General features: G+C 72.6%; 49 protein-coding genes, 2 tRNA genes and 2 pseudogenes. 44 read left to right on the top strand and 9 right to left on the bottom strand.

Translation table 11 applies throughout. The annotated features are described in order from the left end of the window. The 6 genes from ACZ4WZ_RS07225 to galE form a co-directional block, all read left to right on the top strand. Positions 1-3,534 (top strand): Rne/Rng family ribonuclease (locus tag ACZ4WZ_RS07225; protein WP_467886217.1); only part of this gene is annotated, 3,534 nt, incomplete at its 5' end. A gap of 281 nt (positions 3,535-3,815) precedes the next feature. Beyond that, complete coding sequence (gene rplU / locus ACZ4WZ_RS07220; protein ID WP_007264039.1) at positions 3,816-4,136, top strand: 50S ribosomal protein L21; 321 nt, start codon at positions 3,816-3,818, stop codon at positions 4,134-4,136. Positions 4,137-4,149: 13 nt separating this feature from the next. Further along, complete coding sequence (rpmA, locus tag ACZ4WZ_RS07215; RefSeq protein ID WP_008738950.1) at positions 4,150-4,404, top strand: 50S ribosomal protein L27; 255 nt, start codon at positions 4,150-4,152, stop codon at positions 4,402-4,404. A 172-nt stretch (positions 4,405-4,576) separates the two neighbouring features. Next, positions 4,577-6,022, top strand: coding sequence for a GTPase ObgE (gene obgE / locus ACZ4WZ_RS07210; RefSeq protein ID WP_467886213.1), 1,446 nt, complete (start codon positions 4,577-4,579; stop codon positions 6,020-6,022). Between the two features lie 67 nt (positions 6,023-6,089). Further along, positions 6,090-7,724, top strand: coding sequence for a glycosyltransferase family 2 protein (locus ACZ4WZ_RS07205; protein ID WP_467886210.1), 1,635 nt, complete (start codon positions 6,090-6,092; stop codon positions 7,722-7,724). 16 nt (positions 7,725-7,740) lie between these two features. Then, the gene (gene galE, locus ACZ4WZ_RS07200; protein ID WP_467886207.1) at positions 7,741-8,757 is read left to right on the top strand and encodes a UDP-glucose 4-epimerase GalE; all 1,017 of its coding nucleotides are present in this window, start codon (positions 7,741-7,743) and stop codon (positions 8,755-8,757) included. Between the two features lie 85 nt (positions 8,758-8,842). On the opposite strand, the gene ACZ4WZ_RS07195 is transcribed toward galE, so the two are convergent. Together ACZ4WZ_RS07195 and ACZ4WZ_RS07190 are read right to left on the bottom strand one after the other, a co-directional pair. Beyond that, a complete protein-coding gene (locus ACZ4WZ_RS07195; protein ID WP_467886204.1) occupies positions 8,843-10,024 on the bottom strand; it encodes a glycosyltransferase in 1,182 nt (393 codons plus the stop codon). Next, the gene (locus ACZ4WZ_RS07190; RefSeq protein WP_467886201.1) at positions 10,021-12,891 is read right to left on the bottom strand and encodes a bifunctional glycosyltransferase/CDP-glycerol:glycerophosphate glycerophosphotransferase; all 2,871 of its coding nucleotides are present in this window, start codon (positions 12,889-12,891) and stop codon (positions 10,021-10,023) included. The genes ACZ4WZ_RS07195 and ACZ4WZ_RS07190 overlap by 4 nt, the downstream gene beginning before the upstream one ends. 158 nt (positions 12,892-13,049) lie before the next feature. Here ACZ4WZ_RS07190 and ACZ4WZ_RS07185 point away from each other — a divergent pair, with 158 nt between their 5' ends. From ACZ4WZ_RS07185 to ACZ4WZ_RS07155, 7 genes are all read left to right on the top strand, one after another. Continuing rightward, on the top strand, positions 13,050-14,024 hold the full coding sequence (locus ACZ4WZ_RS07185) for a glycosyltransferase family 2 protein (RefSeq protein ID WP_388938948.1): 975 nt from the start codon (positions 13,050-13,052) through the stop codon (positions 14,022-14,024). Further along, positions 14,024-14,476 (top strand): GtrA family protein, encoded by a 453-nt coding sequence (locus tag ACZ4WZ_RS07180; protein WP_388938950.1) that lies wholly within the window; start codon positions 14,024-14,026, stop codon positions 14,474-14,476. Before ACZ4WZ_RS07185 ends, ACZ4WZ_RS07180 begins: the two co-directional genes overlap by 1 nt. Positions 14,477-14,555: 79 nt before the next feature. After that, positions 14,556-15,683, top strand: coding sequence for a glutamate 5-kinase (gene proB, locus ACZ4WZ_RS07175; protein ID WP_467886197.1), 1,128 nt, complete (start codon positions 14,556-14,558; stop codon positions 15,681-15,683). Positions 15,684-15,765: 82 nt separating this feature from the next. Next, positions 15,766-16,161, top strand: a complete 396-nt coding sequence (locus ACZ4WZ_RS07170; RefSeq protein WP_467886610.1) for a hypothetical protein — start codon at positions 15,766-15,768, stop codon at positions 16,159-16,161. Between the two features lie 208 nt (positions 16,162-16,369). Continuing rightward, complete coding sequence (locus ACZ4WZ_RS07165; RefSeq protein WP_467886194.1) at positions 16,370-17,653, top strand: glutamate-5-semialdehyde dehydrogenase; 1,284 nt, start codon at positions 16,370-16,372, stop codon at positions 17,651-17,653. Between the two features lie 77 nt (positions 17,654-17,730). Beyond that, the gene (locus ACZ4WZ_RS07160) at positions 17,731-18,270 is read left to right on the top strand and encodes an SCO2584 family spore wall biosynthesis protein (RefSeq protein ID WP_467886191.1); all 540 of its coding nucleotides are present in this window, start codon (positions 17,731-17,733) and stop codon (positions 18,268-18,270) included. A gap of 67 nt (positions 18,271-18,337) precedes the next feature. After that, entirely contained in the window at positions 18,338-19,513 is a 1,176-nt protein-coding gene (locus ACZ4WZ_RS07155) for an SCO2583 family membrane protein (RefSeq protein ID WP_467886188.1), read from the top strand. Here ACZ4WZ_RS07155 and ACZ4WZ_RS07150 read toward each other — a convergent pair. After that, on the bottom strand, positions 19,497-20,579 hold the full coding sequence (locus ACZ4WZ_RS07150) for a M48 family metallopeptidase (protein WP_467886185.1): 1,083 nt from the start codon (positions 20,577-20,579) through the stop codon (positions 19,497-19,499). The genes ACZ4WZ_RS07155 and ACZ4WZ_RS07150 overlap by 17 nt on opposite strands. Before the next feature lie 140 nt (positions 20,580-20,719). Between ACZ4WZ_RS07150 and ACZ4WZ_RS07145 the strand changes: the two genes are divergently transcribed. From ACZ4WZ_RS07145 to ACZ4WZ_RS07080, 14 genes and pseudogenes are all read left to right on the top strand, one after another. Then, positions 20,720-20,887, top strand: coding sequence for a hypothetical protein (locus ACZ4WZ_RS07145; protein WP_467886183.1), 168 nt, complete (start codon positions 20,720-20,722; stop codon positions 20,885-20,887). Between the two features lie 63 nt (positions 20,888-20,950). Continuing rightward, the gene (gene nadD, locus ACZ4WZ_RS07140; protein ID WP_388938962.1) at positions 20,951-21,568 is read left to right on the top strand and encodes a nicotinate-nucleotide adenylyltransferase; all 618 of its coding nucleotides are present in this window, start codon (positions 20,951-20,953) and stop codon (positions 21,566-21,568) included. Positions 21,569-21,592: 24 nt separating this feature from the next. After that, complete coding sequence (locus ACZ4WZ_RS07135) at positions 21,593-23,287, top strand: LytR C-terminal domain-containing protein (RefSeq protein WP_467886180.1); 1,695 nt, start codon at positions 21,593-21,595, stop codon at positions 23,285-23,287. Positions 23,288-23,385: 98 nt separating this feature from the next. Further along, complete coding sequence (rsfS, locus tag ACZ4WZ_RS07130; protein WP_467886177.1) at positions 23,386-23,832, top strand: ribosome silencing factor; 447 nt, start codon at positions 23,386-23,388, stop codon at positions 23,830-23,832. Next, the gene (locus tag ACZ4WZ_RS07125; protein WP_467886608.1) at positions 23,829-24,491 is read left to right on the top strand and encodes a histidine phosphatase family protein; all 663 of its coding nucleotides are present in this window, start codon (positions 23,829-23,831) and stop codon (positions 24,489-24,491) included. The genes rsfS and ACZ4WZ_RS07125 overlap by 4 nt, the downstream gene beginning before the upstream one ends. A gap of 122 nt (positions 24,492-24,613) precedes the next feature. Next, a tRNA-Ala gene (locus ACZ4WZ_RS07120) sits at positions 24,614-24,686 on the top strand. A 146-nt stretch (positions 24,687-24,832) separates the two neighbouring features. Then, positions 24,833-25,066, top strand: a complete 234-nt coding sequence (locus tag ACZ4WZ_RS07115; protein WP_007264019.1) for a hypothetical protein — start codon at positions 24,833-24,835, stop codon at positions 25,064-25,066. A 232-nt stretch (positions 25,067-25,298) separates the two neighbouring features. Next, positions 25,299-25,371 (top strand) — tRNA-Ala (locus ACZ4WZ_RS07110). A gap of 257 nt (positions 25,372-25,628) precedes the next feature. Further along, the gene (gene leuS / locus ACZ4WZ_RS07105; RefSeq protein ID WP_467886174.1) at positions 25,629-28,493 is read left to right on the top strand and encodes a leucine--tRNA ligase; all 2,865 of its coding nucleotides are present in this window, start codon (positions 25,629-25,631) and stop codon (positions 28,491-28,493) included. A gap of 145 nt (positions 28,494-28,638) precedes the next feature. Then, positions 28,639-29,436 (top strand): hypothetical protein, encoded by a 798-nt coding sequence (locus tag ACZ4WZ_RS07100; RefSeq protein ID WP_467886172.1) that lies wholly within the window; start codon positions 28,639-28,641, stop codon positions 29,434-29,436. 72 nt (positions 29,437-29,508) lie between these two features. Continuing rightward, entirely contained in the window at positions 29,509-30,354 is an 846-nt protein-coding gene (locus ACZ4WZ_RS07095) for a DegV family protein (protein ID WP_467886170.1), read from the top strand. Between the two features lie 471 nt (positions 30,355-30,825). Then, the gene (locus ACZ4WZ_RS07090) at positions 30,826-31,575 is read left to right on the top strand and encodes a ComEA family DNA-binding protein (protein WP_467886168.1); all 750 of its coding nucleotides are present in this window, start codon (positions 30,826-30,828) and stop codon (positions 31,573-31,575) included. 83 nt (positions 31,576-31,658) lie between these two features. After that, a pseudogene (locus ACZ4WZ_RS07085) lies at positions 31,659-34,037 on the top strand (ComEC/Rec2 family competence protein); the annotation flags it as partial. Between the two features lie 136 nt (positions 34,038-34,173). Further along, a complete protein-coding gene (locus tag ACZ4WZ_RS07080; RefSeq protein ID WP_467886165.1) occupies positions 34,174-35,055 on the top strand; it encodes a YceI family protein in 882 nt (293 codons plus the stop codon). 17 nt (positions 35,056-35,072) lie between these two features. Here ACZ4WZ_RS07080 and ACZ4WZ_RS07075 read toward each other — a convergent pair whose 3' ends face one another. Next, positions 35,073-35,315, bottom strand: a complete 243-nt coding sequence (locus ACZ4WZ_RS07075; RefSeq protein ID WP_467886163.1) for a hypothetical protein — start codon at positions 35,313-35,315, stop codon at positions 35,073-35,075. 61 nt (positions 35,316-35,376) lie between these two features. On the opposite strand from ACZ4WZ_RS07075, the gene holA reads away from it, so the two are divergent. Then, positions 35,377-36,369, top strand: a complete 993-nt coding sequence (holA, locus tag ACZ4WZ_RS07070) for a DNA polymerase III subunit delta (protein ID WP_467886161.1) — start codon at positions 35,377-35,379, stop codon at positions 36,367-36,369. Between the two features lie 242 nt (positions 36,370-36,611). Here the strand turns inward: holA and rpsT are convergent, their stop codons facing one another. Further along, positions 36,612-36,872, bottom strand: coding sequence for a 30S ribosomal protein S20 (gene rpsT / locus ACZ4WZ_RS07065; RefSeq protein ID WP_030030523.1), 261 nt, complete (start codon positions 36,870-36,872; stop codon positions 36,612-36,614). Between the two features lie 199 nt (positions 36,873-37,071). Between rpsT and lepA the strand changes: the two genes are divergently transcribed. The 3 genes from lepA (at position 37,072) to hemW (ending at position 42,310) form a co-directional block, all read left to right on the top strand. Next, complete coding sequence (lepA, locus tag ACZ4WZ_RS07060) at positions 37,072-38,937, top strand: translation elongation factor 4 (protein WP_467886158.1); 1,866 nt, start codon at positions 37,072-37,074, stop codon at positions 38,935-38,937. Positions 38,938-39,128: 191 nt separating this feature from the next. Next, positions 39,129-41,021, top strand: coding sequence for an AMP-dependent synthetase/ligase (locus tag ACZ4WZ_RS07055; RefSeq protein WP_467886156.1), 1,893 nt, complete (start codon positions 39,129-39,131; stop codon positions 41,019-41,021). A 56-nt stretch (positions 41,022-41,077) separates the two neighbouring features. Beyond that, the gene (gene hemW / locus ACZ4WZ_RS07050) at positions 41,078-42,310 is read left to right on the top strand and encodes a radical SAM family heme chaperone HemW (RefSeq protein WP_467886154.1); all 1,233 of its coding nucleotides are present in this window, start codon (positions 41,078-41,080) and stop codon (positions 42,308-42,310) included. A 24-nt stretch (positions 42,311-42,334) separates the two neighbouring features. Here the strand turns inward: hemW and ACZ4WZ_RS07045 are convergent, their stop codons facing one another. The 3 genes from ACZ4WZ_RS07045 to ACZ4WZ_RS07035 form a co-directional block, all read right to left on the bottom strand. Beyond that, positions 42,335-42,949 (bottom strand): ADP-ribosyltransferase, encoded by a 615-nt coding sequence (locus ACZ4WZ_RS07045; protein WP_467886152.1) that lies wholly within the window; start codon positions 42,947-42,949, stop codon positions 42,335-42,337. Between the two features lie 144 nt (positions 42,950-43,093). Then, positions 43,094-43,894: a DUF3097 domain-containing protein gene (locus ACZ4WZ_RS07040; RefSeq protein ID WP_467886150.1), complete on the bottom strand. Its 801-nt coding sequence runs from the start codon at positions 43,892-43,894 to the stop codon at positions 43,094-43,096. A 28-nt stretch (positions 43,895-43,922) separates the two neighbouring features. Further along, positions 43,923-44,654 carry an MBL fold metallo-hydrolase gene (locus ACZ4WZ_RS07035; protein ID WP_467886147.1) on the bottom strand — a complete coding sequence of 244 codons (732 nt, stop codon included), beginning with the start codon at positions 44,652-44,654 and terminating at the stop codon, positions 43,923-43,925. A 162-nt stretch (positions 44,655-44,816) separates the two neighbouring features. Here ACZ4WZ_RS07035 and hrcA point away from each other — a divergent pair, with 162 nt between their 5' ends. From hrcA to ACZ4WZ_RS06975, 12 genes are all read left to right on the top strand, one after another. Beyond that, positions 44,817-45,833, top strand: coding sequence for a heat-inducible transcriptional repressor HrcA (hrcA, locus tag ACZ4WZ_RS07030; RefSeq protein ID WP_388938988.1), 1,017 nt, complete (start codon positions 44,817-44,819; stop codon positions 45,831-45,833). Further along, positions 45,834-46,973 (top strand): molecular chaperone DnaJ, encoded by a 1,140-nt coding sequence (dnaJ, locus tag ACZ4WZ_RS07025; protein ID WP_467886143.1) that lies wholly within the window; start codon positions 45,834-45,836, stop codon positions 46,971-46,973. It abuts the gene before it with no gap. A 166-nt stretch (positions 46,974-47,139) separates the two neighbouring features. Further along, entirely contained in the window at positions 47,140-48,231 is a 1,092-nt protein-coding gene (locus ACZ4WZ_RS07020; RefSeq protein WP_467886141.1) for a nitronate monooxygenase, read from the top strand. Then, a complete protein-coding gene (locus ACZ4WZ_RS07015; protein WP_467886138.1) occupies positions 48,228-48,974 on the top strand; it encodes a 16S rRNA (uracil(1498)-N(3))-methyltransferase in 747 nt (248 codons plus the stop codon). Before ACZ4WZ_RS07020 ends, ACZ4WZ_RS07015 begins: the two co-directional genes overlap by 4 nt. Positions 48,975-49,091: 117 nt before the next feature. After that, a complete protein-coding gene (locus ACZ4WZ_RS07010) occupies positions 49,092-49,451 on the top strand; it encodes a histidine triad nucleotide-binding protein (protein WP_467886135.1) in 360 nt (119 codons plus the stop codon). Between the two features lie 3 nt (positions 49,452-49,454). Continuing rightward, on the top strand, positions 49,455-50,369 hold the full coding sequence (locus tag ACZ4WZ_RS07005; protein WP_467886133.1) for a ribonuclease Z: 915 nt from the start codon (positions 49,455-49,457) through the stop codon (positions 50,367-50,369). Between the two features lie 162 nt (positions 50,370-50,531). Then, positions 50,532-51,617, top strand: a complete 1,086-nt coding sequence (locus tag ACZ4WZ_RS07000) for a carbohydrate kinase family protein (RefSeq protein ID WP_467886130.1) — start codon at positions 50,532-50,534, stop codon at positions 51,615-51,617. A 128-nt stretch (positions 51,618-51,745) separates the two neighbouring features. Continuing rightward, positions 51,746-52,801, top strand: a complete 1,056-nt coding sequence (locus ACZ4WZ_RS06995; RefSeq protein ID WP_467886127.1) for a PhoH family protein — start codon at positions 51,746-51,748, stop codon at positions 52,799-52,801. Between the two features lie 13 nt (positions 52,802-52,814). Then, positions 52,815-53,312: an rRNA maturation RNase YbeY gene (ybeY, locus tag ACZ4WZ_RS06990; RefSeq protein WP_388939002.1), complete on the top strand. Its 498-nt coding sequence runs from the start codon at positions 52,815-52,817 to the stop codon at positions 53,310-53,312. Beyond that, positions 53,309-54,616: a hemolysin family protein gene (locus ACZ4WZ_RS06985; protein ID WP_467886124.1), complete on the top strand. Its 1,308-nt coding sequence runs from the start codon at positions 53,309-53,311 to the stop codon at positions 54,614-54,616. Before ybeY ends, ACZ4WZ_RS06985 begins: the two co-directional genes overlap by 4 nt. After that, positions 54,613-54,966, top strand: a complete 354-nt coding sequence (locus ACZ4WZ_RS06980) for an MmcQ/YjbR family DNA-binding protein (RefSeq protein ID WP_467886121.1) — start codon at positions 54,613-54,615, stop codon at positions 54,964-54,966. The genes ACZ4WZ_RS06985 and ACZ4WZ_RS06980 overlap by 4 nt, the downstream gene beginning before the upstream one ends. A 65-nt stretch (positions 54,967-55,031) precedes the next feature. Next, entirely contained in the window at positions 55,032-55,409 is a 378-nt protein-coding gene (locus ACZ4WZ_RS06975) for a cytidine deaminase (protein WP_467886119.1), read from the top strand. A gap of 53 nt (positions 55,410-55,462) precedes the next feature. Here ACZ4WZ_RS06975 and ACZ4WZ_RS06970 read toward each other — a convergent pair. Next, a pseudogene (locus tag ACZ4WZ_RS06970) lies at positions 55,463-55,624 on the bottom strand (MFS transporter); the annotation flags it as partial. Positions 55,625-55,937: 313 nt separating this feature from the next. Between ACZ4WZ_RS06970 and era the strand changes: the two are divergent. Continuing rightward, positions 55,938-56,888, top strand: a complete 951-nt coding sequence (gene era / locus ACZ4WZ_RS06965) for a GTPase Era (RefSeq protein ID WP_467886116.1) — start codon at positions 55,938-55,940, stop codon at positions 56,886-56,888. Positions 56,889-57,021 lie beyond the last annotated feature (133 nt).

Raw genomic sequence — 57,021 nt, 5'->3', positions numbered from 1 at the left:
GAGGAGGCTCCGGCCGCTCCGGCCCCGCGCACCCGCCGCCGTGCCACCCGTGCCGTCGCCGCCCCCGCGGCCGCCGAGCCGGCCGAGGTCGTCGTGGAGTCCGCCCCGGCTCCGGCGGTGGAGGAGGAGGCTCCGGCCGCCCCCGCGCCGCGTGCCCGTCGCCGCGCCACCCGCGCCGTCGCCGCCCCGGCCGCCGCCGAGGCCGCCCCGGCCGTCGAGGAAGCGGAGGAGGAAGCGGAAGAGGTCCAGGCCCCCGCCGCGGAGGAGGCCCCCCGGGCCGCCACCCGTGCCGTCACCGTCGCCGACGCCGTGGACGCCCCCAAGCGCGGCCGCCGCCGCGCCACCCGTTCCGCCGCCCCGGCCGCCGCCGCGGCCGCGGCCCCCGCCGCGCAGCCCGAGGCCGCCGCCGAGCCGGAGGCCGCCCCGGCCGGCCGCCGCCGCGCCGCGCGTCCCGCCGTGGCCGTCTTCCAGGCGCCGGTCTTCGCCGAGCCGATGTTCCAGACGCCGGAGACCGCCGCCATGGCCGCCGCGGCCGCTGCCGCCGCCGCTTCGGTGGAGGAGGACGAGGAGGAAGAGGCCGAGGCCGCCGCCGAGGTCCAGGCCCCCGCCGCGCAGCCGGCCGGCCGTCGCCGCCGCCGTCGCGGTGCCGCCGAGCCCGTCGCCCCGGCCGAGCAGGAGCTCGCCGAGGAGGAGCCGGAGGCCGAGGCCGCCGAGTTCGACGGGTCCGCCGAGGAGGACTTCGACGAGTCGGGCGAGCGCCCCTCGCGCCGCCGTCGTCGCGGTGGCCGTCGCCGCCGTCGCGGTGAGAGCGCCGAGCTGGACGAGTCCGCGTACGAGGAGGGCGAGGCCGAGGCCCCCGCGCAGGACGCCGAGCCGCGGGAAGCCGAGCAGGAGGAAGAGGAAGAGGAGGCCGACGAGGCCCTCGGTTCCGCCTCCAGCCGTCGGCGTCGCCGTCGTCGCCGCCGCAGCGGTGACGGTGCCGTAGAGGTCGAGGCGGGCGAGGAGGACGGTGTCCGTACCGTCGTCAAGGTCCGCGAGCCGCGTCCGGCGCGCGAGAAGGCCGAGCTGGGCACCGGCGCGGACGAGGTCCAGTCCATCAAGGGCTCGACGCGTCTGGAGGCGAAGAAGCAGCGCCGCCGCGAGGGCCGCGAGCAGGGCCGCCGCCGGGTGCCGATCATCACCGAGGCCGAGTTCCTGGCCCGCCGCGAGGCCGTCGAGCGCGTGATGGTCGTCCGCCAGGCGGGCGAGCGCACCCAGATCGGCGTCCTCGAGGACAACGTGCTCGTCGAGCACTACGTCAACAAGGAAGAGGCCACCTCGTACGTCGGCAACGTCTACCTGGGCAAGGTCCAGAACGTGCTGCCGTCGATGGAGGCCGCCTTCATCGACATCGGCAAGGGCCGCAACGCCGTCCTGTACGCCGGTGAGGTCAACTTCGAGGCGCTCGGCATGGCCAACGGGCCGCGCCGCATCGAGTCCGCCCTGAAGTCCGGACAGTCGGTCCTGGTCCAGGTCACCAAGGACCCGATCGGCCACAAGGGCGCCCGCCTGACCAGCCAGGTCTCGCTGCCCGGCCGTTACCTGGTCTACGTGCCCGAGGGCTCGATGACCGGTATCAGCCGCAAGCTGCCCGACACCGAGCGGGCGCGTCTGAAGACCATCCTCAAGAAGATCGTCCCCGAGGACGCGGGCGTCATCGTGCGCACCGCCGCCGAGGGCGCGAGCGAGGACGAGCTGCGCCGTGACGTCGAGCGTCTGCAGGGGCAGTGGGAGGAGATCCAGAAGAAGTCGAAGCAGATCACGACCTCGTCGCCGAGCCTGCTCTACGGCGAGCCGGACATGACGGTCCGCGTCGTGCGCGACATCTTCAACGAGGACTTCTCCAAGGTCATCATCAGCGGTGACCAGGCGTGGCAGACCATCCACGGCTACGTGTCCCACGTGGCCCCGGACCTGGCCGACCGGCTGTCCCGCTGGACCTCCGAGGTCGACGTCTTCGCGACGTACCGGATCGACGAGCAGCTCGCCAAGGCGCTCGACCGCAAGGTGTGGCTGCCCTCGGGCGGCTCCCTCGTGATCGACAAGACCGAGGCGATGATCGTCATCGACGTCAACACCGGCAAGTTCACCGGTCAGGGCGGCAACCTCGAGGAGACCGTCACCAGGAACAACCTGGAGGCGGCCGAGGAGATCGTGCGCCAGCTGCGGCTGCGCGACCTGGGCGGCATCGTCGTCATCGACTTCATCGACATGGTCCTGGAGTCGAACCGCGACCTGGTGCTGCGGCGCATGCTGGAGTGCCTGGGCCGTGACCGCACGAAGCACCAGGTGGCCGAGGTCACCTCGCTGGGCCTGGTCCAGATGACCCGCAAGCGGGTGGGCCAGGGTCTGCTGGAGTCCTTCTCCGAGACCTGCGTCCACTGCAACGGCCGCGGTGTGATCGTCCACATGGAGACCCCGGCCGCGGTGGGCGGCGGCGGCAACGGCAAGCGCGCCAAGCGCCGCGGTGGCCGTGGCCACGAGCACGAGCACGAGCTGGAGACGGTCGAGACCGTCGACGCCGAGCTGCTCGAGGAGGCCGAGACCGAGGCCGAGGTGGCCGCCGAGCTCGCCGCGCCGCGTGCCCTGCCGGAGCCGGCGTTCGTGCCGGACGAGGAGCTGTACAGCAGCGCCGCCGAGGCCGAGGCCGCGGCGGGCGTCAGCGGCCGCCGCAACCGTCGCCGCGCCACCCGTAAGGCGACCGCTCCGGCGGGCGCCCCGCGCGGTGCGGAGCGGTTCGCCGCCCAGGCCCCCGCGCCGGTGACCCCGGTGGTGGAGGCGGAGCCGGTCACCGAGCCCGCCGACACGGTGCTGGAGCCGGCAGCGGAGGTCGTCGCCGAGGCCGTCGAGGCCGCGGAGACGGTCGAGGCCGCCCCGGTGGCTCCGGCCGCCCCCGTGGAGGAGGCCGCGCCGAAGGGCCGTACCCGTCGCCGGGCGACCCGTAAGGCGACCGCGCCGGAGCCGGAGCCCGTCGTGGCGCCGGAGCCCGTGGCGGTGGCCGAGCCGGAGCCGGCCGTGGAGGCCGTCGCCGAGCGCGTCGCCGAGCCGGAGCCGGTCGCCGAGCCCGAGCCCGTGGTCGCCGAGACCCCGGCCGAGCCCGTCGTGGAGGCCGCCCCGGCCCGTCCGCGCCGCCGTGCCGTACGCAGGGCCACGGCGCCCGCCGGTGCGGTGGAGGCCGCCATCGTGGTCGTCGAGGCCCCGGCCGCCGAGCCCGCCCCGGCCGCCCCGGAGCAGGCTCCGGCCGAGGCCGCCGAGCCTGAGGCCGCCGAGGCCGAGGCCGAGGCGCCGGCTCCCGCCAAGAAGGCCGCCCGCAAGGCTCCGGCCAAGAAGGCGGCCACCACGGCGAAGAAGGCCCCGGCCAAGAAGGCGGCGGCCGCCAAGAAGACCGTCGCGAAGAAGGCGACGGCCAAGAAGACCACGGCGAAGCGGGCCACGAAGAAGACCGCGGCGGCGGAGCAGAGCGCTCCGTCCGTCTCGGCTCCGACCGAGGCCTGATCCGTTCCGTGACCGCGGCCCCCGCCCCCGGGCGGGGGCCGCGGTGCCACGGGGCCCGGTTTGACCCTCCGGAACCAGCCCCGTAACCTAGACCGTCGGCGTGTCTTGAACGATTACCCGTTCAGCGTGCGTCGCGCTCCTGAGCACCTTCCTCCCGCACGACCGCGCAAGCGGCCGGGTCACGGGAGAGGCCGCTCGTCCAATTCCGGATCATCGCGGGCCGCGGCCCGTGTGAGCGGCTGGCTTCAGGAGCATCCGTCCCGAGTGAGAGAGAGATCCGCGTGTACGCCATCGTGCGCAGCGGTGGTCGCCAGCACAAGGTTGCTGTCGGCGACATCGTTGAGGTTGACAAGATTTCCACTGCCAAGGCTGGCGACACGGTCGAGCTCTCGACCCTGCTCGTTGTCGACGGCGACGCCGTGACCAGCGACCCGTGGGTGCTGGCCGGGATCAAGGTCACGGCCGAGGTCGTGGACCACACCAAGGGCGCCAAGATCGACATCCTGCGCTACAAAAACAAGACCGGCTACCGCCGTCGCCAGGGTCACCGTCAGCAGTACACGGCGATCAAGGTCACCGGTATCCCCACGGCTGCGAAGTAAGAGGGACTGAGACATGGCACACAAGAAGGGCGCATCGTCCACTCGGAACGGTCGCGATTCCAATGCTCAGCGGCTCGGCGTGAAGCGCTTCGGCGGTCAGGTCGTTTCCGCTGGTGAGATCCTCGTCCGCCAGCGCGGCACCCACTTCCACCCGGGTGCCGGTGTCGGTCGCGGTGGCGACGACACGCTGTTCGCGCTGCAGGCGGGTGCCGTTCAGTTCGGCACGCACCGTGGTCGCAAGGTCGTCAACATCGTTCCGGCCGCCTGATCCAGCCTTCCCGCTGAATCACACGCGTTCGTAACAGCCCGAGGGCGGATCTCGTCTCTTCCCGGCGCATGCCGGGAAGAGGGATCCGCCCTCGGCGCGTTGTCATAGAGACACGTTTAATGGGCAGCAAGGCCTGCCCGGGACATTCCCGTATGTATCTGGAGGAACACCCATGACCACCTTCGTGGACCGCGTCGAGCTGCACGTCGCCGCGGGTAACGGGGGCCACGGCTGCGCCTCCGTTCACCGGGAGAAGTTCAAGCCGCTCGGCGGCCCCGACGGCGGAAACGGCGGCCGTGGCGGCGACGTCATCCTGGTGGTGGAGCAGGCGATCACCACCCTGCTGGACTACCACCACAGCCCCCACCGCAAGGCCACCAACGGCAAGCCCGGCGAGGGCGGCAACCGCTCCGGCAAGGACGGCCAGGACCTGATCCTGCCCGTGCCGGACGGCACCGTCGTCCTCGACAAGCAGGGCAACGTCCTCGCCGACCTCGTCGGCCAGGGCACCACCTACGTCGCCGCCGAGGGCGGCCGCGGCGGTCTCGGCAACGCCGCGCTCTCCTCCGCCCGCCGCAAGGCCCCCGGCTTCGCGCTCCTCGGCGTCCCCGGCACCACGGACGACATCGTCCTGGAGCTGAAGACCGTCGCCGACGTGGCGCTGGTCGGCTTCCCGAGCGCCGGCAAGTCCTCGCTGATCTCGGTGCTCTCCGCCGCCAAGCCGAAGATCGCGGACTACCCCTTCACCACCCTCGTCCCGAACCTCGGCGTGGTCACGGCCGGCTCGACCGTCTACACCATCGCCGACGTCCCGGGTCTGATCCCCGGCGCCAGCCAGGGCAAGGGCCTCGGCCTGGAGTTCCTGCGCCACGTCGAGCGCTGCTCGGTCCTCGTGCACGTGCTGGACACCGCCACCCTCGAGTCCGACCGCGACCCGGTGGGCGACCTCGACCTCATCGAGGAGGAGCTCAAGCTCTACGGCGGCGGCCTGGAGAAGCGTCCGCGCCTCGTCGTCCTGAACAAGGTCGACATCCCGGACGGCCAGGAGCTCGCCGAGATGGTCCGTCCGGACCTGGAGGCCCGCGGCTACAAGGTCTTCGAGGTGTCCGCCGTCGCCCGTACGGGTCTGAAGGAGCTCTCCTACTTCCTCGCCGAGGTCGTGGCCAAGGCGCGCGCCCGCAAGCCCAAGCAGGAGGCGACCCGCATCGTCATCCGCCCGAAGGCCGTGGACGACGCGGGCTTCACCGTCACCTACGACGAGGTGGAGGACGTGTACCGCGTGCGCGGCGAGAAGCCGGAGCGCTGGGTGCGCCAGACCGACTTCAACAACGACGAGGCCGTCGGCTACCTCGCCGACCGGCTCAACCGCCTCGGTGTGGAGGAAGCGCTGCGGAAGGCCGGTGCCAAGGCGGGCGACGGCGTCGCGATCGGCTCCGAGGAGAACGCGGTCGTCTTCGACTGGGAGCCGACCATGATGGCCGGCGCCGAGATGCTGGGCCGCCGAGGTGAGGACCACCGCCTGGAGGCCCCGCGTCCGGCCACGACGCGCCGCAAGGAGAAGGAAGCCAAGCGCGGCGACGCGGCGCAGCAGGAGTACGACGAGTTCCGTCCCTTCTGACGCCGTCCTTCCCCGGCGTGCGGCCTACTTGAACGGGGCTTTACGCCGTTCGCCTAGGATCCAACGGGTGAGCAGCCATTCCAGCAGTGACACCGCCGCGGGCCCCTCGGTCTCGGTGGTGGTGATCGCGTACAACGACGCCGGGCTCGTGGGCGAGGCCGTTTGCTCGGCCCTCGCCCAGGGCCCGGTGGTCGCCGAGGTCATCGCGGTCGACGACGCCTCCTCGGACGGGACCGCGCGCGTGCTGGACGACCTGGCGGCGGCCCATCCGCGCTTGAGGGTGCTGCACCGCACGCAGAACAGCGGCGGCTGCGGCACCCCCCGCAACGACGGGATCGCCGCCGCCACCTCCCCCTACGTGCTCTTCCTGGACAGCGACGACGTCCTGCCGCCGGGCGCCGCCCGGGCGCTGCTGCGGGCGGCCGAGGAGCACCGCGCCCCCGTCACGGTCGGCTCGTGCGTGCGGCGGGAGCTGCCGGAGGGCCGCGAGGTGCCCTGGATGCCCGGCCTGTACACGCCGGGCGAGGTCATCGAGCGGCCCGCCGACCGGCCCGAGCTGGTGCGGGACACGCTCTGCGTCAACAAGCTGTACGACCGCGCCTTCCTGGAGAAGCACGGGATCCGCTTCCCCGACGGCCGGTTCGTGTACGAGGACTTCGTCTTCACCTCCCGCGTCCTGGCCGCCGCGCCCCGGATCGCGGTCGTCGGCGACCTCGTCTACGTGTGGCACGTGCGCCGCAGCGCCGCCCGGGTGTCGATCTCCCTGGACCGCGCGGACGTCGGGAACTGGCGCTCCCGGGTGGAGGCGCACCGCACCGCCTCGCGCACCCTCGCCGCCGCCTCGCCGGAACTGGGCCGCGCCTGCCAGGTGAAGTTCCTGGACTACGACCTGCGGATGTACCTGCGGGAGCTCGGCTCCGACCCGGAGTACCGGGCCGCCTGGTGGACCCTGACCCGCGCGTACCTGGCGGGATTCGACCCGGCCGACATCGATGCCGCCCCCGCTCGCGCCCGCTGGATCGCGCGGGTGCTGGCGGCGGCCGAGGCCCCGCCGGACGACGTGGAGCGGCTGACCCGGTTCGCCGCCGAGCCGGCCCGGCTGCTGCCCCCGTACGCGCGTGACGCCGCCGGGCTGCCCGTGTGGAGCGAGCGGCTGCCGGTGCCGCTGGACGGTCTCGACGCCGTACCGGTGGACGCGCTGCCCGTCACCGTCGACGCCGCCCCCGCCGGGGCGGGGGCCGTCCGGATCCGGGTGCGCGACCTGTACGGGCGGCTCGCCGGGGCCGGTCCGCGGACCGTTCGGCTGAGCTTCCCGCCCCGGGCGGGCGGCGATCCGGTGCTGGTGCGGCCGGTGGAGCTGCGGGCCGCCGCGGACGGGGACGGGTGGACCGCCGAGGTGCCGTTCCGGCTCGCCGCGCTGGCCGCCGAGGGGCGCCGCCGTGGGCTGCGCGGGATGCAGGCCTGGGACGTCCGGGTGGGCGTGGACTGCGCCGACGGGAGCTCCCTGGTCACCTCCCTGCGCCCCTCGGGCGGTCTGCTCCGCCGCAGGGCCCTGCCCAGCAGCCGGTACGGTGTTCTGCTGGCGCAGCCCTACCGCACGGCCGCCGGAGCGCTGGCCGTGCGCCTCGCGCCCGGTGCCGGGGGCGCGCTGACCTTCGTACGCAACCGCCTCGACCGCGCCCGCACGCGCCGGTCACGCTAGAGCTCGGGAGACACGCATGACATTTCTGATCACCGGTGGTGCCGGCTACATCGGCGCGCACGTCGTCCGCGCGATGCTGCTCGCGGGTGAGAAGGTCGTGGTCTTCGACGACCTCTCCACCGGCAGGGAGGACCGCGTACCGGAGGGCGTCCCGCTGGTGACGGCCTCGGTGCTGGACCGCCTCGCCCTGGACGAGGCCATCGCCGAGCACAAGATCACCGGCGTGGTACACCTGGCGGGCAAGAAGCAGGTCGGGGAGTCCGTCGAGAAGCCGCTGTACTACTACCGCGAGAACGTGCAGGGTCTCACGGTGCTGCTGGAGGCCGTGGCGGCGGCCGGCATCCGCAACTTCCTCTTCTCCTCCTCCGCCTCGGTGTACGGCATGCCCGACGTGGACTCCGTCACCGAGGAGACCCCCTGCAAGCCGCTGAGCCCGTACGGCGAGACGAAGCTCGCCGGCGAGTGGCTGGTGCGCGCGGCCGGCCAGGCGCACGGCATCTCCACCGCGTGCCTGCGCTATTTCAACGTGGCGGGCGCGGCCACCCCGGAGCTCGCGGACACCGGGGTCTTCAACCTGGTCCCGATGGTCTTCGAGCGGTACGACGCCGGCGAGGGCGCCCGCATCTTCGGTGACGACTACCCGACCCCGGACGGCACCTGCATCCGCGACTACATCCACGTCGAGGACCTGGCGGACGCCCATGTGGTGGCCGCCCGCCGGCTCGCCGAGTGGGGTGCGGCGGGGGACCACAAGGACCTCACCGTCAACATCGGGCGGGGCGAGGGCGTCTCCGTCAAGGAGATGGTCGAGCTGCTGAACGAGGGCACGGGCCACACCTACGCGCCGGTCGTCACCCCGCGCCGTCCCGGTGACCCGGCGAAGGTCGTGGCCTCGGCCGACCGGATCGCCGCCGAGCTGGGCTGGAAGGCTCGGCACGACGTCCGCGAGATGATCACCTCGGCGTGGGCGGGCTGGGAGGCCAACCGCAGGGCCGGCCAGCGCGACCCGCACAAGGACGTCCACACGGTCTGACGCCCGGGGTCGCGCCACGTAAGCGGCCGCCCGCCCCGGAACCTGGTCCCGGGGCGGGCGGCCGCTTACGTACGAGCGGGCGGGGTCAGCGTTCGAGGAGGGCGAACAGCTCTTCCCACCGGTCGGTGATCTCCCCCGCGGAGTACCGCCGCACGTGGCGGAAGGCCGCGTCGCCGAGGGCCTCGCGCGTGTCGCGGTCCGACATCAGGGTGTCCAGGTGCCCGGCCAGCTCCATCGTGTTGCCGAGGCGGGCCAGCAGCCCGTCCTCACCGTGCCGCACGATCTCGCGCACGCCCGGCGCGCAGTCGAAGGCCGCCACGGGCAGGCCCGCCGCCATCGCCTCCAGCAGGGTGATCGGGAAGCCCTCGGCGCGGGAGGCCTGAGCGAAGACGGACGCCTCGCGCAGCGCGCCCAGTACGTCGGCGGTGCTGCCCATCCACTCCACGGAGTCCTCCACGCCGAGCGAGGCGCAGTGCGCCCGCAGGGCCGCCTCCTCGGCGCCCGCGCCGTAGATCCGCAGGGTCCAGTCCGGGTGGCGCGGGGCGGCGTCCGCCCACGCGTCGAGGAGCAGGTCCATGCCCTTCTCGAAGGCGAGGCGGCCGACGCTCGCGACGACCTTCGCGGTGCGCGGGGCGGGGGAGTCCGGCATGAACGGCAGCGGGTTCGGCATGCTGTCGACGTTCTCCATGCCGGCCCGGATCCACAGGTCCGCGTCCTCCGGGGTGAGCACCAGCAGCCGGTCGGCCTGCGCGTAGAAGCGGCGGACCCGCGCGCCCCGGGTGGACTTGTGGCTGGCCTCGAAGGACTCGTGGCTCATCCCGATGACCGACAGCCCCTTGGTGTCGGCGAGGGCCACCCACTCCATCGCCCAGACCTGGGTGACGATCACGACGGCGCCGGGCCGGGCGGCCCGGAACAGGCCGCTCAGCGTCTCCGCCTTGGCCCGCATGCCCGCCTGGCGGGCCGCCTGCCGGCGCCGCTCGGGGGCGTTGAGCCGGCCCTTGAGGCCGCGCAGCCGGCGGGCCCTGGGCGGGTGGGCCTCGTACAGGGTGGTCGTCTCGTACGGGAGACCGGGCGGCAGCTGCTGGCGGATCTCCTCGGCCACGGGTGCGATGCCGATGACGTGCACCCGGTGGCCGCGGTCGGTGAAGAGCCGGGCCATCTGGTGCGACCAGGTGGTCACGCCGCCGAGCTCGTCCACGCTGTTGGAGACGAGGAAGATGTCGCGGCCGCCCGGCGCTGTGGACTCGTGGGGCTGCTGGCTCACTTGCCGCTCCTGGTGAAGAACTTCTCGACGATCTGGCGGGCGGCGTCCCCGCGGTCGTACTCGCCGAATTCGCTGAGGAAGCGCTGGCGGGCCTCCGCGTACTTGGCGTCGGCCTCGTCGAAGGCGGAGACGGCCTGCATCAGCTCGTCGGCCGTGGCCACGACGGGCCCCGGCGCCTTCTCCTTCAGGTCGAAGTACGTGCCGCGGATGTCGGTGGCGTACTTCTCGTAGTCGTACGCGAAGAACAGCATCGGCCGGTCGAGCACCGCGTAGTCGAACATCACGGACGAGTAGTCGGTGATCAGCCCGTCGGCGAGCGCCAGCAGCGGGGTGATGTCGTGGTGCCGGGACACGTCGATCACCCGGCCCGCCACCGACGGCGGCAGCGAGACGCTGTTGAGGTAGTGCGTGCGCACCAGCAGCGTGAAGCGGTCACCGAGCCGGTCCGCGAACTCCTCGACGTCGAAGGGGAACGCGAAGCCCTCCACCGTGCCGTCCGCGCTCGCCCGGAAGGTGGGCGCGTACAGCAGCACCCGCTTGTCCGGGTCGATGCCCAGCTCGGCTGCGAGCGGACCGCGCACGCGCTCCCCGCTGTCCGCCTCGGCGCGGTGGGCCTCGACGAGGGCGTCGTTGCGCGGGTAGCCGGTGCGCAGCAGCACCTCGTCGCGCAGCCGGAAGCCCTTGGCGAGGGTGCGCACGTCGTGCTCGGAGCGGACCAGGAAGTGGTCGAAGCGGTTGACGGCCGCCTGGAAGCGGTCCTGTCCGGCCCGGCCCTGTGCCTTGGTGTGGGGCTCGTGGAAGCCCATCCGCTTGAGCGCGGAGCCGTGCCAGGTCTGGATGTACGTGGTCCCCGGGCGCTTGGCCAGCGCCAGCGGGAAGCCCTGGTTGTCCACCCAGTACTCGGCCTGGGCCAGCGCGCGCAGGTAGGGCCAGCTCCAGCGCTTGACCAGGGTGGCCTCCTCGGGGAAGCCGGTGGGCCTGGCGCCCGCGTAGGACCAGATCGCCTCGAAGGGCGCGCCCTGGCGGACGAGCTCCTCGTAGATCGCCTTCGGGCTGTCGCTGTACTGCTTGCCCATGTGGCTCTCGAAGACGACCGTGCCCTTCTTCACCGGCAGCTTCGAGAAGACCTCGTGGTAGACCTTCACCTTCTGCTCGCCCGAGCCGAGGTTGCGGCGGGCCTTCAGGGCCCGGCGCAGGCCGCGCTTGACCACGCCGGCCGCCTTGCCGTGCATGGCGCTGCTGAGCAGTGTCTGCGTGCGCACGGCCGCGGCGCCCTCGGCGGTGAGGACGTAGGAGAGGTTGCCCTTCTTCGTCACCTCGGGCTCGAAGCGGTCGGAGACGAGCCGGGTCAGGCGCGGGCGCACCCGCAGGCGGGCCGCGGATTCCAGGTCGACGCCGCCGACCGAGACCCGGGTGGTGAGCCGGTCGGCGCCGGCCGTCAGCTTGAGGCGGACGTCCCAGACGGCGTCGATGATGCCGAGGGGGCGCACGGTGCCCGCGATGTCGGCCGTGGCGGTCCACTCGATCGTGTGACCTGCGTGGCGCACGGTGGTCACCGGGAAGCTGAAGGAGCGCACCCCGATCTGCCGGCGGGCCCGGAATTCCAGGGAGGCCTTGAGCTCGGTGTCCTCCTGGATGCGGCCCAGCGGGTTCACGACGGCGCCGGACAGCGTGACCGTGCCGCGCCCGTCGTCCTCGTACGAGGTCAGGCGGTTGCCCAGGACCAGGGAGGACAGCGGTGCGGTGTGGAAGCCCTGGGCGGTGACGTCCAGTATCCGGCGGGCCTCGGCGTCGTCGAGGTGGTCGCCGCACCAGTAGACGCGCCCGTCGCGCTCGGCGAGCGGGGAGGACAGCCGGCCCTTGTTGGTCATCGAGTCGGCGGCCATGAGGAGGTTGTCCCAGTCCTCCCTGCCGAGGAGGTAGGCGCAGATGGCCTGGAGGTGGGTGACGTTGTCGTACGCGGCCGGGTCGATGCCGGCCAGGTAGCCGTTGGCCAGCCGGGCGAACTCCCGGCGGTAGTCGTCGCCCAGCAGCGGCAGGTCGCGCAGGTGCAGCACCAGGTCGTGCTTGAGGAACTTGGCGTCCTTCGCGGTCTTGATCGCGGTGTGGCCCTTGGCGGCCAGCAGCTCGTCGACGCGCCGGTGGATCTCCATCCGGTGGACGAAGTTCGCGATCTCGTGGCGCCGGTTGCTGATCGACTTCGACTGGGCCTTCTCGACCACGTTCCAGAAGTACACGTGGTTGGGGATCAGCGTGATGCGGCGGGCGGCGACGTACGCCTGGGCCGAGAACAGCAGGTCCTCGTAGTGGATGCCGACCGGGAACTCCAGGCCCTGCTCCAGCAGGAAGGCGCGCCGGTAGCACTTGTTCGTGGAGAGGGTGTCGTAGACCAGCAGGTCCGGGTACTCGGTGATCGACTCCAGGGTCCGGGTACGGGAGTAGATCCACGGGTACCACTCGGTGGTCTTGCCCCACCGGTTGTCGAGGTGCACGCGCACGCACATGCCCGAGACCAGGTCGGAGCCGGTCCGCTCGGCGGCCACCAGCATGTTCCGGCAGGCGTTGCGCTCCAGGACGTCGTCGCTGTCCAGGAACATGACGTAGGTGCCGGTGGCCTGCTGGATGCCGTGGTTGCGCGGGGCGCCGCAGCCGCCGCTGTTCTCGGGCAGCTGGAAGGCTCGCACCCTGCCCGGGTTCGCCGCTTCCAGCTCCCGGGCGACCGCGTAGGAACGGTCCTCGCTGCAGTCGTCCACGATCACGACCTCGACCCCGTGCAGGGTCTGGTCCAAAACCGACTGGACTGCTGTCGGCAGACGCTCTGCGTCGTTGTAGACGATGACGACCACGGAGACGTCAGGCACGTGCACCTCGATCCTTTCGTTCCATTCCGCTTATTCAGTCAAAGCTACCGTGTGCCACACGCGACTCGGGCAGGCCGGCCGCCGGCGTGCATACTTCTAAGGAAGAGGTGAGTGGCGGGCCCGGTCGCCGACAATCACCCGTTAGGACGCTGCAGGAAGTGCTCATGACCAAGCTGTCGGTAGTTGTCCCCTGTTACAACGAAGAAGCCGTCATCGACCGGTTCGACGCGGAGATCCGCCGGGTGCTGGACACCCTGCCCGTCGAGTACGAGGTCTGTTACGTAGACGACGGCAGCCGGGACGGGACCCTCGGCAAGCTCCGCAAGATCGCCGCCGAGTACGGGGAGCAGACGCGCTACGTCTCCTTCAGCCGGAACTTCGGCAAGGAGGCCGGCATGCTCGCCGGGCTCCGCGAGGCCACCGGCGACGCCGTGGTGATCATGGACGCGGACCTCCAGCACCCGCCGGAGCTGATCGCCACCATGCTGGAGCACTACCGGCAGGGCCACGACCAGATCATCGCCCGGCGCACCCGCGAGGGCGACAAGAAGCTCCGCTCCGCCCTCAGCCGCCTCTACTACCGCGGGGTCAACCGCTGGGTCGACGTGGAGCTCACCGACGGCGTCGGCGACTTCCGCATGCTGTCGCGCCCGGCCGTCGACGCCCTGCTCGCCCTCCCCGAGTACAACCGCTTCTCCAAGGGCCTGTTCTCCTGGATCGGCTTCGACACCGTCCACTTCGACTACCAGAACGCCCAGCGCGAGGCGGGCGAGACCAAGTGGAAGTTCGGGTCCCTGCTGAACTACGGCATGGACGGGCTGATCTCCTTCAACAACAAGCCGCTGCGCCTCGGTATCTGGCTCGGCGTGTCACTGGTCGCGCTGACCGGCCTGTACGCGCTGTGGATCACCGTCATGGCGATCACCAACGGCATCGATTCGCCCGGCTACGTCACCATCGTCGCGATGATCGCGGGCATCGGCGGCATGCAGATGATCATGCTGGGCCTGATCGGCGAGTACATCGGCCGCATCTACTACGAGAGCAAGCGCCGCCCGCACTTCCTGGTCAAGGAGGCCCACGGCGCCGAGCGGATGCCCGGGATCTCCGAGGCCGTGATCACGGAGCGCAGCCGCTGATGAGCCGGCCTAGCCGACGCGACCAGCTCGGCCAGATCTTCCGGTTCGCCCTGGTGGGCGGGGTCAACACCGGCACCTTCTTCGGCATCTACCTGTTGCTGCACCCGTGGATGCCCTACTTCGCCGCGTACACCCTGGCCTTCGTGCTGTCGATGATCGGGTCGTTCTTCATGAACACCTACTTCACCTACCGCACCCGGCCCACCTGGAAGAAGTTCCTCCTCTTCCCGCTGACGAACGTCACGAACTACGTGATCCAGTCCGCCGGCCTCTACGCCCTGGTCAGCTGGGCCGGAATGGACACCCGCATCGCACCGCTCGTCGCGGCCGTCGTCGCCATCCCCTTCACCTTCCTGCTGTCGCGCCGGATCCTGATCCCCGGCACCGGGGCGGGCCCGGCCGGCGGCCCCGGGCCGGAGCGCGTGTCGGAGCCCTCCTCGTCCACGGTCTGAAACCGGCGGGCGGGCCAGGCGCCCCACCCCGTAGATTGACCCGGTCGCAGGGATCGGTCGGTTCGGTGAGGGGAAAGACGTGTCAACGGCTAGGCAAGGTGTCGTGGACGCCCGCAGGATCGTGGTCAAGGTCGGCTCCTCCTCCCTGACCACCGCCGCGGGCGGACTCGACGCCGACCGGGTGGACGCGCTGGTCGACGTACTCGCCAAGGCCCGCAGCGGCGGCGAGAAGGAGATCGTCCTGGTCTCCTCCGGAGCCATCGCCGCCGGCCTCTCCCCGCTCGGCCTGGCCCGCCGCCCCAAGGACCTCGCCCGGCAGCAGGCAGCCGCCAGCGTCGGCCAGGGCCTCCTCGTCGCCCGCTACACGGCCTCCTTCGCCCGCTACGGCGTCCGCGTCGGCCAGGTCCTCCTGACCGCCGACGACACCAGCCGGCGCGCCCACTACCGCAACGCCTACCGGACCCTGGACCAGCTCCTGGACATGGGCGCCCTGCCGGTGGTCAACGAGAACGACACAGTCGCCACCGACGAGATCCGCTTCGGCGACAACGACCGGCTGGCGGCCCTGGTGGCCCACCTCGTCCGCGCCGACCTCCTCGTCCTCCTCTCCGACGTCGACGGGCTGTACGACGGAGACCCGTCCCTGTCCGGCACCACCCGCATCGCGGAGGTACGCGGCCCCGAGGACATCGCCCACGTCTCCATCGGCAGCGCCGGCAAGGCGGGCGTCGGCACCGGCGGCATGGTCACCAAGGTCGAGGCCGCGCGGATCGCCGCGGCCGCCGGGATCCCGGTGGTCCTGACCTCCGCCAGCCACGCCGCCGACGCGCTGGCCGGCCGCGAGACCGGTACGCACTTCCACGCCACCGGCCGCCGCTCCGCCGACCGGCTGCTCTGGCTCCAGCACGCGTCGACCCCGCAGGGCCACCTCGTCCTGGACGACGGCGCCGTACGCGCGGTCACCGAACGCGGCAGCTCGCTGCTCGCCGCCGGCATCGCCGCCGTCGAAGGCGACTTCAGCGCCGGCGACCCGGTGGAGCTGCGCGCCGCCGACGGCCGCGCCGTGGCCCGGGGCCTGGTCAACTTCGACGCCAAGGAACTCCCGCGGCTCCTCGGCCGCTCCACCCGCGAGCTTGCGCGGGAGCTCGGACCCGCGTACGAGCGGGAGGTCGTCCACCGCGACGATCTGGTCCTGCTCCAGGGCTGAGGTTCGGCAAAACCGCCGCGCGGCGGGCCGGGGACTGGTCAACTGTGTGGGGTGGACACGCGTGGCGCAGACAGGAGGCGGGCTGGTGAGACGAGCGCTGACCAGCGTGGGCGGCGGCGGGGACGAGCGGGCCGAGACCTCCCGGCTGTGGCACATCACCCTGAGCGTCTCCGGCAAACCGGCGCCCCTCTCCGAGGTGCGGCGCGGGCTGGAACAGCTCGCGCACGACCACCCCTTCCTGCTGACCAGCCGGTACGCCGACGACCACGCGGAGATCCGCTACTGGGAGGAGGCCCGCGACCTCCACGACGCGGCGGCCGTCGCGCTGCGGCTCTGGGGCGAACACCGCTCCTCGGCGCAGCTGCCGCCGTGGGAGATCGTCGGCCTGGAGGTCATCGACCGCCCCACCTACCACCAGCGAGTGGCCGAAGGCTACGGCCCGCCCCCGGCCCACCCCGTCGGGGTGCACCCCTACTAGACGCGCCGCTCGCGCGGTGCGGCGCTGGGGCGCCTCACCGGCTTCGCGCCGCTGCGCCGGACTCCGTCCGGCGGTGCCGGGGCGGGGCCGCCGGGGGCGTTCGCCGCACGAGGGTGGGGCCGGGCGGGCGAGCGGGGTGTGGGGGGAGCCGTCTCGGGGGATGGGAAGGGCGGCGGAGCCAGGGGCCGCGGGGATTACCCTGGGCCGCATGACCTCGCTCGACGACGCCACCGCCACCTCCCCCGTCACCGCCACCGCGCAGGCGGCCCGCACCGCCGCCGCCGCCATCGCGCCACTCCCGCGGTCCGCCAAGGACACCGCCCTGCTGGCCATCGCGGACGCGCTGGAGGCCCGTACGGCCGAGATCGTCGCCGCCAACGCCGTCGACACCGACAAGGCGCGCGCCGCGGGCACCAGCGAGACCGTCATCGACCGCCTCACCCTCACCCCGGAGCGCGTCCGCGCCATCGCCTCGGACGTCCGCGACGTCGCGGCCCTCCCCGACCCCGTCGGCGAGGTCGTCCGCGGCTCCACCCTCCCCAACGGCATCGACCTCCGGCAGATCCGCGTCCCCCTCGGCGTCGTCGGCATCATCTACGAGGCCCGCCCCAACGTAACCGTTGACGCCGCCGCCCTCTGCCTGAAGTCCGGCAACGCCGTCCTGCTGCGCGGCAGCTCCTCCGCCTACGCCTCGAACACCGCCCTCGTCGCGATCCTCCGCGACGCCATCGAGGGCGCCGGCCTGCCCGCCGACGCGATCCAGCTCGTCCCCGGCGAGTCCCGCGACTCCGTCCGCGAGCTGATGCGCGCCCGCGGCCTCGTCGACGTCCTCATCCCGCGCGGCGGTGCCTCCCTCATCAAGACCGTCGTCGAAGAGTCCATCGTTCCCGTCATCGAGACCGGTACCGGCAACTGCCACGTCTACGTCGACGCCCAAGCCGACCTCGACATGGCCGTGGACATCCTCATCAACTCCAAGGCCCAGCGGCCCTCCGTCTGCAACGCGGCCGAGACCCTCCTCGTGCACCGTGACATCGCCGCCGCGTTCCTGCCGCGCGCCCTGGACGCGCTCGCCGACGCCGGCGTGACCGTCCACGGCGACGACCGGGTGCTGGCCGCCGCCGAGGGCACCAAGGCCACCACGCTGCCCGCCACGGACGAGGACTGGGCCGCCGAGTACCTGTCGTACGACATCGCCGCCGCCGTCGTGGACTCCCTCGACGACGCCGTCGCCCACATCCGCCGCTGGACCTCCGGCCACACCGAGGCGATCGTCACCACCTCGCAGGCCGCCGCCCGACGCTTCACCCAGCTGGTCGACTCGACCACCGTCGCCGTGAACGCCTCCACCCGGTTCACCGACGGTGGCCAGTTCGGCTTCGGCGCGGAGATCGGGATCTCCACCCAGAAGCTGCACGCCCGGGGCCCGATGGGGCTCCCGGAGCTCACCTCCACCAAGTACATCGTCACCGGGGACGGTCACGTACGGTAGTCGCACTCGGGACACGGTGTGGCCGGAATCAGGCTCACACCCTGCCCAAAGCGGCCCCCCAGGTCTACGCTGGTTCCGTGCCGGACGACGTGGGGGGCAAACCGTTCCCGGACGACGGGGAGCCCGACGACGACCGCGGAGGCGCGGATCACGCATTCGCCTCCGTGGTGTTCGACGAGGACTTCGTCCGGAACGCAGAGATCCATGAACCGAGCGCGGCCGAGCGCCAGCGCGCGGCCGACCGGGCGCGCGCCGAGGCCGAGGCCGCCCGCGTCGCCGGGGGCTGGGCGGCCGACGACGACTACGGTCACCCCGACGGGTACGGCCTCGACGACCCCGGATGGGAGTCCGGCCCGTACGGCCACGGCTACGCCGAAGGCCCGTACGGGGCGTACGGCGGAGCCATGCGCCCCTACCGCGGCCGCTCGCCCTGGCTGCGCCCGGTCGCCTGGGTGCTCGCCGTGGTGATGGGGCTCGGCATGGTCGCGCTGGCCTTCAGCGCCGTCTACCGCAGTGCCTCCGCCGACCAGGACCCCGCACCGGCTCCGGCGAGTACCCCGCTCAGGGAAGTCACCGGCGTCGGCGCGTTTACGCACCCCGTCGGCCGCCAACCCTGAAGGTACGACCCCACTCGTTCACGCCGGAGCTGGGGGCTTCTCTGAAGCGGGGACAGCGGGAGAAGCGATGGCCGTTCCAGGAGATCCGCCCAACGGCACCCCCGAAGGCGCCGGCGGGGGTGATGACGAACTGCGCCCGGACGAGTACCGCTCGGTGGTGTTCGACGAGGACTTCGTCCGTGCTGCCCGGCTCCAGGAGTTCTCCGCCCAGGAACGCATGGGCGAGCACGCGCGGGCCGTCCGCAGCCGTTCCATCTGGTCCGGCGGCGGCTCCGCCCGGCCGCGCACCGGCACCCCGGCCCGCGGTGCCCGCCAGGGGATGCTGCTCGTTCTGCTCATCGCCACGGCCTTCGCGATCGCCGTCTACATGGGCCTGCGCAACCCGTACGTCCCTCCGCCCGGCGGCGAGGCCGAACCGCTGAACAGCACCGTCGTCCCCCTGGCGCCGGCCGCCCCGGTGCCCGGCGGCCGCCCGGCCGACCTCTACGCGAACAGCCCGGCCGCCGAATACCGGGTGGGCGCGGCCGGGATCACCCTGCCGGCTGTCCGCCGCACGCACCACTTCACCGAGGGCCAGGTCGTCGCCGCCCTGTCCATCGCCAAGGACTACCTGGTCCAGTCCTCGCTGGACCCGGACGTGCTCTCCGGCGCCGCCTCCCGCCCCGTGCGGGTCCTGCTCGACCCCGGGCAGCTCGCGCAGTTCGACGAGAGCATGGCCTCGCCCTCCGGGGACGGCCGGCATGCCGCCACCGGCTGGCTGGTCCGCTTCGACCCCGGCACCGCCGTCGCGGCCGACAGCCGCGTCCGGGTGAACGGCACCCTCACCTTCCGGGAACTGAACCCGAGGGTGCTGGAGGTGAGCACCGATCACACTTTCGTGTACGCCGTACGGCCGGCGGCCGGCCCGCCCGCCGACGACGGGGCCTCGCTGTTCACCGTCCGCCGCGAGCTGCGCCTGCGCTTCGACCGGGAGGACCTCACGGCCCGCCGGGCTGAGGTGTCCTCGGCGTACGTGATGGCCGGGCCGCAGGACTGCGCGAGCGAGCCCGCCGGGGGTTTCCGCCCCCTGCCGGCCGGCGCCGGGCCGACCACCGTGGGCCCGCCCGCGAGCGACCCGTACGCCACCGGTCAGCCCAGGCGCACGGCCGGGCTGTGCGGCGTACTGGCCCGGCCCGACGCGCAGGGCAGCCCGCGGGCCCTGCCGCAGCCGCCCCCGCCGGCCTCCGTCAGTCCCGCTCCGTAGAGCCCTTCGCGTCGCCGGAGCCGCCGGAGTCCCGGGCGGCGCCGCCCGGGCCGGCGAACCGGTCGCGCAGCTTCCCGCCGAGGTCGCCCGCGCCGCCGGCGATGTCGCCGACCAGCTTCATCAGCGGGTCCTTGCTGGTGCGCACCGACTCCGCGTAGTGCGAGGCGGACTGGCGGAAGGAGTCGGTCACCGAGGTGTCCTTGTCCTCGTCCCGCCGGGGGTAGTGCCCGGCCACGATCCGCTGGTAGTCCCGGCTCTGGGACCACTTCTTCAGCTCGGCCGCCCGCACCGTGGTGAAGGGGTGGGTGCGCGGAAGCACGTTGAGGATCTTCAGGACGGAGTCGCGCAGGTCGCCGCTCTCCTCGTACTCCTCGGCCTGGGCGAGGAAGGCGTCGACGTTCATCTCGTGGAGGTGGTTGCCGCCCGCGATCTTCATCAGGCCGCGCATCGAGGCGTTGACGTCCTGCCCGACCAGCAGTCCGGCCCGGTCCGCCGACAGCTCCGACTTGCGGAACCACTCGCGCAGCGCGGTGACGATCGCCATGACCGCCACATTGCCCAGCGGGATCCACGCCACCTTCAGCGCCAGGTTCGTCAGGAACAGCAGCACCGTGCGGTACACGGAGTGCCCGGACAGCGCGTGGCCCACCTCGTGGCCCACCACCGCCCGCATCTCCTCCTCGTCCAGCAGCTCCACCAGCGCGGTCGTGACCACGATGATCGGCTCGTCCAGCCCGATGCACATCGCGTTGGGCTTCGGGTCCTGCTGGACGTACATCTGGGGGACCTTCTCCAGGTCCAGGATGGAGCAGGCGTCGCGCAGCATCTCGTGCAGGTGCGGGAACTGGGTCTCGCCCACCCGTACCGAGTCCGACAGGAACAGCAGTCGCAGGCTGCGCTCCGGGAGCAGCCCGCTGAGCGCCTTGAACACGGTGTCGAAACCGGCGAGCCGGCGCAGCGCGACCAGCGCCGAGCGGTCCGCCGGGTGCTCGTACGCCCGCGAGGAAATCCCCGGGTACCTCCTGCGCTCGCGTGCCGGTGTCTTCACGGATCCGGTGTCCGTCATGGGCCCTCCCCCTGGGTCGGCTGTGGTGACGTGCCTCTATCCTCGTCCAACGCCTGAGTCGGCGTGAGCGTGCCCCGGGCCCCCGCATACGATGTGAGGGAAGTCTCCGCCCGCTCCCCGACTCGATAGGTACCTGCCTGATGAGCCTCTCCACCACCGCCCACAACCTGGTCGTCCTCGCCGCGGAGGAAGGGGGGAAGCACGGCGGCGGCCACGACAGCCTGAACCCGTACCTGACCGGTGGCGGCGCGTTCGTCATCCTGATGCTCATGCTCTGGGTGACCACCCGCCTGAACCGCGACCGCTGAGCCGGGTTCCCTTCTGTACCGGGCCTCCGCGCGCGTGCCACCGGGCCAGTAGGCTCTGCGCTCATGGGAGAGCAGGAAATGCCTACGGGCCCGGTCAAGCGCCGGCTCGGAGTGATGGGCGGGACGTTCGACCCGATCCACCACGGACACCTGGTGGCCGCCAGTGAGGTGGCCGCCCTTTTCCACCTCGACGAGGTGGTCTTCGTACCCACGGGCGAGCCGTGGCAGAAGTCGCAGCGGGCCGTGTCGCCCGCCGAGGACCGCTACCTGATGACGGTCATCGCGACCGCCTCCAACCCGCAGTTCTCCGTGAGCCGCATCGACATCGACCGCGGCGGCCCGACGTACACCATCGACACCCTGCGGGACCTGAGCGCTCTCAACGCCGACGCCGACCTGTTCTTCATCACCGGTGCCGATGCCCTCGCCCAGATCCTGACCTGGCGCAACGCGGACGAACTGTTCTCCCTCGCCCATTTCATCGGAGTGACCCGGCCCGGCCACGTCCTCACCGACGACGGACTGCCCGAAGGCGGGGTCTCGCTGGTCGAGGTGCCCGCGCTCGCGATCTCCTCCACGGACTGCCGTACGCGGGTCGCCCACGGCGACCCGGTCTGGTATCTGGTTCCGGACGGTGTGGTGCGCTACATCGACAAGCGCGAGCTGTACCGGGGAGCCTGAGCTTCCGGAGAGAGGGGCACCGCGGTGAACGACCCACAGGATCCGTACGACCCGTACGCCGCCCAGCAGCAGCTCATCGGCTACGACCCGTACGGCAGGCCCGTGTACGGCCAGGCGGCCGCGCGGCCCGAACCGCCCGCCCCGCCCCCGTACGGCCAGTTCCCGCAGTACGAGCAGTACCCGCAGTACGAGCAGTACGAGCAGTACCCGCAGTACGAGCAGCCCTACCCGCCGCCGCAGGGGTACGACCCCTACCCGCAGCAGGAGTACCCGCAGGCCCCCGCCCCCGGGTACGACACCCAGCAGGCCCGGCAGTGGATCCCGCAGCAGACGGCCCCCCAGCAGCCGCCGGCCCCGGCACCACCCGCACCGGCACCGCCCGCCCAGGTCCCCGAACCGCGCCGGGCCGCGCCCGCCGGATCCCCCTCCGAGAGCCCGGACGGCCACGGCGCCGGCCGTGACTACCGCACGGAGCAGTTCGCCTTCATCGACCGGCCCGACGAGGACTCCGAGGACGTCATCGACTGGCTCGCCTTCACCGAGAGCCGGACCGAGCGCCGCGAGGAGGCCCGCCGCCGCGGCCGCAACCGGGGCGTCGCCCTGGTCGTCGTCCTGGCCCTCTTCACCGTGGGCGGGCTCGGCTGCCTCTGGTACGCGGGCAAGCTGCCCTTCCTCGACGGCCCCGGGCAGCGGAAGGACGCCGCGGCCGCCACCGGGGCGCAGAAGCGCGACATGATCGTCGTGCACCTCCACGACACCAAGCGGGGCGGCAGCTCCACCGCCCTCCTCGTGGACAACGTCACCACCGCGCGCGGTGCCACCGTCCTGATCCCCAACACCCTCGGCGTGCCCAAGCAGGACGGCACCGGGACCTCCCTCGGCAAGGCCGTCGAGGAGGGCGGCCTCGGCACCCGGGAGTCCCTCGACACCGTGCTCGGCACCCGCATCGGCGGCACCTGGCGCCTGGACACCCCCTTCCTGGAACGGCTCGTCGAGCTGATCGGGGGCATCGAGGTGGACACCGACGCGGCCGTCCCGGCCGACGAGCAGGCCAGGACCCCGGCCGTGGCGCTGGGACCCCGGCAGAGCCTGACCGGGGCGATGGCCGTCGCGTACGCCACGCACCGGGGTCCGGGCGAACCGGAGGCCAGGCAGCTGGAGCGCACCGGCAGGGTGCTCTACGCCGTCCTCCGCAAGATCCCGGGCGACCCCAAGGCGGCGGCCACGACCGTGGAGAGCATGGGCCAGATCCTCGACCCGGGGCTGGACGCCCAGAACCTCGGCGGGCTCCTGTCGCGGATCGGCGAGCGCGCCAAGGGGGCGGCGTACCGCACCGAGGTGCTGGGCGTGAAGCCGGACGGAAGCCTGACCGACGAGGCCAACCGGAAGGTGGTCAAGGAGATCCTCGGCGGCTCCTTCACCGCGGCCCAGCCCGGCGCCGTCCCGCGCGTGGGTCTCAAGGACGCCACCGGCAACGAGAAGGCGCAGGTCGCGGCGAAGGCCGCGCTGCTCAACGGGGGCTACGGCTTCGTGGACGGCGGCAGGGCCGACGCGACGGCCGCCACCACGCGGATCACGTACCAGGACGACGCGCAGCGGGACCGGGCCGTCGACGTCGCCAAGACGCTGGGGCTGCCGGAGACGGCCGTGAAGAAGGCCGAGAACGCGGTCAACGCGGACGTCGTGGTGGTGCTGGGGAAGGACTACAACCCGTCCTGACCTGGTGATTCCGCCCGCGCGGACCGTTGCACGCGGGCGGTGGCGGCGGTACGTGAGACCCTTGTAGGGATCTGCCCGCCAACCCGAAAGCATGGCCAGTGACCGCCACGGACCGCTCCATCGAGCTCATCACCACCGCCGCCCAGGCGGCGGCCGACCGGCTCGCGCACGACATCATCGCGTACGACGTCAGCGACGTGCTGTCGATCACCGATGCCTTCCTGCTCGCCTCGGCGCCCAACGACCGCCAGGTCAAGTCGATCGTCGACGAGATCGAGGAGCGCCTCCTCAAGGAGCTCGGCGCCAAGCCGGTGCGCCGCGAGGGCGACCGCGACGCCCGTTGGATCCTTCTCGACTACGTCGACATCGTCGTCCACGTCCAGCACAGCGAGGAGCGCGTCTTCTACGCGCTGGAGCGCCTGTGGAAGGACTGCCCCGAGATCGAGCTCCCCGAGGACGCCAAGCTCACCCTCGGCAAGGCCGAGGAGCACGCCAAGCTGCGCGAGGCGCGGGGGGACGACGAACTGGACGGTGATCTGTTCTGAGCGCGCCCACCACCGCTGCCGGCCGGCCCGGCAGGAAGATCGTCCTCTGGCGGCACGGCCAGACCGCCTGGAACCTGGAGCGCCGGTTCCAGGGTTCGACGGACATCGAGCTGACCGAGACGGGTGTGGCGCAGGCGCGCCGCGCCGCCCGGCTGCTCGCCTCGCTGAAACCGGACGCCATCGTCGCCTCCGACCTGCGGCGGGCCGCGGACACGGCCGCCGAGCTGGCCGCCGTCACGGGCCTGCCGGTGTCACACGACGAGTCGCTGCGCGAGACGTACGCCGGCGAGTGGCAGGGGCTCACCCACGAGGAGATCCTCGAGAAGTACGGCGAGCAGTACGCGGCGTGGAAGCGCGGCGAGCCCGTCCGCCGCGGTGGCGGCGAGCTGGAGACCGAGGTCGCCGACCGCGCCGCGCCGGTGGTGCTGAGCCACGCGGACCGGCTGCCCGAGGGCGGAACGCTCGTCGTCGTCAGTCACGGCGGCACCATCCGTACGACCATCGGGCGCCTGCTGGGCCTGGAGGCGTACTACTGGGAGGGCCTGGGCGGGCTCTCCAACTGCTGCTGGTCCGTCCTCGGTGAGGGCGCGCGCGGCTGGCGCCTGCTGGAGCACAACGCCGGCACGCTGCCGGAGCCGGTGCTCGGCGACGACGACTGAGGCCTCCGCGGTGTCCCGCGGGGCGGCCCGGACCCGGATTTCACTTTCCGGCTGGTCACAAGCTAGAGTTCTTCTTGTTCGCAGCGAAGAACACCGGAAACGGGGGGAACGCCGCGGAGAGCGGGGCTATAGCTCAGTTGGTAGAGCGCCTGCATGGCATGCAGGAGGTCAGGAGTTCAATTCTCCTTAGCTCCACAATCAGGATCCCGTCCCCAACAGGGGGCGGGATCCTTGCGTTTGTTCCCCTTTGTGCGCTTGCTGCCCCGTTCGCTGCCGACGTGGCAGAATCGGACGGCCGGAGGGGGACACGACGGCCCGACGCGGGAGGGAGTCGCTGACGGATGGGTGCACACCGGCGGCGGTGCGACTGGTGCAACAACGGCACGCCGATCGTGCGGGACATGGAACCGGTCAACCCCGACTACCAGTACTGGTGCGAGGAATGCGCGCGGGCGCTGATCATAAAAGGCGACCCGATCGAGACGTACCGGGAGCTGGAGGGCGAGCCGATCTACGGCCGCCTGCTCGACGAGCACTGCACGCTGAAGCGGTTCTACCAGTTCGCGCGTGCGTGACGGCTCGGGGCGGATCGGACGGATCGGAACGGATCGGCTCGGGTCGAATCGACTCGGGGTTAATCGGCCAAAACGGGCAGGATGGGCGGGCGTCGGAGCCCCGGAAGGGCTCGTGGAAGAGCCCGGGGAAACCGATTTTTGGACTGGGGCCATGACCGTGTAATGTTCTCGATGTCGCCAGGGGGAACCGGCAAGGGAAACCGAGAAGGGGCCCGGCGGCAGAGAGAAGCAAGGGGCTATAGCTCAGTTGGTAGAGCGCCTGCATGGCATGCAGGAGGTCAGGAGTTCAATTCTCCTTAGCTCCACAGTGAAGAAGTGGGCCACCCGATCCGGGTGGCCCGCTTCTCGTCGTGCCCGGCCCGTGGAACGTCCGAGCGCCCGTGGGGGCCGCTGCGGTACCCTGACGCCATGCGTGCCGTACGCCTTCTGCTTACCGAGCCGCGCTGATCAGTACCGACCCTTCGAGACGGTCGGCATCGGCGCGGCGTCCCCTCCTGTGCGAGGGGTTTTTTCGTTTGGGCAGGCAGAGACGGCAGAGACGATCGATGGAGCTTCAGGAATCATGAGCGAGACGAACACCCCGGCCCCCGAGGCGGCCGAGGGGCACCGTTACACGGCTGCCATGGCCGCCGACATCGAGGCACGCTGGCAGGACGTATGGGACGCGGAGGGCACCTACGAGGCGCCGAACCCGACCGGTGACCTGGCCGGCGACCCGGCCGTCGTCGCCCGGCCCAAGAAGTTCATCATGGACATGTTCCCGTACCCCTCCGGTGCGGGCCTGCACGTCGGCCACCCGCTGGGCTACATCGCCACCGACGTGTACGCGCGCCACCAGCGCATGTCCGGCCGCAACGTCCTGCACACCCTGGGCTTCGACGCCTTCGGCCTGCCCGCCGAGCAGTACGCCGTCCAGACCGGCACCCACCCGCGCGTGTCGACCGAGGCGAACATCGAGAACATGAAGGTCCAGCTGCGCCGGCTGGGCCTGGGCCACGACAAGCGCCGGTCCTTCGCCACGATCGACCCCGAGTACTACAAGTGGACCCAGTGGATCTTCCTGCAGATCTACAACTCCTACTACGACGCCGACGCGAAGAGGGCCCGGCCGATCGCCGAGCTGGTCGCCGCCTTCGAGAACGGCACCCGTGAGGTCCCCGGCGGCCGCGCCTGGGCCGGCCTGACCGCCGCCGAGCGCGCCGACGTGCTGAACGGCTTCCGCCTGGCCTACGCCTCGGACGCGCCCGTCAACTGGTGCCCGGGGCTGGGCACCGTACTGGCCAACGAGGAGGTCACCGCGGACGGCCGGTCCGAGCGCGGCAACTTCCCCGTCTTCAAGTCCCGGCTGAGCCAGTGGAACATGCGGATCACGGCCTACGCCGACCGCCTGCTGGACGACCTGGACGCGCTGGACTGGCCCGAGGCCATCAAGCTGCAGCAGCGCAACTGGATCGGCCGCAGCGAGGGCGCGCGCGTCGACTTCGCGCTGGGCGACGAGGCCATCACCGTCTTCACGACCCGCCCCGACACGCTGTTCGGCGCCACCTACATGGTCCTGGCGCCGGAGCACCCGCTGGTCGAGAAGTTCGTCCCGGCCGTCTGGCCCGAGGGCACGCACGACGTGTGGACCGGCGGGTACGCCACCCCCGCCGAGGCCGTGGCCGCGTACCGCAAGCAGGCCGCCTCCAAGTCGGACGTCGAGCGGCAGGCCGAGGCCAAGGACAAGACCGGTGTCTTCACCGGCGAGTACGCGGTCAACCCGGTCAGCGGCGAGAAGGTCCCCGTCTTCATCGCCGACTACGTCCTGATGGGCTACGGCACCGGCGCGATCATGGCCGTTCCGGCGCACGACGCCCGCGACTTCGAGTTCGCCCGCGCCTTCGAGCTGCCGATGCGCTGCGTGGTCGCCCCGACCGACGGGCGCGGCACCGACCCGGCCGAGTGGGACGACGCGTTCGTCGCGCACGACGCCGTGCTGGTCAACTCCGTGGGCGAGGGCGTCTCCCTGGACGGCCTGGACGTCGCCGAGGCCAAGGCCGCGATCACCGCGTGGCTGGAGTCGCGCGGCATCGGCGAGGGCACCGTCAACTTCCGCCTGCGCGACTGGCTCTTCAGCCGCCAGCGCTACTGGGGCGAGCCCTTCCCGATCGTCTACGACGAGGACGGCGTCGCCCACTCCCTGCCCGAGTCGATGCTGCCGCTGGAGCTGCCGGAGGTCGAGGACTACTCGCCGCGCACCTTCGAGCCCGACGACGCCACGTCGAAGCCGGAGACCCCGCTGTCGCGCAACGAGGCGTGGGTCAACGTGGAGCTGGACCTGGGCGACGGCGTCAAGCGGTACCGCCGCGAGACCAACACCATGCCGAACTGGGCCGGTTCCTGCTGGTACGAGCTGCGCTACCTGGACCCGAACAACGCCTCGGCCCTGGTGGACCCGGAGATCGAGCAGTACTGGATGGGCCCGCGCGAGGGCGCGCCGCACGGCGGCGTCGACCTGTACGTGGGCGGCGCCGAGCACGCCGTGCTGCACCTGCTGTACGCCCGCTTCTGGTCCAAGGTGCTGTTCGACCTGGGCCACGTGTCGTCGGCCGAGCCGTTCCACAAGCTCTTCAACCAGGGCATGATCCAGGCGTACGCGTACACCGACGCGCGCGGTGTGTACGTCCCGGCGGCCGAGGTCGAGGAGCGCGACGGCGGCTACTTCTACCAGGGCGAGCCCGTCAAGCGCGAGCACGGCAAGATGGGCAAGTCCCTGAAGAACGCCGTCACGCCCGACGAGATCTGCGCGGAGTACGGCGCCGACACCCTGCGCCTGTACGAGATGGCGATGGGTCCGCTGGACGTCTCGCGTCCGTGGGACACCCGCGCCGTCGTCGGCCAGTACCGCCTGCTCCAGCGCCTGTGGCGCAACATCGTGGACGAGGAGACCGGCGCGGTCACCGTCGTCGACGGCGAGCCCGACGAGGCCACCCTGCGGGCCCTGCACAAGGCCGTCGACGGGGCCGGCTCGGACATGGAGGGCCTGCGCTTCAACACGGCCATCGCGAAGATCACCGAGCTGAACAACACCCTGACCAAGGCGGGCCGCCCGCTGGAGCGGTCCGTCGCCGAGCGGCTGGTGCTGCTGGTCGCCCCGCTGGCGCCGCACATCGCGGAGGAGCTGTGGCACCGCCTGGGCCACACCGACTCGGTGGTCCACCAGGACTTCCCGGTCGCCGACCCGCGGTACGTCGTGGACGAGACGGTCACCTGCGTCGTCCAGGTCAAGGGCAAGGTCAAGGCACGTCTGGAGGTGCCGCCGAGCATCTCGGAAGCCGAGCTGGAGCAGCTGGCCACCACCGACGCGGGTGTCGTCGCGGCCCTGGGCGGCGCCGAGGTCCGCAAGGTGATCGTGCGCGCGCCGAAGCTGGTGAACATCGTCGTCTGAGCCGGCCGGAACTCCCCGTGCGGCCGTTTCACGGCCTCCATGGGGGAGATCCCGTACGGGCAGGTTGGGGGTTCGACGGGAACCCCTGGCCTGCCCTCGGCGTTTACGGTGGAGGGGTCGGGAACAGGCCGGGGAAGGGAACCTCATGGAGGTAGGCGCGTTGATCATCATCTTTGCTCTGGTGGTGCTGTTCGCCTTCCTGGGGCTGGGTGCCTGGGCCACGGTCAAGGCGGTCGGCGCGGCGAAGCGCGGCGTGGACCGGACGATCACGCAGGCCCGCCGGACGGTGGAGGACACCACCCTGAAGGCCAGGAGCATCGCCCAGCCCGGAGTGACCGGGTCGCTCGCCCAGCTGCGCCTGGACCTGCGGAACTCGATGCGCGCCACCCAGGCCGCCCTCTACCAGGGCGTGCGGGCGGACAGCTCGCTGAGCGAGTCCATCGCCCTCTTCGAGAGGCTGAGCCGGCACGGCCACGAGCTGGACGACGAGCTGAAGCGCCTGGAGCAGGAGCCCGACCGCAAGCGGATCGCGGAGCGCCTGCCGGAGCTGCGGGAGCGCACCCTCAAGATCAAGCAGTCGGCCGATTCGCTCCGCTGGGCCGCGCGCGACCGCGCCCAGCGGTTCGCGGACGACGAGCTGGCGCTCCTCTCGGAGCAGATCGAGGTCGAGTCGGGCGCGCTGCGCGACTGGTCCCGGGAGCCCGCCGACGACCTGGCGGCCGCCGCGGCCGCCTGGGACGCGGCTCAGACGGCCCAGGCCGGGCCGGACGCCGCCACGGACGCCACCACGGGTGCCCAGCGGGACGCGCGGCCGTCGGGGCCCTCGCAGCGGGCCGCGGAAGCGGGGCGGTCGGCGGAATCGGGGCGTCCGGAGCTGAACCCTTCCGCGCCGGCCGCGGCCTACCCCTGGCAGAAGACCCCGAGGCCCGAGGCCACCACCTGAGCGGAGGGCGGTCCGGGGCGTGGGGGGTGCCCGGGCTGCCGGAACACCTCCTCTGGCGGTAACCTCCGGCTCATGTCCCGCCATGTCGCGATCGTCACCGATTCCACGGCCTACCTGCCCCCGCAGGCGATGGCGCGGCACGGGATCACCTCCGTCCCCCTGACCGTCGTCCTGGGCGACGAGGCACTGGAGGAGGGGACCGAGATCTCCGCCCGCAGCCTCGCCGCGGCCCTGCAGAAGCGCCGCTCGGTCACCACCTCCCGCCCCGGCCCGGAGCAGTTCGTACGGGCCTACCGGGCCGCGGCGGACGCCGGTGCCACCGGCATCGTCAGCCTGCACCTGTCCGCCGAGTTCTCCGGCACCTACGACGCCGCCGTCGTCGCGGCCCGGACCGCCCCCGTGCCGGTCCGCGTCGTCGACACGGGCATGGTCGCCATGGCCCTCGGCTTCTGCGCCCTGGCCGCCGCGGAGACGGCCGAGGCCGGGGGCTCCGCCGACGAGGTCGTGGCCGCCGCCGAGAAGCGGGCCGCGGACATGGCGGCCTACTTCTACGTGGACACCCTCGACTACCTCCGGCGCGGCGGCCGGATCGGGGCCGCGCAGGCCCTCCTCGGCTCGGCGCTCGCGGTCAAGCCGCTGCTGACGCTGGACGGCGGGCGGATCGAGATGCTGGAGAAGGTACGCACGGCCTCCAAGGCCATCGCCCGGCTGGAGGAGCTGGCCGTCGAACGGGCCGGGGCGCGCAGCGTCGACGTCGCCGTCCACCACCTCGCCGCCCCGGAGCGGGCCGAGAAGCTGGCCCAGCGGCTGCGCGAACGCATCCCCGGTCTGGTCGAGCTGCACGTCAGCGAGGTCGGCGCGGTGATCGGCGCGCACACCGGGCCGGGGCTGCTGGCCGCGGTCGTCTCACCCCGCTGATCACCCGGAAGGGTGGCCGGGTTATCCACAACGGGCCGGTCATCCACCGGAATTGAGGGCTCCGAGCGGTGGTCCGGGATCGGTCCTAGCTTCGGTGGCATGACTCTTCGAACGCGTACTTCGCATCTCATTTCACATTCCGTTTCTGGCCTCGGGGCGGGTTCTGCGTCGGGTCCTGCCGTGGATCCCGTGTCGGGTGCTGTCTTGCGTCCCGCTTCACGTCTCGCCCCGCGTCGCGTCGGGGCTTCCTCCCCGGCCGGTGGCGCTGGCGGTGGCAGTGGGCCCGGGAGGGGGCGCCGGTCCGACGGCAGGTTCCGGGACCGCGGCCGCACCCGGTCCCGGCCCGATCCCGCCGAGGTGCGGCGCAGGGCCGAGGCCCTTCTGACGGGTGTCACACCCGCGCCCTCCGAGCCGGAGCCCGGAGCCTCCCTGCGGGGGGCGGATCCGCCGGATCACGGGGAGCCGGTGGGTGTGCCGGAGCCCGAGGAGGTGCCGGACCGCGTGGCGGTGCCGGGGGCCGGGGAAGGGCCCGACTCCGTGCGGGTGCTGGGGGCCCGGGAGGCGCGGGGGCTGGCTCTGCGGGAGCGGATGCCGGTGTGGGTTCAGGCCCGGTGCGGGGTGGAGCCGCGCACGGTGGCCGCCGTGGTGGTGGTGCTGGCGGCGGCGGTCGGCTTCGCCGCCCAGCAGTACTGGTCGGGCCGGCCGCAGCCGGTGACGGCCCCGGCCGTGATCGGCCCGGCGCCCGCCGCTCCGGCCGCGGCGGCGGGCGCGGCGCCGGCCGGTGCGGGTGCCCGCATCGTGGTGGACGTCAGCGGCAAGGTGCGCGACCCCGGTGTACGGCGGCTGCCCAGCGGCTCCCGGGTGGAGGACGCGCTGGCCGCCGCCGGGGGAGTGCGGCCGGGCACGGACACCACCGGGCTCAACCGGGCCCGGGTCCTCGTGGACGGCGAACAGGTGCTGGTGGGGGTCGCCCCGCAGCCGCCGCCCTCGGGTGGGCCGGGTGCGGGCGCGGGGGGCGGGTCCGGTGCCGGTCCGCTGAGCCTCGGCAGCGCCACGGTCGAGCAGCTGGACGGGCTGCCCGGGGTGGGGCCCGTGCTCGCCCGGAACATCGTCGACTTCCGCACCGCCCGGGGCGGGTTCCGGGCCGTGGAGGACCTCCGGCAGGTCAACGGCATCGGTGAGCGGAGGTTCGCGGAGCTGCGAAGGCTGGTGCGGCTGTGAGCACCGCCGGGGAGCGTACGGGGCCGGGGTGCGCCCCCGGTTGTGGTGGGCCGCCCGGGTGCGCCGGGCCCGGGTGTGCCGCGCTGGAGGGGGCTCGGCGCGGGCGGGCGGGGCCGGTGGATCTGCGGCTGGCGGTGCCGGCCGGGGCGGCCTGGGCCGCGGCGGCCCTGGCACTCGGGGTGCCGGGCGGGTGGAGCGCCGCCGGGGCGGGGCTCGCGGTGGCCACGGCGGGGGTGCTGCTGCTGGTCGGCTCCAGGCGGCCGCAGCCGCGGGGGAGGGTCGGACCGGCCGTGGCCGCCGCGCTGCTGTGCGCCGCCGCGGGGGCTGGGGTGGCCGGGCTGGAGCGTGCCGGGGCGCGGGCGGGGCCCGTGGCCCGGCTGGCCGGCGAACACGCCCGGGTGCGCGCGGAGCTCACCGTCGGCTCCGACCCCCGGGTGGCCCGCGGCGGGGCCGGGCCGCCGCTGGTGGTGCTGGACGCGGTGGTGACCGGGGTGAGCGGGGCCGACGGGACGCGGACCCGGGTGGAGACCCCGGTACGGGTGCTGGCCGGGCATCCGGGGTGGGCCGCTCTGGAGCCCTCGACCCGGGTCGTGGTGGTGGCCAGGCTGGCGCCGGCGCGGGCCGGGGAGCGGGCCGTGGCGCTGCTCCGCCCGGCGGGGGACGCCCCGCCCGGGGTGACGGGCGGCCCCGACCGGGTGCAGCGGCTCGCGGGGGTGCTGCGCGCCGGGCTGCGGGAGGCCACCGACGGGCTTCCGGTGGACGCCAGGGCCCTGCTGCCGGGCCTGGTGGTCGGGGACACCTCGCGGGTCCCGCCCGAGCTGCACGAGGCGTTCAGGGCCACCGACCTGCTGCACCTGCTGGCCGTCTCCGGGTCCAACCTCACCGTGGTGCTCTACCTGCTGATCGGGCCCCCGGCCCGCGCGCAGCACGCCGAGCGGCGCGGGCTCGCTCCTCGGCTGGGGCTCTCGTTGCGGGCCACCGCGCTGGGCGGCGCGGCTCTGACGCTGGCCTTCGTGGTGGTGTGCCGGCCCGACCCGAGCGTGCTGCGGGCCGCCGCGTGCGGGGCGGTCACCCTGCTGGCCCTCGCCACCGGCCGGCGCAGGTCCCTGATCCCGGCGCTGGCCGGGGCCGTGCTGCTGCTGGTGCTCTACGACCCGTGGCTGGCGCGCAGTTACGGGTTCCTCCTCTCGGTGCTGGCCACCGGGGCGCTGCTCACCCTCGGGCCCCGCTGGGGCGAGGCCCTGCGGCGGCGGGGGACGCCGCCGCGTCTCGCCGACGCCCTGGGGGCGGCCCTCGCGGCGCAGGCCGTGTGCGCGCCGGTGGTGGCGGTGCTCTCCGCCCGGGTGAGCCTGGTCGCGGTGCCCTGCAACCTGCTGGCGGAGCTGGCGGCGGGCCCCGCCACCGTGCTCGGCTTCGCGGTCCTCGCGGTGGCCCCGCTGTGCATGCCCGCGGCGGAGCTGCTGGCCCGGTGCGCGGCGGTGCCCGCCGGGTGGATCGCCGCCGTGGCGCGGGGCGGGGCGCGGCTCCCGGGGGCGGAGCTGCCCTGGCCGGGCGGGCTCGGGGGCGGGCTGCTGCTGGGGGTGGTCACGCTGGCCACGGTGGGGTTCGGGTTCCGGTTCGGGCGGCGGCGCGGGGTCTGCGCCGCCGTGGCGGTGCTGCTGCTGATCGCGGTGCTGCGGCCGCCGCAGCTGATCCGTACGGTCACCGGATGGCCGCCGCCGGACTGGAGTTACGTCCAGTGCGCCGTGGGCCAGGGTGATGCCGCCGTGATCGCCGCCGGTCCGGGTACGGCCGTCGTGGTGGACGCCGGGCCGGAACCGGGGCCGGTGGACGACTGCCTGCGCGCCCTGGGCGTGAACCGGATCCCGCTGCTCCTGCTGACGCACTTCCACGCCGACCACGTGGGAGGGGTTTCCGGGGTGCTGCGGGGCCGGTCCGTCGGTGTGATCGAAACCACCACCCTTGAGGAGCCCCCCGCACAGGCCGCCGCGGTCCGGCGGGCGGCCGCGCGGGCGGGGGTGCCCGTCGTGCCGGCGGTGCCGGGGGAGCGGCGCCGGACCGGGCGGCTGGAGTGGCAGGTGCTGTGGCCGTCCGCGACGGGTCCGCGGCCGCAGGGGCCCAACGACGCGAGCGTCGCCCTGCTGGTGCGCGCCTCGGGGCTGACGCTCCTGCTGCTGGGAGATCTCGAACCGCCGTCCCAGGAAGCCCTTCTGAGGGAGCATCCGGAGTTGGGGCCGGTGGACGTGCTCAAGGTCGCCCACCACGGTTCGGCGCACCAGGACCCCGGCCTCCAGGGCCGGATCCGGCCACGGATCGCGATCGTCCCCGTCGGGGCGGACAACCGCTACGGACACCCCGCGCCGAGGACGATCGCGCAGCTCAGAGCCCATGGGGCGACCGTGCTGCGCACCGATGAGGACGGTTCCGTGGCGGTCGCCGGGAGCGGTGCGGGGATGCGTGCGTTTCCGGCCAGGCGGCGCCCGGACCGGCCTGGGCATACCGGGCGCGACCATTCTGTTTGCCCCCAACCCGACAGCATGATCGAATGCGTCTTCGCCAGCACGGTCCAAGTCCACACAGCACGGGGGTGCACCAGTCATGTTCGGTCGCAGGCGGGGGACGGATCCGGCAGCGGGTGCCGGGCCGCAGACATCCGCGACGCTCACCTTGCCGCCCACGGCGCGGCTGTTGAGCTGCCGGGTGCTCGATACGGTCCACCAGCCGATCCGGCAGGCCAAGTTCGAGGTCACCGATCCGATCGGCCGACGGGTCGTCAGCGGGGAGACCGATCCGTACGGCGGGTTCACGGCGGCCATGCCGGAGGGCGAGTACCGGCTCTCGGTGACCGCCGAGGGCTACGCGCCCTTCCACGGGGCGACGCTGGTGGGGGACCCGGCGCAGCCCGGCACGGCGGAGATCGTCCTGGACGCGGTGGAGCCGCCGCTGCTGCCGCAGCCCGGACACTGGGAACTGGACCCGACGCATTCGTCGATCGCCTTCACGGCCCGGCACATGGGCTTCGCCCGGATCCACGGCCGGTTCGCGACCTTCGCCGGCGCGGTGCGGATAGCCGAGCGCATGGAGGACTCCACCATGCACGTGATCATCGACACGGCGAGCATCGACACCGGGATGCGGAGGCGGGACGACCACCTGCGGTCCGCCGATTTCCTGGACGCGCCCCGCCACCCGCGGGTGGAGTTCTACAGCGAGCGGTTCATCCACCGCAGTGGCAGCCGCTGGGCGGTCGCCGGGGCCCTCACCCTCCACGGGGTCAGCCGTTCGGTCACCCTCGACACCCAGTACCTGGGCAACGGCACGGGTCTGGAGGGCGAGCCGCGAGCCGCCTGCCGGGCCACGGCCGAGCTGAACCGCGCGGACTTCGCCCTGAACTGGCAGTCGGTGCTGGCCCAGGGGATCGCGGCGATCGGGCCGAGCGTGGAAGTGGAGCTGGACGTACAGATCGTCCACAAGGCGTAGGGAGCGGGCGCGCCGTCCTACGGGGCTTCCAGCCAGCCCTCGTACGCGGCGGCGAGCTCGTCCAGCGCGGGGGCGTCGAGGTGTCCGCGGGGGTCCTCGACGACCACCAGCCACTGGGCGTCCTCGGCGTCGTCCTCGCCGGCGAGGGCGTCGCGCACCAGCTGGGGTTCCTCCGGGAGGCCGAAGCGGTCGACGACCTCCTGGGCCACCTCCTCGGCGGCGTCGCGGTCGGGCAGGACCAGTACATGTCGCACGTTCACCCGACCATTCTCGGGTACCGGGCGCGGGGCGCTGTCAGTGCGGCGTGGGATGCTGGGGGCGATGGCCACCAGGAAGAACCCCACCGACGATCCGCTCGCCCCGATCACCCTCGCGGTGGGGCAGGAGGACCTGCTGCTCGACCGCGCCGTGCGGGAGGTGGTGACGGCCGCCCGCGCGGCCGACGCCGACACCGACGTACGGGACCTCTCCTCCGAGCAGCTCCAGCCCGGCACGCTGGCGGAGCTGACCAGCCCCTCGCTGTTCTCCGAGCGGAAGGTCCTGATCGTGCGGGGCGCCCAGGACCTGGGCGCGGACGCGGCGAAGGAGCTCAAGGCGTACCTCGCCGATCCTTACGAGGAGATCACCGTCGTCCTCCTGCACGCCGGCGGGGTCAAGGGCAAGGGCCTGCTGGACGCGGCGCGCAAGGCGGGTGCCCGCGAGATCGCCTGCCCGAAGATGACCAAGGCGGCGGACCGGCTGTCGTTCGTGCGCGGCGAGTTCCGGACGCTGGGGCGCTCCGCGACCCCCGAGGCGTGCCAGAACCTGGTCGACGCGATCGGCAGCGACCTGCGCGAGCTGGCGAGCGCGGCGGCGCAGCTGTGCGCGGACGTCGAGGGCACCATCGACGAGGCCGTGGTCGGCCGCTACTACACGGGCCGGGCCGAGGCCTCCAGCTTCACGGTCGCCGACCGGGCGGTCGAGGGCCGGGCCGCGGAGGCCCTCGAAGCCCTCCGCTGGTCCCTCGCGACGGGCGTCGCCCCCGTCCTGATCACCAGCGCCCTGGCGCAGGCCGTCCGGGCCATCGGAAAGCTCGCCTCCGCCCCGCGCGGGGCCCGTCCGGGCGACCTCGCCCGGGACCTCGGCATGCCGCCGTGGAAGATCGACCGGGTCCGGCAGCAGATGCGGGGCTGGTCGGCGGACGGCGTCGCGGACGCGCTGCGCGCCGTGGCCGCGGCCGACGCGGGTGTGAAGGGCGGCGGGGACGACCCGGAGTACGCCCTGGAGAAGGCGGTCGTGGCGGTCGCCCGCGCGGCCCGCCCCCAGCGCCGCTGACCCCCCCTCACGCCCCGGCGCGGCGCCACTCCCCCCGCTCCCGGGGCACCAGCCGCCCGGGCACCGACACACGAAGGCCCCGGACACCGCCCTGGGGAAGGGCGGAGGCCGGGGCCTTCGGTCACTGCTGTGTGCGCCGCACCCGCGTGGCGAACGCAGGCCGCGTGCGGCGCGGGGTGCCGGTCAGGAGCGGAAGAGAGGGCCCGCTGGGTCCGTCCCGGCGTTCACATCGAGTGCGGAACTCAGATGGCGGCAACCTTGGAGGCCAGCGCCGACTTCTTGTTGGCGGCGGCGTTCTTGTGGATGACACCCTTCGAGACGGCCTTGTCCAGCTTCTTGGAAGCCAGGCGGGCCGCAGCGGTGGCCTTCTCCGCGTCGCCGGCGAGGATCGCCTCGTTGGCCTTGCGGATGAAGGTGCGCAGCTCGGACTTGACCGACTTGTTGCGAAGGCGAGCCTTCTCGTTGGTCTTGTTCCGCTTGATCTGGGACTTGATGTTCGCCACGAAAGAGCCTTTTCAGGTTCAGAGTATTTTCCGGATTGTGTCCCGTCTGCTGAGAGGGCATGCGAGACACAGCCACCCAGGCTACCAGGCACGCTTCGACCGGCCCAAACCGAGCGCATCCCCGCGTCCATGGGACCATGGGAGTCTGCGTACCGATCCGACAGCAGATCCGACAGCGACCCGAGAATCAGGACACTGCGTGCCCGCCATCCCCAGCCACGTGCCCGAGCCGAGCCGTACCGACCCGGCGCTGATCCGTAACTTCTGCATCATCGCGCACATCGACCACGGCAAGTCGACCCTTGCCGACCGGATGCTCCAGCTCACCGGCGTCGTCGACCAGCGGCAGATGCGCGCCCAGTACCTCGACCGCATGGACATCGAGCGTGAGCGCGGCATCACGATCAAGTCCCAGGCGGTCCGTCTGCCCTGGGCCCCCACCGAGGGGGCGGGCACGGGCACCACGCACATCCTGAACATGATCGACACCCCCGGGCACGTCGACTTCACCTACGAGGTCTCGCGCTCCCTCGCCGCGTGCGAGGGCACGATCCTCCTGGTGGACGCCGCCCAGGGCATCGAGGCCCAGACCCTCGCCAACCTGTACCTGGCGATGGAGAACGACCTCGCGATCGTCCCGGTCCTCAACAAGATCGACCTGCCGGCCGCCCAGCCGGAGAAGTTCGCCGAGGAGCTGGCGAACCTGGTCGGCTGCGACCCGGACGACGTGCTGCGCGTCTCGGCGAAGACCGGTCTCGGTGTCGACGCCCTGCTCAACCGCGTCGTCGAAACCGTCCCGGCCCCGGTCGGCGTCAAGGACGCCCCCGCCCGCGCGATGATCTTCGACTCGGTCTACGACTCCTACCGCGGCGTCGTCACCTACGTCCGTGTCGTCGACGGCCAGCTCAACAAGCGCGAGCGCATCAGGATGATGTCGACCGGCGCCACGCACGAGCTGCTGGAGATCGGCGTCTCCTCCCCGGAGATGACCCCGGCCGACGGCATCGGCGTCGGCGAGGTGGGCTACATCATCACCGGCGTGAAGGACGTCCGCCAGTCCAAGGTCGGTGACACGATCACCAGCCTGCACAACGGCGCGACCGAGGCCCTCGGCGGCTACAAGGACCCGAAGCCGATGGTCTTCTCGGGCCTGTACCCGCTGGACGGCTCGGACTACCCGGACCTGCGCGAGGCCCTGGACAAGCTCCAGCTCAACGACGCCGCGCTGGTGTACGAGCCCGAGACCTCGGCGGCGCTGGGCTTCGGCTTCCGCGTCGGCTTCCTCGGCCTGCTGCACCTGGACGTGGTCCGCGAGCGCCTGGAGCGCGAGTTCGGCCTCGACCTGATCGCCACCGCGCCGAACGTGGTCTACCGGGTGGTGCTGGAGGACGGCAAGGAAGTCACCGTCACCAACCCGAGCGAGTTCCCCGAAGGCAAGATCAAGGACGTCTTCGAGCCGGTCGTACGGGCCACGGTCCTCGCGCCCAGCGAGTTCATCGGCGCGATCATGGAGCTCTGCCAGCAGCGCCGCGGCACCCTGCTCGGCATGGACTACCTCTCCGAGGACCGCGTCGAGATCCGCTACACGCTCCCCCTCGCGGAGATCGTGTTCGACTTCTTCGACCAGCTGAAGTCCAAGACGCGCGGTTACGCCTCCCTCGACTACGAGCCCACCGGCGAGCAGGCCTCCAGCCTGGTCAAGGTCGACATCCTGCTGCACGGCGACAAGGTCGACGCCTTCTCCGCCGTCTGCCACAAGGACGCCGCCTACGCCTACGGCGTGCGCCTGGTGGCCAAGCTGCGCGAGCTCATCCCGCGGCAGGCTTTCGAGGTGCCGATCCAGGCCGCGGTCGGCTCCCGCGTCATCGCCCGCGAGACCATCCGCGCCATCCGCAAGGACGTCCTCGCCAAGTGCTACGGCGGTGACATCTCCCGCAAGCGGAAGCTGCTGGAGAAGCAGAAGGAAGGCAAGAAGCGGATGAAGATGGTCGGCTCCGTGGAGGTCCCGCAGGAGGCCTTCATCGCCGTCCTGTCCAGCGACGAGTCCGGCGCCAAGAAGAAGTAGCCGCCGTATGCGAAACAGGCCCCCGAGCGTAGGCTCGGGGGCCTGTTTCGTTATGAATCGGCCGCCGGATGGCTCTTACGCGCCAGGCGGACGCCCCCTAGTCTGAGTAGCGGTTACTCGCCAGTTACATGCTCGTAGTCATGCCCGTAGTCATGCCGAACAGGCCCTGCCGCGTGGTCCGGAGGACGTCCGTGAGCGACACACAGACCTTGATCGAGAACCGCCCGCCCACCGTGGCGGCCCTCTTCCTTGACCGCGTCGCCGCCACGCCGAACGCGGAGGCCTACCGCTTCCCCGTGGCCGCGGCCGGCCGCGAAGGCGGGCCCGACGACTGGAAGTCGCTCAGCTGGGGGCAGGCCGCCGACCGGGTCTTCGCCATCGCCGCGGGCCTCATCGGCCTCGGCCTGCGCGCCGAGGACCGGGTCGCGCTCGCCTCCAACACCCGCGTCGAATGGATCCTCTCGGACCTCGGTGTGATGTGTGCCGGCGGCGCCGTGACCACCATCTACCCCAGCACCAACGCCGACGAGTCCGCCTTCATCCTCTCGGACTCCGAGAGCCGGGTGCTGATCGCCGAGGACGCCGCCCAGCTGGCCAAGGCCCGCGAGCGCCGCGCCGACCTGCCCGACCTCGCCCACGTGGTGGTCCTGGAGGCCGCCGACGCCGTCCCCGCCGAGGGTGATCCGGAGGGCTGGGTGCTCTCCCTCGCCGAGCTGGAGGAGCGCGGCAGGGAACACCTCGCCCAGCACCCCGCGGCGGTCAAGGAGCGGATCGCGGCCATCACCCCCGACCAGCTCGCCACCCTCATCTACACCTCCGGCACCACCGGCCGCCCCAAGGGCGTCCGCCTCCCGCACGACAACTGGTCGTACATGGCCAAGGCCACCGTGGCCACCGGCATGATCCACTCGGACGACGTCCAGTACCTCTGGCTGCCGCTGGCCCACGTCTTCGGCAAGGTGCTCACCTCGGGCCAGATCGAGGTCGGGCACGTCACCGCCGTCGACGGCCGCATCGACAAGATCATCGAGAACCTGCCGGTCGTCCAGCCCACCTACATGGCCGCCGTCCCGCGCATCTTCGAGAAGGTCTACAACGGCGTGGCCGCCAAGGCCCGGGCGGGCGGCGGGGCCAAGTACAAGATCTTCCAGTGGTCGGTCGGCGTCGCCCGCGAGTACGCCAAGGTCACCCAGGACAACTACCGCCGCACCGGCCGGGCCACGGCCCCCTTCGCCCTCTCCGCCAAGCACAAGATCGCCGACACGCTCGTCTACTCCAAGCTCCGCGAGGCCTTCGGCGGCCGCCTGCGGGCCGCCATCTCCGGCGCCTCCGCCCTGGCCCCCGAGATCGGCTACTTCTTCTCCGGCGCCGGCATCCACATCCTGGAGGGCTACGGCCTGACCGAGTCCAGCGCGGCCTCCTTCGTCAACCCGGGCGAGGCCTACCGCACCGGCACCGTCGGCAAGCCGCTTCCCGGCACCGAGGTCCGCATCGCCGACGACGGCGAGGTCATGCTGCGCGGCCCCGGCATCATGCAGGGCTACCACGGCCAGCCCGAGAAGACCGCCGAGGTCCTGGAGAGCGACGGCTGGCTGCACACCGGCGACATCGGCGAGCTCTCCCCGGACGGCTACCTGCGCATCACCGACCGGAAGAAGGACCTGATCAAGACCTCGGGCGGCAAGTACGTCGCCCCGGCGGAGATCGAGGGCCGTTTCAAGGCGACCTGCCCGTACGTGTCGACCATCGTCGTCCACGGGGCCGACCGGAACTTCTGCTCGGCCCTGGTCGCCCTCGACGAGCCCGCGATCCTGGGCTGGGCCGCCGAGAACGGCCTGGAGGGCAAGACGTACGCGGAGGTCCTCGCGGCGCCGGAGACCGGCCGTCTGATCGAGACCTACGTGCAGACCCTCAACGAGGGCCTCCAGCGCTGGCAGACGATCAAGAAGTTCCGCATCCTGCCGCGCGACCTCGACGTCGAGCACGGCGACCTCACCCCCAGCCTCAAGCTGAAGCGCCCGGTCGTCGAGCGTGAGTTCAAGCACCTCATCGACGAAATGTACGAGGGCTCCCGGGAGGCGTAGCCACGCCCCCGGCCGGGGGCGTAAACGACCATGGGGCGGTGCGGGACAATGGCGGTATGCCTTCCGCACTGCCCGATGGTGAACCCATGCCCGAAGACGGCTCGCTGCCGTCGCACGCCCTGGAGGGCGCCGGGGGGCGGCCGCTGGGCTTCTACCTGCACGTCCCGTACTGCGCCACGCGCTGCGGGTACTGCGACTTCAACACCTACACCGCCACCGAGCTGCGCGGTACCGGCGGCGTGCTCGCCTCCCGGGAGAACTACGCCGACACCCTGATCGGCGAGGTCCGCCTCGCCCGCAAGGTGCTCGGCGACGACCCGCGCGCCGTGCGGACCGTCTTCGTCGGCGGCGGCACGCCCACGCTGCTGCCCGCGCGGGACCTCGTACGGATGCTCGCGGCGATCCGCGACGAGTTCGGGCTGGCCGAGGACGCCGAGGTCACCACGGAGGCCAATCCGGAGTCCGTGAACCCCGAGTACCTGGCGGAGCTGCGGGCCGGCGGCTTCAACCGGATCTCCTTCGGCATGCAGAGCGCCCGGCAGCACGTCCTGAAGGTGCTGGACCGCACGCACACCCCCGGGCGCCCCGAGGCGTGCGTCGCGGAGGCGCGGGCGGCGGGCTTCGAGCACGTCAACCTCGACCTCATCTACGGCACCCCGGGGGAGTCCGACGACGACTGGCGGGCCTCGCTGGAGGCCGCGCTCGGCGCCGGGCCCGACCACGTCAGCGCGTACGCCCTGATCGTCGAGGAGGGCACGCAGCTGGCCCGCCGGATCCGCCGCGGCGAGGTCCCGATGACCGACGACGACGTGCACGCCGACCGGTACCTGATCGCCGACGAGGTCATGGAGCGGGCCGGGTACTCGTGGTACGAGGTGTCGAACTGGGCCACCTCCGAGGCCGGCCGCTGCCTGCACAACGAGCTGTACTGGCGCGGCGCGGACTGGTGGGGCGCGGGCCCGGGCGCGCACTCGCACGTCGGCGGGGTGCGCTGGTGGAACGTGAAGCACCCCGGCGCGTACGCGGCCGCCCTGGCGGAGGGGCGGTCGCCGGGCGCGGGGCGCGAGCTGCTGTCGGCGGAGGACCGGCGCGTGGAGCGGATCCTGCTGGAGCTGCGGCTGGTGGACGGCGTCCCGCTGTCGCTGCTGGCCCCCGCGGGCCTCGCGGCCTCCCGCCGCGCCCTGGCCGACGGCCTCCTGGAGGCCGTGCCGTACGGGGCCGGGAGGGCCGTGCTGACGCTGCGCGGGCGGCTGCTGGCCGACGCGGTGGTGCGGGACCTGGTCGACTGACCAGGTCCCGGCGGAGGGGCGGGGTCAGCTCGGCCAGCTGTTGCGCCAGGGCTTGTAGTGCGGGTTGTCCTGGCACTCGTCCATGATCTCGGTCTTGGAGGTCTTGTCGACCGGGCACACCGCGACGATGAAGGACCGGTCGATGCCGCCGGGGAAGGCGACCTCCGCCTGGGAGGCGTACTTGTGGGTGTCGCCGATGGTCTGGTTGACGTCCACCCCGCCCGGGGCGTCGATGTAGTAGTTCCAGCCGCTCTTCCACCAGGTCTTGTACAAGTCGTGGTCGTAGGTGGTCGACACGTACGGGGACGGCTGGTTGACCAGCACGTACTGCTCGATGTCGTACTGGCCGTCCAGGGGCGCCTTCGGCTTGAAGCCCTCCTCGAAGACCACCGACGGCGGGCGGCCGTCGGAGCGGTAGAGCTGCTTGCAGTTGATCCGCCAGGACGGTGACGGGGTGATGCGCTCCACCACGACGGTCTTGTCCGCCGCGGCGAAGAGGTGGTCGGTCACCCGGGGACAGGAGTTCGCCGGGGCGGCGTGCGCCGCGGCCGAGGCCGAGGCGGAGGCGGGCGGGAGCAGGGCGGCGGCGAGCACGGCCGCGGCGAGGACGGCACGCTGCCGCAGAGCAAAGGTGATCATGCCGAGCACCCTTGCGCTTCGTGGCGCTCCGCACGCGCACTGTCACCCGAAGGTGGGCGAGTCGGGCGGTGCGCGGTGCGCGGTGCCTCAGGGAAGCCTGCCTCAGCGCCCGTGCCTCAGCGCCCGTGCCTCAGCGCCCGTGCCTCAGGGTGCCGTGACGAAGTCGATCAGCTCCTCGACGCGGCCCAGCAGCGTCGGTTCCAGGTCCCGGTACGAAGACACCCGCGACAGGATGTGCTGCCAGGCGGCCCCCGTGTTCGCGGGCCAGCCCAGCGCACGGCAGACGCCCGTCTTCCAGTCCTGGCCGCGCGGCACCTCGGGCCATGCCCGGATGCCCAGCACGGACGGCTTCACCGCCTGCCAGACGTCCACGTACGGGTGACCCACCACCAGCACGTCCGCGCAGGTCACCGAGGCCGCGATCCGGGACTCCTTGGACCCCGGCACCAGGTGGTCCACCAACACGCCGAGACGGGCGTCCGGCCCCGGGGCGAACTCCTCCACCACGGCTGCCAGGTCGTCGACGCCCTCCAGGTACTCCACCACCACGCCCTCGATCCGCAGGTCGTCGCCCCACACCCGCTCGACCAGCTCGGCGTCGTGCCGCCCCTCCACGTAGATCCGCCCGGCGCGCGCCACCCGCGCCCGCGCCCCCGGGACGGCGATCGAGCCGGAGGCCGTGCGGGCCGGCGCGGCGGGCCCCCGCGAAGGGCGGGTCAGGGTCACCACGGCGCCGTCCAGCAGGAAGCCGCGCGGCTCCAGCGGGAAGACCCGGCGCTTGCCGAAACGGTCCTCCAGGGTCACGGTGCCCGCCTCGCACGCCACCACCGCGCCGCAGAAGTCCGTACCCGCCACCTCGACCACCAGGTCCGGGTCGGCCGGCACCTCCGGCACGGCCTTGGCGCGCTTCCACTGCGGGGTCAGGTCGGGGGAGTACTCACGCATCCGGCCGACACTAGGAGAGCCGGCGCCCTCACGCCTCCGACACGCCGAACCGGCCCGCCAGTGTGGCGCGTTGCGCACGCACGAAGCCCGCGTCCACCAGCGCTCCGTGACCCGGCACGTACACCGCGTCGTCCCCGCCCAGGGACAGCAGCCGGTCCAGGGCGGCCGGCCACTGGCCCGGCACCGCGTCCCGGCCGGCCTGGGGCTCGCCCGACTCCTCGACCAGGTCGCCGCAGAACACGGCCTCCCGCTCGCCCGGCACGAAGACGGCCAGGTCGTGCTGGGAGTGCGCGGGTCCCACATTGGCCAGCAGGACCTGCACCCCGCCCAGCTCCAGGGTCCACTCGCCCGACACCAGGTGCCGCGGTGCCCGGAGCAGCCCGGCCGCCTCGGCGGCCTCCGCCTCCGCCAGGCCGTGCCGGACCGCGCTGGCCCGTACCTCCTCGCGGCCCGTGGGGGCCGACAGCAGCCGGTCCAGGCCGACCGCCCCGAAGGACTCGGCGCCCGCGAAGGCCGCCGCGCCCAGCACATGGTCGAAATGTCCGTGCGTGAATGCGATATGGGTCACTCGGCGGCCCGTCAGCCGCTCCGCCTCGGCCCGCACCCCCGCCCCCTCGCGCACCGAGGACCCGGGGTCGATCAACAGCACCGACTCGTCCCCCACCACCAGCCCCACCGTGCAGTCCCACACCGGCAGCCGCCGCCGGCCGACCCGTCCGGTGACCCGTTCCCAGCCCGCCTCTTCCCAACGCACGTCCATGCGGCGACGCTACCCTGGCGGGCCGCCCTTGCCCGCGGCGTACTACCCGGCCGTACACTGACCGGGGGATGTCTGGCACTCAGACGCGCAGAGTGCCAACAAGCCAGCGACCGGCCCCCGACGGCCAGACCGACGACCGACCCGCATCCGGAGGTGTGCGCGATGCTCAGTGAACGCAGACTCGAGGTATTGCGCGCCATCGTCCAGGACTACGTGGGGACGGAGGAGCCCGTCGGCTCCAAGGCCCTCACGGAGCGGCACCGGCTGGGCGTCTCGCCCGCCACCGTCCGCAACGACATGGCCGTGCTGGAGGAGGAGGGCTACATCGCCCAGCCCCACACCAGCGCCGGCCGGATCCCCACGGACAAGGGCTACCGGCTCTTCGTCGACAAGCTCGCGGGCGTCAAGCCGCTGTCGAGCCCCGAGCGCCGGGCCATCCAGAACTTCCTCGACGGCGCCGTCGACCTCGACGACGTGGTCGGGCGCACGGTACGGCTGCTCGCGCAGCTCACCCGCCAGGTCGCCGTCGTCCAGTACCCGTCGCTGACCCGCTCCACCGTGCGGCACGTCGAGCTGCTGTCGCTGGCCCCGGCCCGGCTGATGCTCGTACTGATCACCGACACGGGGCGCGTCGAGCAGCGCATGGTCGACACCCAGACGCCCTTCGGCGAGAACTCCCTCGCCGATCTGCGGGCGCGGCTCAACAGCAGGGTCGTGGGCCGTCGGTTCACCGACGTCCCGCAGCTGGTGCAGGACCTTCCGGAGTCGTTCGAGATCGAGGACCGGGCGACCGTCACGGCCGTCCTCGCGACCCTTCTCGAAACGCTGGCCGAGGAGGCGGAGGAGCGGCTGATGATCGGCGGCACCGCCAACCTCACCCGCTTCGGACATGACTTCCCCTTGACGATCAGGCCGGTGCTGGAAGCGCTCGAGGAGCACGTGGTGCTCCTCAAGCTGCTCGGCGAGGCCGGAGAGTCGGGAATGGCCGTACGGATCGGGCACGAGAACGCCTACGAGGGGCTCAACTCCACGTCGGTCGTGTCCGTCGGCTACGGTTCGGGCGGCGAAGCAGTCGCCAAACTCGGCGTGGTCGGACCGACCCGCATGGACTACCCCGGAACGATGGGAGCGGTACGCGCAGTGGCACGTTACGTCGGACAGATCCTGGCGGAGTCGTAAGTGGCCACGGACTACTACGCCGTACTCGGCGTGCGCCGCGACGCATCGCAGGACGAGATCAAGAAGGCCTTCCGCCGCCTCGCCCGTGAACTCCACCCGGACGTGAACCCGGACCCGAAGACGCAGGAGCGCTTCAAGGAGATCAACGCGGCCTACGAGGTCCTCTCGGACCCGCAGAAGAAGCAGGTCTACGACCTCGGCGGCGACCCGCTGTCCTCCTCGGGCGGCGGTGGCGGCGCGGGCGGCTTCGGAGCGGGCGGCTTCGGCAACTTCTCCGACATCATGGACGCCTTCTTCGGCCAGACCTCGCAGCGCGGCCCGCGCTCGAGGACCCGCCGCGGGCAGGACGCCATGATCCGCCTGGACCTGGAACTGGACGAGGCCGCCTTCGGCACGACCAAGGACATCCAGGTCGACACGGCCGTCGTCTGCGGCACCTGCACCGGTGAGGGCGCCGCCCCCGGCACCTCGGCACAGACCTGTGACATGTGCCGCGGCCGCGGCGAGGTCTCCCAGGTCACGCGGTCCTTCCTCGGCCAGGTCATGACCTCGCGCCCCTGCCCGCAGTGCCAGGGCTTCGGCACCGTGGTCCCGACCCCGTGCCCCGAGTGCGCGGGCGACGGCCGGATCCGCTCCCGCCGCAGCCTCACCGTCAAGATCCCCGCCGGTGTCGAGAACGGCACCCGGATCCAGCTCGCGGGCGAGGGCGAGGTCGGCCCCGGCGGCGGCCCCGCCGGCGACCTCTACGTGGAGATCCACGAGCTGCCGCACGCGACCTTCCAGCGGCGCCAGGACGACCTGCACTGCACGGTCACCATCCCCATGACGGCCGCGGCCCTGGGCACCAAGTGCCCGCTGGAGACGCTGGACGGCATGGAGGAGATCGACATCCGGCCGGGCACCCAGTCCGGCCAGGCCATCCCGCTGCACGGGCGCGGCGTCACCCACCTGCGCGGCGGCGGCCGGGGCGACCTGATCGTCCACGTCGAGGTCACCACCCCCGGCAAGCTCGACGCCCAGCAGGAGGAGCTGCTGCGCCAGCTCGCCAAGCTGCGCGGCGAGGAGCGGCCGATGGGGCAGTTCGCCCCCGGCCAGCAGGGCCTCTTCAGCCGCCTGAAGGACGCGTTCAACGGCCGCTGAGGCGCCCGGGAACCCGTACGGAGCCCGGTCCGGGGACACCCCGGGCCGGGCTCCGTGCTTCCCCGATCACGGCACGCGTCGATTCCCGGACACCGCCGGGGAACGGACTATGCCAGGCGAAAGCGGCGGTTCGGCGCGGTGCCCGGGACGTGGCACGATGCAGTCCATGTCCTCCGCGCCGAACGGTCTCCACCAGTACCCGATCGTGCAGGCTCCCATGGCGGGCGGCGCCTCCTGCCCGCCGCTCGTCGCCGCCGTGTGCGAGGCCGGCGGGCTCGGCTACCTCGCCGGCGGGTACAAGACCGCCGACGGCATGTACCAGGAGATCAAGCGGACCCGCGGCCTGACCCGGCGGCCCTTCGGCGTCAACCTCTTCATGCCGCAGACCGGCTACGTGGACCCGGCCGCCGTCGAGACCTACCGCGGGCAGCTGGCCGGCGAGGCCGGCTGGTACGCGGTCTCGCTCGCCGCGGAGGACATCATCGGCACCGGCGACGACGGCTACGAGGCCAAACTCGCCATCCTGCTGGAGGACCCCGTCCCGGTGGTCTCCTTCACCTTCGGCACCCCCGCACCCGAGGTCCTGGAGCGGCTGCACCGGGCCGGCACCCACACCGTGGTCACCGTCACCTCGGTCGACGAGGCCCGTGCCGCGCAGGCGGCGGGCGCCGGCTCCGTCTGCGTCCAGGGGATCGAGGCGGGCGGCCACCAGGGCACCCACCGCGACGACCCGCAGACCGACGGCACGGCCGGCGTCGGTCTGCTCGCGCTGGTCGCGCAGGTACGCGAGGCCGTGGCCCTGCCCATCACCGCCGCGGGCGGCCTGATGCGGGGCGCGCAGATCGCGGCGGTGCTCGCGGCCGGCGCGGAGTCGGCGCAGCTCGGCACGGCCTTCCTGGCGTGCCCGGAGTCGGGTGCGCACCCGCTGCACAAGCGGGCGCTGACCGACCCGATGTTCGCCCACACGGAACTGACCCGGGCCTTCTCGGGCCGGCCCGCGCGGGGCCTGGTCAACCGCTTCATGCGGGAGCACGGGCCGTACGCCCCGGCCGCCTACCCCCAGGTCCACGACATGACCTCGGGCCTGCGCAAGGCCGCCGCGGCGGCGGGGGACCCGCAGGGCATGTCCCTGTGGGCCGGGCAGGGGCACCGGCTGGCCCGGGCGCTGCCGGCCGGGGAGCTGGTGGAGGTGCTGGTGGCCGAACTGGCCGAGGCGCAGAACGCGTTGAAGGTGTTGCAGATGAGGAGAGCGTCATGACGGCCCCCGTGTTCGTGGTCGAAGAGGTTCCGGCGGGGCCGGAGTTCGTGCTGGAGGGCCCCGAGGGGCGGCACGCGGTGGCCGTGAAGCGGCTGAACCCGGGCGAGGACGTGGTCCTCACCGACGGGCGCGGCCGGTGGACGGAAGGCGTGGTCAAGGCGGCGGAGGGCAAGGACCGCCTGGTGGTCACGGATCTGGAGTCCGTGAGGGAGGAACCGGAGCCCGACGTACGGATCACCGTGGTGCAGGCCCTGCCGAAGGGTGACCGGGGTGAGGTGGCGGTCGAGACGATGACGGAGACCGGCGTCGACGCCATCGTGCCGTGGCAGGCCTCTCGGTGCATCACCCAGTGGCGCGGCGACCGGGGCGCGAAGTCCCTGGCCAAGTGGCGTTCGACGGCCCGGGAGTCGGGCAAGCAGTCGCGCCGGGTCCGCTTCCCGGAGGTGGCCGAGGCGATGTCCACGAAGCAGGTGGCCGCGCTGCTGGCGCAGGCCGACCTGGCGGTGGTGCTGCACGAGGACCGTGACGCTCCCTCGGCGGCGCTGGCCACGGCTCCGCTGCCGGAGAAGGGGTCCGTGGTGCTGGTGGTCGGCCCCGAGGGCGGGGTCTCGCCGGAGGAGCTGGCCGCCTTCGCCGCGGCCGGGGCGCTGCCGTACCGGCTGGGTCCCTCGGTGCTGCGTACGTCGACCGCCGGCACGGCGGCGACTGCGGTGCTGCTGGCGCGCACGGGGCGCTGGTCGTAGGCCGTCGCCCGGGGGCGGTTCGGGTGGCGGACGCCGTACGGACCCCGCACCGCCCCCGGGCGGCGGGGCCGGCCCGGTAGCATGCCCCGACCGATCAACGTCACGGGAGGCGCAGCAATGGCCGGGGAACCGCAGGCGGACTGCCTGTTCTGCAAGATCGTCGAGGGGACCGTCCCGGCGACGCTGGTCCGCGAGAGCGAAACGACCGTCGCCTTCCGGGACATCAACCCGCAGGCGCCCACCCACGTGCTCGTGATCCCCAAGTCGCACTACCCCGACGCGGCCTCCCTCGCCGCCGGCGAGCCGGGCGTGATCGCCGACATACTGCGCGAGGCCGGGGAGATCGCCGCCGAGGAGAAGATCGCCGACAGCGGCTACCGGGTGGTGTTCAACACCGGCGCCGGCGCGGGCCAGACCGTCTTCCACGCGCACCTGCACGTCCTCGGGGGCCGCGGCCTCCAGTGGCCGCCCGGATAAGCCGTGTCCATACGCGAGTTCGTGGTCCTGGGCACCGCCAGCCAGGTCCCCACCCGGCACCGCAACCACAACGGCTACCTGCTGCGCTGGGACGGCGAGGGCATCCTCTTCGATCCGGGCGAGGGCACGCAGCGGCAGATGCTGCGGGCCGGGGTCGCGGCGCACGACATCAACCGGATCTGCGTCACGCACTTCCACGGCGACCACAGCCTCGGCCTGGCCGGGGTGATCCAGCGGATCAACCTCGACCAGGTCCCGCACCCGGTGACGGCGCACTACCCGGTCTCGGGGCAGAAGTTCTTCGACCGGCTGCGGTACGCCACCGCCTACCGGGAGACCGTTCGGCTCCTGGAGGAGCCGGTCGCCTCGGACGGGGTGCTCGCGCGCGGGCCCTCGTACGTCCTGGAGGCGCGGCGGCTCTCGCACCCGGTGGAGTCCTTCGGCTACCGGGTGACCGAGCCGGACGGACGCCGGATGGTCCCCGCGCTGCTCGCGCGGTACGGGATCAGGGGCCCCGACGTCGGCCGGATCCAGCGCGAGGGGCGGCTGGAGGGGCCTGAGGGCGAGGTCACGCTGGAGGCCGTCAGCGAGCACCGGGCGGGGCAGCGGTTCGCCTTCGTCATGGACACCCGGCTCTGCGACGGCGTGGACGCGCTGGCGGAGGGCTGCGACATGCTGGTCATCGAGTCGACCTTCCTCGACGCGGACGTCCGGCTGGCCACCGACCACGGCCACCTCACCGCCGGACAGGCGGCGCGGGTGGCGCGGGACGCGGGCGTACGGCACCTGGTGCTGACGCACTTCTCGCAGCGGTACGCGGATCCGTCGGAGTTCGAACGCGAGGCCCGCGCGGCGGGATTCGCGGGGGAGCTGACGATCGCGGCGGACCTGGGACGGGTGGCCCTGCCCAAGCGGTAGGAGGAACGCCGGGTGGTGGTGTTCCTCCAGTGGCGCTGGGGGAGGAGGAGAGCGGCGCTCCGGTGATGTGCGTCACACTGGGTTTTGGTCCTGCCCGGCCCGGGCAGGGCTGGCAGTTTTCCAGCCCACTCGCAGAAACGACACTTCACCGGGGAGCACACCGTGACCAGTCGGGACAGCCGCATCACCCTCGACCCGCTCGGACCGGTGCGCGATCCCCAAGAGCCGGGCTGTGACGTCTTCCTGACCGGCACGGTCTTCCTCGACATCATCTTCACCGGCCTCGACTCGGCCCCCGTGCGCGGTACCGAGTCCTGGGCGCGCGGCATGGGCTCCAGCCCCGGCGGCGTCGCCAACATGGCCACCGCCCTGGCCCGGCTGGGCCTGCGCACCTCGCTGGCCGCCGCCTTCGGCGACGACCACTACGGCGAGTACTGCTGGGACGCCCTCGAACAGGGCGAGGGCATCGACCTGTCCATGTCGCGCACCATCCCCGGCTGGCACAGCCCCGTCACGGTCTCCATGGCGTACGAGGGCGAGCGCACCATGGTCTCCCACGGCCACGAGGCGCCGCCCCCGGCGGGCCCCGGCCCCTTCCCCTGGTGCCCGCCGAAGGCGCGGGCGGCGGTGGCCGCCCTCGGGGCCGGGCAGACGGAGGACTGGATCTCCGAGGCGGCCCGCCGGGGCTCGAGGATCTTCGCGGACGTCGGCTGGGACGAGACCGGGCGGTGGGATCTGGGAGCCCTGGCCGACCTCCAGCACTGCGAGGCGTTCCTTCCCAACGCGGGAGAGGCGATGCGCTACACCCGGACCGAGTGTCCGCGCAGAGCGGCCCGGGCCCTCGCGGAAAAGGTCCCGGTCGCGGTGGTGACCATGGGCTCGGAGGGCTCGTACGCGGTCGACAGCCGCACCGGGGAGACGGCGGAGACCCCCGCGATCCCGGTGGACGCCCTGGACCCGACCGGCGCGGGCGACGTGTACGTGGCCGGCTTCGTCACGGGCAGCCTGGCGGGGTGGCCGCTCGCCGACCGGCTGGCCTTCGCCGGGCTGACCGCCGCCCTCTCGGTGCAGGAGTTCGGCGGCTCCCTCTCCGCCCCGGGCTGGCCCGAGGTGGCCCACTGGTGGCGCACCGCCCCCGACGCCCTGCGGGACCGCTACGCCTTCCTGGACGCCCTCGTCCCGCCGGGCGCCGCCCCCTGCTCGCGCCGCCGGGCGGTCCCGACCATCGGCTTCCGGCACCCGGTCTAGGAAGTGTCCGGGACCGCCCGGAAAACCCCTCGGGCTTGCCCGGGGGTGGACGTACCCTTGGTATTCCGGAGGTCGACGATCGGCGCGGCCCCTCAGCGGGAGGTATGCGCAGGCCACAGTGCCGGCCCATGACTCAGACACCGACAGCCCACACCCCGGCGCAGGGCCAGGCGCGCGCCCACTTCACGGTCCCGGCGACGCACCCGATGGTGACCGTGCTCGGCTCGGGCGACGCCCTGCTGCGCGTGATCGAGAAGGCTTTCCCGAAGGCCGACATCCATGTTCGGGGCAATCAGGTCAGCGCGGTCGGGGCGGCGGCGGAAGTCGCCCTGATCCAGCGCCTGTTCGACGAGATGATGCTGGTGCTCCGCACCGGGCAACCGATGACGGAGGACGCAGTGGAACGTTCGATCGCCATGCTCAAGGCGAACGGCAGCGAGGGCGGTGACGCGGAGACCCCCGCCGAGGTGCTCACGCAGAACATCCTCTCCAACCGCGGCCGCACCATCCGCCCCAAGACCCTCAACCAGAAGCGGTACGTCGACGCGATCGACAAGAACACGATCGTCTTCGGCATCGGCCCCGCCGGTACCGGCAAGACCTACCTCGCGATGGCGAAGGCGGTCCAGGCGCTGCTGTCCAAGCAGGTCAGCCGGATCATCCTGACCCGCCCCGCCGTCGAGGCGGGCGAGCGGCTCGGCTTCCTCCCGGGCACGCTGTTCGACAAGATCGACCCGTACCTGCGCCCGCTCTACGACGCCCTGCACGACATGATCGACCCGGACTCCATCCCCAGGCTGATGGCGTCCGGGACCATCGAGGTGGCGCCCCTGGCCTACATGCGGGGCCGCACCCTCAACGACGCCTTCGTCGTCCTCGACGAGGCGCAGAACACGACCGTCGAGCAGATGAAGATGTTCCTGACCCGCCTCGGCTTCGATTCGAAGATCGTCGTCACCGGTGACATCACCCAGATCGACCTGCCGGGCGGTGCCAGGAGCGGTCTGCGGCAGGTCCAGGAGATCCTCGAAGGGGTGCCGGACGTCCACTTCTCGCGGCTCACGTCCGAGGATGTCGTCCGGCACAAGCTGGTCGGCCGTATCGTCGACGCGTACGAGAAGTACGACGACAGCCAGGCGGCCCGGGAGACCGGTCCGGCCCGGAACGGCAACCAGCGGAAGTAGAACCCAGCGCACCATGTCGATCGACGTCAACAACGAGTCCGGAACCGAGGTCGACGAGCAGGCGATCCTCGACATCGCCCGCTACGCGCTCACCCGGATGAGGATCCACCCGCTGTCCGAGCTCTCCGTCATCGTCATCGACGAGGACGCCATGGAGCAGCTCCACATCCAGTGGATGGACCTCCCCGGACCGACCGACGTCATGTCCTTCCCGATGGACGAGCTCCGTCCGCCGACGAAGGACGACGAGGAGCCCCCGCAGGGGCTCCTCGGTGACATCGTGCTCTGCCCCGAGGTGGCCAAGAAGCAGGGCGACGAAGCGCCGACGCGGCACTCCATGGACGAGGAGCTCCAGCTCCTGACCGTCCACGGGGTGCTGCACCTGCTCGGGTACGACCACGAGGAGCCGGACGAGAAGGCCGAGATGTTCGGCCTCCAGGCGGCCATCGTCGACGGCTGGCGCGCCGAGCGCGGCCTGACCGGTCCCTCGCCGGCCCCCACCGTCTCGTGACCGGCGCCGCCCAGCTGATCACCGGGGCGGTGCTGCTGACCGTGGTGGCCTGGTTCGCGGCGTGTGCCGAGTCCGGGATCGCCCGCGTCTCCAGCTTCCGCGCCGAGCAGGCGGTACGGGAGGGCCGGCGCGGGAGCACGAAGCTCGCCCAGGTCGCCGGCGACCCCACCCGGTACGTCAACGTTGCCCTGCTGGTGCGGGTGACCTGCGAGATGGCGGCGGGCGTGCTCGTCACGTACGTCTGCCTCGACGAGTTCGGCGAGAACTGGACGGCGCTGCTCGTCGCCATCGCCGTGATGGTGCTGGTGTCCTTCGTGGCGGTGGGCGTGTCCCCCCGTACGATCGGCCGCCAGCATCCGCTGAACACCGCGACGGCGTCCGCGTACGTCCTCGTACCGCTGGCGCGGGTCATGGGTCCGATCCCGCAGCTCCTGATCCTGCTCGGCAACGCGCTCACCCCCGGCAAGGGCTTCCGCAAGGGGCCCTTCGCCTCCGAGGCCGAGCTGCGCGCGATGGTGGACCTCGCGGAGAAGGAATCGCTGATCGAAGACGACGAGCGCCGGATGGTGCACCAGGTCTTCGAGCTGGGCGACACCCTCGTGCGCGAGGTGATGGTGCCCCGCACCGACCTGGTGTGCATCGAGCGCTACAAGACGATCCGGCAGGCGACGACGCTCGCCCTGCGGTCCGGCTTCTCGCGGATCCCCGTCACCGGGGAGAACGAGGACGACATCGTCGGCATCGTGTACCTGAAGGACCTCGTCCGCAGGACGCACATCAACCGGGACGCCGAGTCCGACCTGGTCTCCACGGTGATGCGGCCGGCGGTCTTCGTGCCCGACACGAAGAACGCGGGGGACCTGCTGCGCGAGATGCAGTCGGTGCGCAACCACGTGGCCGTCGTCATCGACGAGTACGGCGGCACCGCCGGCATCGTCACCATCGAGGACATCCTGGAGGAGATCGTCGGCGAGATCACCGACGAGTACGACCGGGAGATCCCGCCCGTGGAGGAGCTGGGCCAGGACCGCTACCGGGTCACGGCGCGGCTCGACATCACCGACCTCGGAGAACTGTTCGGGGCCCTGGCCTTCGACGACGAGGACGTGGAGACGGTCGGCGGGCTGCTGGCGAAGGCGCTGGGCCGGGTCCCGATCGCCGGTGCCTCGGCGGTGGTGGACCTGCCGGACGGGCGTCCGCTGAAGCTGACGGCGGAATCCCCGGCGGGGCGCCGGAACAAGATCGTGACGGTGCTGGTGGAGCCGGTGGTCGCGGCGGCGGCCGAAGAGGCGGAGGCGGAGTGACCCCCGCGGAGCTGCGAGCGTTCTGCCTGGGCTTCAACGCGGCCGTGGAGGAGTTCCCCTTCAACCCGGAGACCTCGGTCTTCAAGGTGCTGGGGAAGGTGTTCGCCCTGACCGCGCTGGACGCCGAGCCGCTGACGGTCAACCTCAAGTGCGAGCCGGAGACGGCCGTGCGGCTCCGGGCCGAGCACGCGGCGATCGTTCCGGGCTGGCACATGAACAAGCGGCACTGGAACACCGTGACGGTGGGCGGTCTGCCGGACGCACTGGTGCGGGAGCTGGTCGAGGACTCGTACGACCTGGTCGTGGCCGGGCTGCCGAGGGCGGAGCGGCTGCGGCTCGACCGGCCGTGACGCGGAACCCCCAGGAAGGGGCCGCCCCGGCGGGGCCGTCGCCGGGCTCCGCCGGGGCGCTCCCTATGCTGTCGCCTATGAGCGAGAGCACCGTGGGCAACGGCATCGACCCCGAGGACAGCAAGATCATCACGCTGGCGCGCAGCGCCCGGGCCCGCAACGGAGTCCCGGAAGGGGCGGCGGTACGGGACGAGACCGGCCGTACGTACGTCGCCGGCACCGTGGAGCTCGACTCCCTCAAGCTGAGCGCCCTCCAGACGGCCGTCGCGATGGCGGTCGCCAGCGGAGCGCGCTCCCTGGAGGCCGCGGCCGTGGTCAGCGCGGCCGACGTCCCCGCCGAAGCCGACCGTGCCGCGGTCCGCGACCTGGGCGGCCCCGCCACCCCGGTCCTGCTCGCCGGCCCGGACGGCACCCTGAAGTCCACCACGCCCGCCGGAGCCTGAGCCCCCGGGCCCCCGGCCCCTGCCGCCCGGCAGGGGCCGGCTGCGCGCACCGCTCACGCGGCCGCCGCAGCGGGCCCGTCCGGCCGGCGGCGGATGACCATCGCCATCAGCGCGGCCACCGCGCACAGGCCGCCCCCGGCGTACCAGACGAGGTCGTACGAGCCGAAGGCGTCGCGGGCCACCCCGCCGAGGAAGGCCACCAGGGCGGCGCCCACCGGGCTGAGCGACCTCGCCCGGCAGGAGGCCGTGTCGGTACGGACCTTCACGCGCCGCTTCCGCGAGGAGTGCGGGGTGAGCCCGGGGGAGTGGATCACCGGCCGGCGGTGCACGGGCGGGCGCGGGGGAGACTCCCGGACCCGGCCGCGGCGGGGCCACCGGCCCGCCGGAGCGGACCCCCACCACGCCGCCGGTTCGGCGCCGGAAGGCCGTACGGACGCCGCCCCGGGCGACCCGGCGACCGGCGCCGCGAGCCCCCCGCCGCCCCCCGCGGCAGCGGCCTGGTCGGCGCGGGGGGCCGCATCGGGGAGAATGGCCCGTATGAGCGATCGTTCCCCCGAGCCCAACGCCCCGCACCGCGCGGGCTTCGCCTGCTTCGTCGGCCGCCCCAACGCGGGCAAGTCGACCCTGACCAACGCGCTCGTGGGCACCAAGGTCGCGATCACCTCCAACCGGCCGCAGACCACCCGCCACACCGTCCGCGGCATCGTGCACCGCCCGGACGCGCAGCTGGTGCTCGTCGACACGCCGGGCCTGCACAAGCCGCGCACGCTGCTCGGCGAGCGCCTCAACGACGTGGTGCGCACCACCTGGGCCGAGGTCGACGTGATCGGCTTCTGCCTGCCCGCCGACCAGAAGCTCGGCCCCGGCGACAAGTTCATCGCCAAGGAGCTCGCGGCGATCAAGAAGACCCCCAAGATCGCCATCGTCACCAAGACGGACCTGGTCGAGTCCAAGCAGCTGGCCGAGCAGCTCCTCGCCATCCACCAGCTGGGCGCCGAGCTCGGCATCGAGTGGGCCGAGATCGTGCCCGTCTCGGCCGTCGGCGACACGCAGGTGCAGCTGCTGGCCGACCTCATCGCGCCGCTGCTGCCCGAGAGCCCCCCGCTGTACCCGGAGGGCGACCTCACCGACGAGCCCGAGATGGTGATGGTCGCGGAGCTGATCCGCGAGGCCGCGCTGGAAGGCGTGCGTGACGAGCTCCCGCACTCCATCGCCGTCGTGGTCGAGGAGATGATCCCCCGCGAGAACCGGCCCGCGGACCGGCCGCTGCTCGACATCCACGCCAACGTCTACATCGAGCGCCCCAGCCAGAAGGGCATCATCATCGGCCCGAAGGGCTCGCGCCTGAAGGAGGTCGGCATGAAGTCGCGCAAGCACATCGAGGCGCTGCTCGGCACGCCGGTCTTCCTCGACCTGCACGTGAAGGTCGCCAAGGACTGGCAGCGCGACCCCAAGCAGCTCCGCAAGCTCGGCTTCTAGGGCCCGGGGGGGGGGGGGGGGGGGGGGGGGGGGTGGGTGGGGGGGGGGGGGGGGGGGGGGGGGAGGGCGAGGGGGTGATCAGGGTGCATGATAGGTCCGTGTCACCGGGCGTGTACGCCTCCGCCCGCAGGGC

The sequence above is a fragment of the Streptomyces sp. NPDC029122 genome, assembly GCF_055569445.1.
This window is presented reverse-complemented; position numbering and strand designations above follow the sequence as displayed.

What these genes read in the sequence shown, in the direction of transcription:
- ybeY (WP_388939002.1), top strand. Translation starts at nt 52,815, where the DNA reads ATGTCGATCGACGTCAACAACGAGTCCGGAACCGAGGTCGACGAGCAG.
- ACZ4WZ_RS07020 (WP_467886141.1), top strand. Translation starts at nt 47,140, where the DNA reads ATGTCCTCCGCGCCGAACGGTCTCCACCAGTACCCGATCGTGCAGGCT.
- leuS (WP_467886174.1), top strand. Translation starts at nt 25,629, where the DNA reads ATGAGCGAGACGAACACCCCGGCCCCCGAGGCGGCCGAGGGGCACCGT.
- galE (WP_467886207.1), top strand. Translation starts at nt 7,741, where the DNA reads ATGACATTTCTGATCACCGGTGGTGCCGGCTACATCGGCGCGCACGTC.
- holA (WP_467886161.1), top strand. Translation starts at nt 35,377, where the DNA reads ATGGCCACCAGGAAGAACCCCACCGACGATCCGCTCGCCCCGATCACC.
- hemW (WP_467886154.1), top strand. Translation starts at nt 41,078, where the DNA reads ATGCCTTCCGCACTGCCCGATGGTGAACCCATGCCCGAAGACGGCTCG.
- ACZ4WZ_RS07035 (WP_467886147.1), bottom strand. Translation starts at nt 44,654, where the DNA reads ATGGACGTGCGTTGGGAAGAGGCGGGCTGGGAACGGGTCACCGGACGG.
- hrcA (WP_388938988.1), top strand. Translation starts at nt 44,817, where the DNA reads ATGCTCAGTGAACGCAGACTCGAGGTATTGCGCGCCATCGTCCAGGAC.
- ACZ4WZ_RS06975 (WP_467886119.1), top strand. Translation starts at nt 55,032, where the DNA reads ATGCTGTCGCCTATGAGCGAGAGCACCGTGGGCAACGGCATCGACCCC.
- ACZ4WZ_RS07155 (WP_467886188.1), top strand. Translation starts at nt 18,338, where the DNA reads ATGGCCGTTCCAGGAGATCCGCCCAACGGCACCCCCGAAGGCGCCGGC.
- obgE (WP_467886213.1), top strand. Translation starts at nt 4,577, where the DNA reads ATGACCACCTTCGTGGACCGCGTCGAGCTGCACGTCGCCGCGGGTAAC.
- ACZ4WZ_RS07180 (WP_388938950.1), top strand. Translation starts at nt 14,024, where the DNA reads ATGAGCCGGCCTAGCCGACGCGACCAGCTCGGCCAGATCTTCCGGTTC.
- ACZ4WZ_RS07045 (WP_467886152.1), bottom strand. Translation starts at nt 42,949, where the DNA reads ATGATCACCTTTGCTCTGCGGCAGCGTGCCGTCCTCGCCGCGGCCGTG.
- ACZ4WZ_RS07145 (WP_467886183.1), top strand. Translation starts at nt 20,720, where the DNA reads ATGAGCCTCTCCACCACCGCCCACAACCTGGTCGTCCTCGCCGCGGAG.
- ACZ4WZ_RS07165 (WP_467886194.1), top strand. Translation starts at nt 16,370, where the DNA reads ATGACCTCGCTCGACGACGCCACCGCCACCTCCCCCGTCACCGCCACC.
- nadD (WP_388938962.1), top strand. Translation starts at nt 20,951, where the DNA reads ATGGGAGAGCAGGAAATGCCTACGGGCCCGGTCAAGCGCCGGCTCGGA.
- ACZ4WZ_RS07150 (WP_467886185.1), bottom strand. Translation starts at nt 20,579, where the DNA reads ATGACGGACACCGGATCCGTGAAGACACCGGCACGCGAGCGCAGGAGG.
- ACZ4WZ_RS06995 (WP_467886127.1), top strand. Translation starts at nt 51,746, where the DNA reads ATGACTCAGACACCGACAGCCCACACCCCGGCGCAGGGCCAGGCGCGC.
- ACZ4WZ_RS07095 (WP_467886170.1), top strand. Translation starts at nt 29,509, where the DNA reads ATGTCCCGCCATGTCGCGATCGTCACCGATTCCACGGCCTACCTGCCC.
- ACZ4WZ_RS07015 (WP_467886138.1), top strand. Translation starts at nt 48,228, where the DNA reads ATGACGGCCCCCGTGTTCGTGGTCGAAGAGGTTCCGGCGGGGCCGGAG.
- ACZ4WZ_RS07115 (WP_007264019.1), top strand. Translation starts at nt 24,833, where the DNA reads ATGGGTGCACACCGGCGGCGGTGCGACTGGTGCAACAACGGCACGCCG.
- ACZ4WZ_RS07040 (WP_467886150.1), bottom strand. Translation starts at nt 43,894, where the DNA reads ATGCGTGAGTACTCCCCCGACCTGACCCCGCAGTGGAAGCGCGCCAAG.
- ACZ4WZ_RS07080 (WP_467886165.1), top strand. Translation starts at nt 34,174, where the DNA reads ATGTTCGGTCGCAGGCGGGGGACGGATCCGGCAGCGGGTGCCGGGCCG.
- ACZ4WZ_RS07010 (WP_467886135.1), top strand. Translation starts at nt 49,092, where the DNA reads ATGGCCGGGGAACCGCAGGCGGACTGCCTGTTCTGCAAGATCGTCGAG.
- rpmA (WP_008738950.1), top strand. Translation starts at nt 4,150, where the DNA reads ATGGCACACAAGAAGGGCGCATCGTCCACTCGGAACGGTCGCGATTCC.
- era (WP_467886116.1), top strand. Translation starts at nt 55,938, where the DNA reads ATGGCCCGTATGAGCGATCGTTCCCCCGAGCCCAACGCCCCGCACCGC.
- ACZ4WZ_RS07185 (WP_388938948.1), top strand. Translation starts at nt 13,050, where the DNA reads ATGACCAAGCTGTCGGTAGTTGTCCCCTGTTACAACGAAGAAGCCGTC.
- ACZ4WZ_RS07100 (WP_467886172.1), top strand. Translation starts at nt 28,639, where the DNA reads ATGGAGGTAGGCGCGTTGATCATCATCTTTGCTCTGGTGGTGCTGTTC.